We start from the raw sequence: 56,270 nt of genomic DNA, 5'->3' as shown, positions 1-56,270 counted from the left end.
CTGCGGCCACGAACGCGCGCGCGGATGCCGGACGCGATCATTCGGGGCACGATCATTCCAGCCATGCACATGCCGGGCACGACCATGCCAGCCACGACCATGCCGCGCATGGCCACGCGGGACACGATCATGCCGGACACGGCCATGATCACAACCACCCTCATGATCACGACCACGGCCACGATCACAAGGCCGCGCAGGGCCACGATCATTCCGGCGGCGCCTGCTGCGGCGCCGGCTCCCAGTCGATCAACGTTTCGGGCTCCGGCGCGGCCACGCTCAGCGCCGGCCCGGGCCAGTCGCTGGCGCGGCTGCGCATCGGCCAGATGGACTGCCCCACCGAGGAAACGCTGATCCGCAAGAAGCTGGACAACCTGGACGGCGTGCATGCGCTGGACTTCAACCTGATGCAGCGCGTGCTGACGGTGGTGCACGCCGAAGGCGCGCTGGACCGCATCATGGCCGCCATCAAGTCGCTGGACATGACGCCGGAACCGCTGGCCGACAACGCCCCCGGCACGCCCGCCCCCGCCGCCAAGCCCGTGAACTGGTGGCTGATCGGCGGCGCCGGCGTCCTGGCGGCGCTGTCCGAGCTGTCGCACTTCGCCGGCTGGCCGCTGGGCGCCACCGCGGCGCTGGCCGTGGCCGCCATCCTGGCCTGCGGCGTCAGCACCTACCGCAAGGGCTGGATCGCCGTGCGCAACGGCAACCTCAACATCAACGCCCTGATGAGCATCGCCGTCACCGGCGCGGTGCTGATCGGCCAATGGCCCGAGGCGGCCATGGTGATGTTCCTGTTCAACGTGGCCGAACTGATCGAGGCCCGTTCCCTGGACCGGGCGCGCAACGCCATCCGCGGCCTGCTCGACCTGGCGCCGGAAACGGCGACGGTGCGCCAGGCCGATGGCCAGTGGCTGGAAGTGCCCGCCGCCAGCCTGCAATTGGGCGACATCGTGCGCGTGCGGCCCGGCGAGCGCATCGCGGCCGACGGCATCCTCGTCAACGGCAGCTCGGCGGTGGACCAGTCGCCCATCACCGGCGAAAGCCTGCCCGTGGAAAAGACGCTGGACGATCCGGTCTACGCGGCCACGGTCAACGCGGCCGGCTCCTTCGAATACCGCGTCACCGCCGCAGCCGGCAACACCACGCTGGCGCGCATCATCCACGCGGTCGAACAGGCGCAAGGCGCGCGCGCGCCGACGCAGCGCTTCATCGACCGCTTCTCGCGCATCTACACGCCCGCAGTAGTAGGCATAGCCGTGCTGGTGGCGGTGCTGCCGCCTCTGCTGTGGAGCCAGCCCTGGTTCGACGCGATCTACCGCGCCCTGGCGTTGCTGATCATCGCCTGCCCCTGCGCGCTGGTCATTTCCACGCCGGTCAGCATCGTCAGCGGCCTGACCGCCGCCTCGCGCCGCGGCATCCTGGTCAAGGGCGGCGTATATCTCGAAGAAGGCCGCAACCTGAAGTGGCTGGCGCTGGACAAGACCGGCACGCTGACCCACGGCAAGCCGGTGCAGACCGACATCCAGGAATGGGACGTGTCCGACCTGAGCCGCCAGCCCGCCACGCTGGTCGCGGCCAGCCTGGCCGCGCGCTCTGACCACCCGGTGTCGCTGGCCGTGGCCAATGCCGCGCGCGAAGCCGGCACGGCCCTGCTGGACGTGCAGGACTTCACCGCCCTGCCCGGCCGCGGCGTCAGCGCCACGCTGGACGGCGTGACCTTTCAGCTGGGCAACCGCCGCCTGATGCGCGAACTGGGCGTTTCCAGCCCCAAGCTGGAAGCGCGCCTGGACGAACTGGAACGCCAGGGCAAGAGCGCCATCGCGCTGACCGACGGCAGCCGCGTGCTGGCCGTCGCCGCCGTGGCCGACACGGTCAAGCCGACCAGCGCCACCGCCATCGCGGACCTGCACGCCCTGGGCGTGCGCACCCTGATGCTGACGGGCGACAACACGCCCACCGCCCAGGCCATCGCTCGGCAAGTCGGCATCGACGAGGCGCGCGGCGACCAGTTGCCCGAAGACAAGCTCGGCGCCATCGAAAGCAAGCTGGCGTCAGGCGGCCGCGTGGGCATGGTGGGCGACGGCATCAACGACGCCCCCGCCCTGGCCCGCGCCGACATCGGCTTCGCCATGGGCGCGGCCGGCACCGGCACCGCCATCGAAACCGCGGACGTGGCCCTGATGGACGACGACCTGCGCAAAATCGGCACCTTCCTGCGCCTGTCGCACGCCACGCATCGCGTGCTGGTGCAGAACATCGTGCTGGCGCTGGGCATCAAGGCCGTGTTCCTGGCCCTGGCCATGACCGGCAATGCAACACTGTGGATGGCGGTGTTCGCCGACGTGGGCGCCAGCCTGCTGGTGGTGGCCAACGGCCTGCGGCTGTTGCGGGCGGCGCCTGCCGCCCATTGACTCGGGAGCCCGACCCGGCGGCGCATGCCTCGCATGGCCGCCGGCGCAAGGCCTCAGCCCGCCTGCTCTTCCTGCGGCCAGTCGCGCAGCACCGGCGCATCCGGGGCGCCAGGACCCACGTCGCGCAGATGGTCGTGCTGCAGCAAGGCCATGCGGTAGGCGTCGCGATAGGCGCCGTTGGAAAAGAACTCTTCCTTCAGCACGCCCTCGATCTGGAAGCCGCAGCGCTCGTAGATGTGCACGGCGGCGGTGTTGTCCTTGTCCACCACCAGATAGACCTTGTGCAGGTTCAGCACGCGGAAGGCGTAGCCCACCGCGATGCGGGTCGCCGCCTTGGCGTAGCCCCGGCCCTGGTAGCTGGGCGCGATGATGATCTGGAATTCGGCGCGGCGGTGGATGTAGTCGATTTCCACCAGTTCGACCAGGCCAGCGGGCTGCCCGGTGTCGTGCTCGATGATGAAACGCCGCTCGTTCTGGTCATGCAAGTGGCGGTCATACAGGGCGACCAGTTCGTCGTAGGCCTCGTAGGGCTCTTCAAACCAATAACGCATGATGACGTCGTTATTGTTGATCTTGTGCACGAAGTGCAGGTCGCCACGCTCCAGGGGGCGTATTTTGATATCGGTTGTGACCGACATGGTGATACCTCCGAAAGTGCGGCCATTGTAAGCGGGCGCGGCCCGACGCGCTGGCGCTCAGCTTCCCGAGAACGCCGGCAGGCGTTGTTCGATGCGCCGCATGACCTCATTGGCGGCGGACGACAGCGGCCGCCCCAGCCGCAGTAGCGCCTGGCATTCGGGCGCGCTCAGGATGGGGTGCGCGATGGGAATCGCGACCAGTTCGCCGCTGGCCAGCTCATGGTGCACGCCCAGGTTGGGCATCAGCGTCACGCCCGCGCCGCTGATCGCATACTGCTTCAGCACGCGCAGGGAATTGGTGGTGAGGCTGGGCGTCAGGTGAATGCGCTCGGTGAATTCCAGCAGGTCCACCGCCTGGCGCAGCCCATAGGGCGCGGACATCAGCGCGAAGGGATACGGCAGGATGTCGGCGATGGTCAGCGGCCCTCGCCGCGCGGCCAGGGCATGGCCGCGGCCGGCCAGCAGGCAGACCGGATGCTTGCGGCTGGCGCGGCAGCGCAGCCGCGGATCCACGGGCGGGTTGTAGGCCAGGCCGATATGAGCCGCGTCGGCAGCCACCGCCTCGACCACTTCATTCACCGACCCCACGTTGACGCTGATGTTGATCTGCGGATATTCGATGCAGAACGGCCCCACCACGTGCTCCATCAGGCCGTCGATAAAGCCCTCGCTGATCATCAGCTGCACGTTGCCGCGCTGCATGCCGCGCAGTTCCTGCAGGCGCGCATTCAGGTGTTCCTGCTGGGCGCGGCAGCCGCGGTGATACTCCAGCAGCATGTCGGCCGCCTCGGTGGGCGTCAGCCCGCGCGAGCGCCGCTCGAACAGCTGCACGCCCAATTCCTTTTCCAGCAGCTGTATCTGCCGGCTGATGACGGAGGCCGCCGTATCCAGCTTGTCCGCCGCGCCCCGTATCGAGCCGCAGGCCATGACCTCGTTGAAGTATTTCAGGCGGACCTGGCTGATTTCCTGCATGTCCCGCGTTCCCCGGGCGCCCGATGGCGCCGCTTGATGTCGTTTCTAGTGTTGCCCGTAGGGCAACGATAATTTATCACCCTGGTCATTGTTCGGAACGCCGCTGTCTTCCAATAATGGCGGCCCCGGGCGCCTTGCGCGTCCCGCCACACCCAGCCACACCGCGGGCGACAGACCCGCGCGAGGAGACAAGCAATGCCCCATCCGACCACGCCGGGCGCGGACCCGCGCCTGGCCCCGCTGTACCGCAAGATCACGTGGCGCCTGCTGCCCTTCTTGCTGCTCTGTTATGTCTTTGCCTACCTGGACCGCATCAACATCGGCTTCGCCAAGCTGCAGATGCAGCAGGACATCGGCATCTCGGACGCCGTCTACGGCCTGGGCGCCGGCATCTTCTTCCTGGGCTACGTGCTGTTCGAAGTGCCCAGCAACCTGCTGCTGACCCGCATCGGCGCGCGCCGCACGATCAGCCGCATCATGGTGCTGTGGGGCCTGACCTCGGCCTCGATGCTGTTCGTGCAGGGCGAATGGAGCTTCTACGTCCTGCGCTTCATGCTGGGGGTGTTCGAAGCCGGCTTCGCGCCGGGCATGATCTTCTACCTGACCTACTGGTACTCGCAGTCGCGCATGGCCGGCGTCATGGCGGTGGTGATGCTGGCCGGCCCCATCGGCGGCATCGTCGGCGGCCCGGTCTCGGCCTGGATCATGACCGCCTTCTCGGGCGCGCATGGCCTGGACGGCTGGCAATGGATGTTCCTGCTGGAAGGCCTGCCCTGCGTGCTGCTGGGCGTGGTGGCCTACCGCTACCTGGACGACAAGCCCGCCGAGGCGAGCTGGCTCAGCGCCGAGGAAAAGGCCTTGCTGGCGGCCGATCTGGACACGCGCGGCGCGCAGCAGAAGCACGCCTTCAAGCAGGTGCTGCGCGATCCGGCCATCTACGGCATGGCCCTGACGTACTTCTGCCTGATCTGCGGCATCTATGCGGTCAGCTTCTGGCTGCCCACGCTGCTCAAGCTGGCGGGCGTGCAGGACACCATGGAGATCGGCCTGTACTCCGCCATCCCGTACATCGCCGCGGCCATCTTCATGCTGTGGTTCGCGCGCAGTTCCGACCGCATGCAGGAACGGCGCTGGCACACCCTGGTGCCCGCGCTGCTGGCGGGCGTGTCGCTGTGCGTGGCCACCGCCGCGCCGACGCAATTCGCGCTATCCCTGAGCGCCATCACGCTGGCCACCGGCTTCATGTGGGCCTCCTACACGGTATTCTGGGCGATTCCTTCCCAGTACCTCAAAGGAGAGGCAGCGGCCGGCGGCATCGCCCTCATCAACAGCATCGGCCTGCTCGGCGGCTTTCTCAGCCCGTCGATCATCGGCTGGTCCAAGCAGGCCACCGGCACGCTGGCGGGCGGCCTGTACGTGATCTCCGCCCTGCTGGTGGCAGGCGCCCTGCTGCTGCTGGTGAACCGTCCGCCCCGCTCCGCGCCCGTCCGCGCCTGAAGTCCAACCCACAGGAAACGAACATGCACATTCTGGTTGCTGGCTTCCAGCACGAAACCAACACCTTCGCGCCGTCCCAGGCCGCCTACGACAACTTCGTGCGCGGCGAAGGCTTCCCGGCCATGGTGCGCGGCAAGGACATGCTGGCGCTGCGCGAGGTCAACATCCCCGCCGGCGGTTTCATCAATGCGATGATCGCCCAGGGCCACACCGTGGAAACCGTGATCTGGGCGGGCGCCAGCCCCTCGGCCCACGTGACGCGCGACGCCTACGAACGGATCGCCGGCGAGATCCTGGACGCCGCCCGCAACGGCTCCTATGACGCCGTCTACCTGGACCTGCACGGCGCCATGGTGGCCGAACACCTCGACGACGGCGAAGGCGAGCTGCTGGCGCGCATGCGCCAGATCGTCGGCCCCAACATTCCGGTGATCGCCAGCCTGGACCTGCACGCCAACGTCACCGCGCAGATGCTGCAGGAAGCCGACGGCCTGGCCGCGTTCCGCACCTATCCCCACGTGGACATGGCCGATACCGGCGAACACGCCGCCCGCCTGCTGCAAGCCCGCAACGCGGCCGGCGGCAATTGGCACCGCAGCCAGCGCCGCCTGCCCTTCCTGATTCCGATCAACGGCATGTGCACCATGCTGCAGCCATCGCAAGGTGTCTACCAGCTGCTGGAAAGCCTGGAGCAGACGCCGGGCGTGGCCTCGATCTCGTTCGCGCCGGGCTTTCCGGCGGCGGATTTCCCCGAATGCGGCCCGGTGGTCTGGGCCTACGGCACCGATGCCGCGGCGGTCGAACGCGTGACCGAAGCGCTGTACCAACGCGTGCTGGAGCTGGAACCGCAATGGTCGCCCGACTTTCTCGAACCGGCCGAGGCCGTGCGCCGCGCGCAGGCGCTGGCGGCGGGCGCGTCGCGCCCGGTGGTGATCGCGGACACGCAGGACAATCCGGGCGCGGGCGGCGACGCCAACACCACCGGCATGCTGCGCGCGCTGGTGGAAGCCAACGCCCAGAACGCCGCCCTGGGGCTGTTCTATGACCCGGAAGCCGTACGCCAGGCCACCGCGGCCGGCCTCGGCAACAAGGTGCGGCTGAGCCTGGGCGGCCAATCGGGCGTGGCCGGCGATTCGGCCTTCGAAGGCGAGTTCCTGGTCGAAACCCTGTCGCCCGGCAAGCTGCGCTTCGACGGTCCGATGATGAACGGCATGGATGTGGACCTGGAGGCCGTGGCCGGCCTGCGGATCGGCGGCGTGCGGGTGGTGGTCAGCGCCACCAAGTCGCAGATGCTGGACCGCAACCTGTTCCGCGTCGGCGGCGTGCAGCCCGAGGAAATGGCGATACTGGTGGTGAAAAGCTCGGTGCATTTCCGCGCGGACTTCCAGCCCATCGCCCACGAGGTGCTGGTGGCCAAGGCCCCCGGCCCCATGCAGGCCGACCCGGCCGACCTGCCCTGGACCCGGCTGCAGCCCGGCATCCGCGTGCGGCCGCAAGGCAAGGCGTTCTCGTACTGAGCATGACCCGCCCCGCCGCGCACCGGCGGGGTTTGGCTTTATCGCGCGGCGATGGCAGACTGGGGGCATGAAGAAACTCTTCACGCTCGCCTATCCCGCGCTGTCCGTGGCGGACTCCGAGTTCATCGAAGTCTTCCGGCGTCAGCATGACGGCCAGCATCCGCTGGTGAAGGCGCATTTCACGCTGGCGTTCGGCTGCGCCGGCATCGACGAGCTGGCTTATCAGCAACACCTCGAAGAGGTTGCCCGCGCACACGCCCCGATCGGCTTCACGTGCCGCTACGCGATGCTCGGCGCCGACGCGGCGCACGCGTACGCCTACCTGGTTCCCGACGAGGGCCACAGCGGCCTGTCGCGCCTGCATGACGCCCTCTACCGCCAGGTGCTGGCGCCGACCTTGCGCCTGGACTTGCCCTATGTGCCGCACATCACCATCGGTTCATCCACCAACAGGGCCTTGATGAAATCCTTGTGCGATGAACTGAATCAGGGCGGGCTCGACATCCGCGGCACGGTCGACCGCTTGACGATGGCCGCCCTGGAGAATGGCGTGCTCACCGACCTGACCTCGGCCCGGCTGGCCGGCTGACGGGCAGCCGCCCTCCCCGCGCGGCAGGCTACTTGAGCTTGGCCTGAGGGCTGACGAAGTCTTCCAGCGTCAGCCCTTTTTCCTTCAGGATGGCTTCCAGCAGCGGTTGCAGCTTGCCCAGGCTTTCCTGCACAGTCTCGCGCACGGTGTCGACCACCACCTGGGTGCTGCGCTCGATTTCGATATTGACGAAATCGCCGACCTGCTTGTCCTCGAACACCGTCATGCGGCGGGTTTCGGGAATCAGCCAGACCTCGAACCAGCCTTCGGCGCGGTTGACCTCGGACACGGTCAGGCTGGCGCCGTTGATGGCGATGTAGCCCTTGGCGAAGACGTACTTGCGGAAAGCCTCGGGGATGTTGAAGCGCATCAGGCGGTTGGTGTCCGACGACTTCACCATCACCACTTCGGAGGTGAAATCGACATGGCCGGACAAGGGGTGGCCGCCGATCTCCGCGCCATCCTTGGCGGCCCGCTCGACGTTGGCCCGGTCGCCTTCCTGGTAGCTGCCCAGCGTGGTGATGGCCAGGCTTTGCAGCATGACGTCGAAGGTGGCCTGGGTCTCGGACAGGATTTCCGTGACGGTCAGACAGACGCCATCCGTCGACACGCTGGCGCCGATGGCCAGGTCAACGCAGAAACCAGGGGGGAAATCCAGCGTGAAAGTGCGCAGGCCTTCGCGATCCGCGATCTTGGCGATCTTCGCGGTGCCTTGAACAATACCGGTGAACATACGGATCCTGAATGCGGGGCGACGCGCCCCTGAAGCAAAACATCAACGTTAACCGATATTTTGCCAGGGGCCGCGCCGCCTGCGCGCCGGGATCAGTGGCGGATGGCGATGGTCTTCAGGGTGGTGAAGCCGTACAGCGCTTCAAAGCCCTTCTCGCGGCCATAGCCCGACTGGCGCGAACCGCCGAAGGGCAGTTCCACGCCGCCGCCGGCGCCGTAGTTGTTGATGAACACCTGGCCTGCGCGCAGCTTGCGCGCCAGGCGCAACTGGCGGCCGCCGTCACGGGTCCAGACGCCGGCGACCAGGCCGTACAAGGTGCCGTTGGCGATGGCCAGCGCTTCTTCCTCGGTGTCGAACACCATGGCGGCCAGCACCGGGCCGAAGACTTCTTCCTGCGCCAGGCGGCTGTTGGGCGGCACGTCGCGGAACAGCACGGGCGGCTGGTAATAGCCGGCCTCGGGCGTGCCTTCCTTGAGCTTGCCGCGGGCGGCGACCTTCATGCCTTCGGCCTCGGCTTCGGCCAGAAAGCCGCGCACGCGGTCCTGCTGGCGCGCGTTGATCAGCGGACCCACGTCCAGGTCGGCGGAAGCCGGACCGGTGACGGTCGCCGAGAACGCGTCCGACAGGCGCTTGAGCACGGTTTCGTACACGCCGCGCTGGATCAGCACGCGGCTGCCGGCGGAGCAGGTCTGGCCCGCGTTCTGGATGATGGCGGCCAGCAGCACCGGCATGGCGGCGTCCAGGTCGGCGTCGTCGAACACGATCTGGGGCGACTTGCCGCCCAGTTCCAGCGTGACCGGCACGTGGTTCTCGGCGGCGGCATGCGCCACCATCTTGCCCGTCTGCGGCGAACCCGTGAACGAGATATGGTCGATGCCCGGATGCGCGGACAGCGCCGCGCCGGCCTCATGGCCGTAGCCGGTGCAGATGTTCAGGGCGCCGGCGGGCAGGCCGACTTCGGCGGCGATTTCCGCCAGCTTCAGGAGCGACAGGCAGGCGTCCTCGGCCGGCTTGACCACGCAGGCGTTGCCGGCGGCCAGGGCCGCGCCCACACTGCGGCCAAAGATCTGCAGCGGATAGTTCCACGGCACGATGTGGCCGGTAACGCCGTGCGGCTCGCGCACCGTCAGCACGGTAAAGCCCGGGGTGTAGGGAATGGTCTCGCCGTGCAGCTTGTCGACCGCGCCGGCATAGAACTCGAAGTAGCGGGCCACGGCCGCGGCATCGGCGCGCGCCTGCTTGATGGGCTTGCCGGTGTCGGCCGATTCCAGCTGCGCCAGCTCTTCCTGGCGGTCCAGCAGCGCGAAGGCGATGCGCATCAGCAGGCGGCTGCGCGCGGCGGGCGCCATCTGGCCCCACTCGCCTTCATAAGCCTCGCGCGCCGCGGTCACGGCGCGGTCCACGTCCTCGGCGGTCGAGCGCGCGATCGCGTCGAAAGGCGCGCCATCGGACGGGTTCAGGACGGGAATGGTTGCGCCGGTGGAGGCTTCCACCCATTGGTTGGCGATAAAGTTCTTCTGAGTCACGATGTGCGGAGTAAAGTAGCGGCCGGACGGCCGGTTGCGGGATGGTTTGGTCTCCAGGCGTGGCCGGCAAAGACGCCGGAGCCGCGCCGCTCGCAGCCTTGCGAGTCGCGTTCTGGTTTCGGACCAAGGTACGGGAGCGCCCCGCAACTTGTCAATTGAATTGACAGCTTTTGTCCCAAGAGTCAGGATATTTTCTGAACACCTGGGGTAATCCCTAATAATTCAGCGGTTTAACGCCGCCCCGGACTTGTCATGGCAACTGACAAGGCCGGCAACACATTGGACGAGGAGCGCCGATGAGCAATGTGCGTGACCCACAGCTGGAATCGCTGCTGGAGGCCGTGAACCGCCCCCGCCCCGAGCTGGACGTGCTGGCGGAAGTGGCATCGGGCCTGGGCTACGTGCGCGCCGAACGCTTCGCCGAACGTGTCTACGAAAGCCTGTTCTACGCCATCGCCACCGGCAAGATCGCGCCGGGCAGCAAGCTGCCCACGGAACTGGAACTGGCCGCGCTGTTCGAGGTGTCGAGGCCGGTCGTGCGGCAGGCGCTGGACCGCCTGCGCGAGGACCAGCTGGTGGATTCCATCCGCGGTTCCGGCAGCTATGTCCGCGCCAAGCCCGACCTGATGGGCGGCATGCCCGCCGTCGACCCGGCGCGGCGCGTCGGCCACATCCTGGAAGGCCTGGAGCTGCGCATGGTGATCGAGCCCGAGTGCGCCTACCTGGCCGCCCTGCGCCGCACCGATGACGACCTGCGCGAAATGGACCGCATGCTTACCGGCTACGAAGAGGCCGACGCCTCCGGCGCCATTGCCCATCATCACGACTACGGCTTTCACCGCGCCATTGCCGCGGCCACCAGCAACCAGCGCTTCGTGCAGGTGCTGAAATCGCTGGAATACGACGTGAGCCATGCCGTGAACGTCATGCGCCATCTGGTCCACAGCGAACCCTGGAAGCGCACCCGCGCCGCCATCGAGGAGCATCGCCAGATCTATCGGCTGATCCAGGAACAGGACGCCGAAGGCGCGCGCAACGTCATGCGCGCCCATATTGAAAAAGCCCGCAGCCGCATGCTGAACAGCGGTTCGGAACACTAAGCAGGAAGTCTCCAAACAATGTCATCGCAACGCCCGTCCCTGAACCTGGACCAGCAACTCGTCATCGTCACCGGCGCCAGCCGCGGCCTGGGCGCCGCCATCGCGCGCGCCTTCCTGCGCGAAGGCGCCAAGGTGGTCGTCAACTATCTGAACAGCGCCGAACGTGCGCAGGCCCTGGCGGCCAGCGCGCCGGACCGGGCCATCGCGATACAGGCCGACGTGCGCGACCCGGCCGCGGTCGCCGCCATGTTCGCGCAGGCCAGCGCGCACTTCGGCCAGACCGTGGACACGGTAGTCAACAATGCCCTGCCCGCCTTCCAGTTCAATGGCGACGCCCGTCCCCACGCTGACGCCCTGGATTGGGCGCAGATGAACGCGCAGCTGGAAGGCAGCGTACGCGCCGCGCTCAACACCACGCAGGCAGCCCTGCCAGGCATGCGCGCCGCGGGCGGCGGACGCATCGTCAACGTGGGCACCAACCTGGTCCAGAATCCGGTGGTGCCGTACCACGACTACACCACCGCCAAGGCTGCGCTGCTGGCCTTCACCCGCACCCTGTCGCATGAACTGGGCGCGGACGGCATCACCGTCAATATGGTGTCGGGCGGCCTGCTGCGCACCACCGATGCCTCGGCGGCCACGCCCGATGCGGTATTCGACATGATCGCCGCCGGCACGCCGCTGCGCGAAGTCACCACGCCCGAGCAGTTCGCCGATGCGGTGCTGTTCTTCGCCAGCCCCTGGTCGCGCGCGGTGACGGGCCAGAACCTGATCGTGGATGGCGGACTGGTGAAGGGCTGATCGATGGGGCGCCTGCCCGGCGCGCCATTGATCAACGCTATCTATGCCTGCAAGCGCCTTGCGCTGATTTCAACGGCGGCGTACTTGATGCCCTTGAGCGCCGCGTCCTCGCTCGCGAAGGCGGCATCGCCCACGCCTATGCGCGTCCATTCGCGCCCGGGCGCGGTGCGCACCCATGCTTCGTAGCCTTGCTGCGCCGCCAACGGCCTGAGTTCGTATTCGAGCTGGTGGCCGTTCAGCCTGATCACTCCGGTTCTCATGTGCAGCTCCCCCTGTCTGTTATCAGCGCCGGCCCGCGATGGCCCGCGCGCGCAACACGGAGCATCCTGGTCCCATGGTAGGCCTTGCCCCACAGTCCTCGGCGCGCACCACCTCGGATACGGATTGCCCATCCACCATCCATTGCCTGGCCACGCTGACGACATCGGTGAATTCGGGCTGCGGTCCGTCCAGCAGCCAACCGACAATGGGGACTCCCGGCCTACCCGCAACACCAGGAGAAATCGGATCTAGATCCAAAGGCTTCATTGCGCCTCTCCGTTCAGGAAACTGTTAGCGAGCGTAGACGTGCCTTCGATTCTTAGTCATTAGGAAACCGCAAGAAATCGAACATTTTGTATGCGGGCCGCGTTGTTCCAGGCGACAGGCTCGCTCCCGGCAAACCGCCGCGGGCGGACCGGACATACTCGCTCACACATCAACGAATTCCTGCGCCCCCCGCCTCGCGCGTCACCTGCCGCCTGTTTCGGGGGCAGCCTCGGCCCGCATGAACGCGCGCTATTGCGTTTCCGATGCGCCCGCCAAAGCGCGACAGTCATCTATCATCAAGGTCCGATCCACCCACCCTGCCCTCGCCCAATGATCACGGTCAAAAGACTATTGCCTTCCGAATGGCCCACCGCCTATCCCATGATTGCGCAACTGCGAGCACTGGACGAAGCGGAATTCCTGTCCCGCGTCCGGCGCCAATCCCACGGCGGCTATGAATTGGCCGGCGCCTATCTGGACGGCCGGCTGGTGGGAGTGCTGGGCATGCGCCCCGTCCATACGCTGGCGCGCGGCCCCCATCTGCATGTCGATGACCTGGTGGTCGACGAAACCGTCCGCAGCAAGGGCGTCGGCCAAGCCTTGATGAAGTACGCCGAAGCGGACGCCGCGGCGCGCGAAATGAACGCCGTCTTCCTGGACGCGCGGGCGCAGGCCATACCGTTCTATGAACGCGAGGGCTACACCATGCATCCCGCTCCTTCCATGAAGAAGGTCCTGCAGCGCTAGGAATGGGCTGGACTGCGCCGCGGCGGCCCGGCAGGGCGCGGCGGCGCAAGCAGGTATCATCTGGCCTTGTCCCCGGCGCCCGCCAACCACGCCCCGGATGAGTAGCCAGATAAGTAGCTAGAACGGGTTTTTGGAAGGCAGCACCCTCAAGCGCCGCATAAATATACGGTCTACGCGAAACATGAAATTAGCCACCTGGAACGTGAACTCCCTGAACGTGCGCCTGCCGCAGGTGCTGGACTGGCTGGCCGCCAATCCGGTCGACGTGCTGTGCATCCAGGAACTCAAGCTCACGGACGACAAGTTCCCCGAGGCCGCCTTCACCGAGGCCGGCTACCACGCCGTCTGGGCGGGCCAGAAAACCTACAACGGCGTAGCCATCGTGTCGCGTGTGCCGGGCACGTCCAAGGAACGCAACATCCCCGGCTACGAAGACCCGCAGCAGCGCGTCCTGGCGCTGACCTTCCCCAGCCCGGACGGCGACGTGCGCGTCGTTTGCGCCTACTGCCCCAACGGCCAGGCCGTGGGCTCGGACAAGTACGCCTACAAGCTGGACTGGTTCGAAGCCATGCGCGCCTGGCTGGCCGAGGAAATCAAGCAGTACCCCAGGCTGGCGGTGCTGGGGGACTACAACGTCGCCCCGGCCGACGAAGACGTGCACAACCCCGAAAAATGGGAAGGCCAGGTGCTGGTGTCGGAGCCGGAACGCAAGGCCTTCACCGACCTGCTCGACCTGGGCCTGGCCGACTCCTTCCGCCTGTTCGAGCAGCCGGAAAAGTCCTTCAGCTGGTGGGACTACCGCCAGTTCGCGTTCCGCCGCAACGCCGGCCTGCGCATCGACCACGTCCTGCTGTCGCCGCCGCTGGTCAAGCGCTGCGTCGCCTGCGTCATCGACAAGGAACCGCGCCGCAACGAACAGCCGTCCGACCACGCGCCGGTCGTCGCCACGCTGGAATTCGCCTAGAAATTTTTGTTGTAGGGCTTGTTGCGCGGCGCCAGAATATTCCTGTATAGTTGCGGTCTTGCTTTGGGGCGGTAGCTCAGCTGGGAGAGCGTCGCGTTCGCAATGCGAAGGTCGGGAGTTCGATCCTCCTCCGCTCCACCAAACACCAGACGGAAAAGCCTTGGAACCATCATGTGTTCCAGGGCTTTTTTGTTTCTGAGGATTTTTCCGCGATTTTTTTCGTCGATTCGGCGACCGCTGATTGCCTGTCCTTCATCTTGATACTCTTCACATGCCGATCCAAAAAGTTGTCCATGCAAGCGTTGCGCGCGTGAAAACGAAGGCCTGTTTCATCGCCATGCTGGCAATGATGCTGATGCCGCCATCGTCCTTCGCGGACGGCATCAACGGGAAGAACATTTTTCTGCAGCGATGCGCCATGTGCCATGGAGCCGACATCAAGGGCACGGGGCCGTTGGCCAACAAAAGCACCCCTCCCACGCCCGACCTGACGACCCCTGCCTTCAAGAAGCGCCTGGTCGATTATCCGGGCGTGATCGTATCGTCCGTGATACTCCGCCCAAACGGAGATCTGATCCCGAGAACGTTGCGGGAAAACGGCGTGAAACTGCCTGCCTTTGCATGGACCGTCAAGGACTTTCGCGACCTGAACGAGTACATGACCGGCGTGATCAAGAAAACCAAGTAAGCGCACCATCGGCGCGCCAGCCGATGAGCGCTATCCCGGTCCCGTCAAGCCTTGACCGGCGCATCCGTCCTCAGGCATTTGCGTCGGCGCGCACCGTCGTAGCCGCGGTGCGCAAGGCATGCAGGAATAGCGAGACCGCGGCCGCGGCGCGCGCGTCGCGCCGGGTCATGATGCCCACGGGATGCAGCCGCGCCTGCAGCGCCAGCGGCAGGATCGCCAGCTGGCCCTGCGCCGCCAGCGAGCGGGCCACGCGCAGCGGAATGGCCGACAAGAGCGAGGTCCGCTGCAACAGCGACACGATGGTCAGGATGGCGCTGGACTCGATGGCGACCTGCGGAAAGCCCGCGCCGCGCGCCGAAACGGCGGCGGCGACCAGGCTGTAGAGCGCGGCATTGCGCGACGGCAGCACCCAGCGGCAGCCGTCCAGGGCCGCGCCGCTCAAGCGGCTGCGCGCGGCGAGCGGATGCGCCGGACCGCAGACCACGGCAGTGGCCTCGTCGTACAGGATCTCGCACTGCAGGTCCGCATCCGCGCCGTCCACGCCCAGCCGCCCCACCACGCAATCCAGCTCGCCTGCGCGCAAGGCGGGCAACAACTGCTTTTCCAATCCCTCGGACAATTCGATGCGCAAGGCGGGATGGGCCTCCTGCAGGCTCTGCACCGCCAGCGGCACCAGCAAATGCGCCACCACCGGGAAGATGCCCGCCCGCACCTTGCCCGTCGCGCCGTTGGCGGCCGCCGCAAGTTCCGCGTGAGTCGCATCCAGCTCGTTGAGCAGCAGGCGCGCGCGGTCGATCATCAGGAGCCCCAGCAAGGTCGGCGCGACGCCCTGGTGCGAACGCTCGAACAAAGGCTGGCCGACCAGCGCCTCGGCCTCGCCCAGCAGCTTGCTCAGCGCGGGCTGGCTGAGGTGCATGGCTTCGGCCGCGCGATGCAGATTGCCCACCCGGCCCAGTTCGTCCAGCAAGACCAGATGGCGGATGCGCAAGCGCGAGCGCAACTGCTGCAAAGTGGGGGTGTCCGCCATGGAGCAAGTTGGTTATCGATCGATAAGGAATCGCAATTATCCAGTTATCGCCTGTGCGCCCATACTAGGGTCATCCCGCTAGCCGGGCCATATCCAGAAAAAGGGGAATTAGCCATGTATCGTCGTCTTGCCGCGCTGGCGCTGGCCTGCGCCCTGGCGCCCTGCGCCGCCCTCGCGGACATCCGCATCGGCGTGATCGCCAGCAGCACCGGACCTGGAGCCTCGATGGGCTCGCTGTACCGCAGCACCGTGCCGCTGCTGCCCAAGACCCTGGGCGGCCGGGCCGTGGAGTACATCGCGCTGGATGACGCGACCGACCCCTCGTCGGCGGTCAAGACGGCGCGCAAGCTAGTCACCGAGAACAAGGTGGACGCCATCATCGGGCCGAGCAACGTGCCGACCTCGATGGCGGTCACCGAAGTCGCCCGCGAATCGCACACGCCGCAGCTGTCGCTGGCGCCCATCACCGTCAGTCCAGACCGCGCCGAGTGGATCTTCGTGGTGGCCCACGGCATCGACCTGATGGTCGACTCCCTGACCGCCGACATGGCCAGGCGGGGCGTCAAGACGGTGGCCTATATCGGCTTCTCGGACGCCTGGGGGGACGCCGTCTACCGCGCGCTGCAGAACTCCGCCGCCAAACGCGGCATCAAGGTGCTCAGCAACGAACGCTACGCCCGCACCGACAACTCGGTCACGGCGCAAGTGCTGAAGATCGTGTCGCTCAACCCCGGCGCCGTGCTGGTCGGCGGCTCCGGCACGCCCGGCGCGCTGCCGCACCTGTCGCTGCGCGAACGCGGCTACCAGGGCGTGCAGTACAACACCCACGGCGTCATCAACAAGGATTTCCTCAAGCTCGGCGGCAAGGGGGTGGACGGCGTGATCGTGCCCAGCGGCCCGGTGCAGGTGGTGGAGCAACTGCCCTCGGACAGCCCGATCAAGCCGGTGGCCAGCCGCTATGCCCAGCAGTACGAATCGACCTACGGCGCGGACTCGCGCAACGCCTTCGCGCCCTATACCTACGACGCCTATCTGCTGCTGGACGCTGCCGTGGCCAAGATTCCCGCCGACACCCAGCCCGGCACCCCGGCCTTCCGCCAGGCGCTGCGCGACTCGCTGGAAAGCCTGCAAGGCACCGTCGGCACGCAGGGCATCTACATGATGTCGCCCACCAACCACAACGGCCTGGACGAGCGCGGCGTCGTGCTGATGCAGGCCCGTTCCGGCGCCTGGCAGTTCCTGCCCTGAGCCGCCCGCAATCAGCAGGAGTCCGCATGACCGGCGTACACATCCCCTATGGCGTGTATTGGAGCACCCCTTTTTCGCGTTGGCAGGGCAGCCTGTCGCGCCTGCACAGCCTGCGCTTCGCCGCCTGGACCGCGCGCCGCGAACTGGAGCGCCGCGGCGTCGATCCCGCCGCGCTGCAAAGCGCGGTGCTGGGCTGCTCGGTGCCACAGCAAGGCTCGTTCTATGGCCTGCCCTGGGTAACGGGCATGCTGGGCGCGCCCCACCTCGCGGGACCGGTGGTTTCGCAGGCCTGCGCCACCTCGATACGCGGCCTGGCCACGGCCGCGGCGGAGCTCATGCTTGGCAATGCCGAGACCTCGCTGGTCCTCATGGCCGACCGCGTGTCCAACGGCCCGCAGCTCTACCACCCCGATCCCGCGGGTCCCGGCGGCTCCGGCGCGCATGAGAACTGGGTGCTGGACAACTTCTCGCACGATCCCTGGAGCGGCCTGTCCATGCTCCAGACCGGCGAACGCGTGGCCGAGCGCCACGGCATTTCCACGGACGAGCAGAACGCGGTCACGCTGCGCCGCTATGAGCAGTACGCGCAGGCCTGCGCCGACGGCCGCCGCTTCCAGCAACGCTACATGACCCTGCCCTTCGAGGTCCCCGACGCCCGCTACGCCAGGATCGCGTCGGTGCTGGATGGCGACGAGGGCATCCATGCCACCACCGCTGAAGGCCTGACGCGGCTGTCGCCGGTGCTGTCCGGCGGCACCATCACCTATGGCGGCCAGACCCATCCGGCCGACGGCAACGCGGGCATGATCCTGGCGACCGCCGAACGCGCCCGCGAGCTGTCGCGCCGACCGGAAATCGGCATCGAAATCCTGGCCTTCGGCCAATCGCGGACCGAAAAAGGCTACATGCCGCAAGCCCCCATCGAAGCCGCCGGCCACGCGCTGCAGCGCGCCGGCCTGGCGGTGTCGGACCTGCACGCGGTGAAGACGCACAACCCCTTCGTCGTCTCCGACATCGCCCTGGCGCGAGCCACGGGCTTGGACGTCATGGCGATGAACAACTACGGCTGCTCGCTGGTCTGGGGCCATCCCCAGAGTCCGACCGGATTGCGCTCTACCATCGAACTAATCGAGGAACTTGCCGAACGCGGCGGCGGCCTGGGCCTGTTCACCGGCTGCGCGGCCGGCGACAGCGCCATGGCCGTGGTGCTGCGCGTGGACGCGGCGGGAGCCGCGCGATGAACGGCGGCGTCCTCGAAGGCGCGCTGCGGATTCCGGCGCTGCTGGCCCGGGCGGCGCGCCTGTGCCCTGAACGCACCGCCCTGGTCTTTGGCGACCGCCGCCTCGACTACCGGCGCTATGCCGCGCAAACCTGGGCGACGGCGCGCAGCCTGCGCGGCTGCGCCAGCCCCGGCGCCCGGGTCGCAACCCTGCTGGGCAACTCGGACCTGGCATGCGTGATGACGCTGGCGCTGCAATGCGCCGGCAACCAGCACGTGCCCCTCAATCCGCTCTACACCGCGCGCGAACTGGAGTTCATCCTGCGCGATGCCCAGCCCGCCCTGCTGGTTGCCGACGCCCCATCCAGCGCCGTCGCCGCGCCGCTGGCCGCCGCGCTGGGCATACGGCTCGTCATGGAGGACGAGGCCCGCGCCTGGATGGAGTCGCAGCCCGGCCAACAGGAAGCGCCGGCGGACGACAGCGACGTGCAGGCGCCGGCCTTGTTGCAGTACACCGGCGGCACCACCGGACACCCCAAGGGCGTCATCCTGGGGCGCGATGCCATCGCCACCAACGTGCTGCAGCGAGAGCTCGCGCTGCCCACCCGCTACGGCGCCGACAGCGTACTTTGCGCCATGCCGCTGTTCCATTCCTATGGCATGGCCATGGGCCTGTTCCTGGCCGCCAGCGCCGCCGCCACGCTGGTGGTGCTGCCGCGCTACCGGCCCGACGACGTCTGCGACGCGGTGGAGCGCGAGCGCATCACCCTCTTCCCTGGCAGCCCGACCATCTACACCGGCTTGCTATCGCATCCGCGTTTCGCCAGCACGGACTGGTCCAGCGTGCGTGCCTGCTATTCCGGATCGGCCCCGCTGGCCGAGGAAGTGCACCGCCGCTGGGAAGCCGCGGTCGGCGCGCCGATCTACGAGGGCTACGGCCAGACCGAAGCGGGCCCCATCCTTACCTACAACGGCCCGACCGGCACCCGCCACGGCTCCGTGGGCACGCCGGTCGCGCGGACCGAGGTGCAGGTGGTGGATCTGGAAACCGGCGCCATCGTGCTGCCGGCCGGCCAGCGCGGCGAGATCCGCGCGCGCGGCCCTCAGATCATGCAAGGTTATCTGGCCCGGCCGGACGCCACCGCCGAGGCCTTGCGCGACGGCTGGCTGTACACGGGCGACATCGGAGAGTTCGCGGAGGACGGCTTTCTGTACATCCGCGACCGCAAGAAGGACCTGGTGATATCGGGCGGCTACAACATCTACCCGCGCGAAGTCGACGAAGTGCTGTACCTGCACCCCGACGTGGCCGAAGCCGCCGCGGTGGGCTGGCCGGACAGTTACCGGGGCGAGGTCATCCGCGCCTTCGTGGTCCTGCGGCCCGGCGCGGCGGTCGACGAAGCCGGGTTGATCGCGCATTGCCAATCCAACCTGGCCCGTTACAAGGTGCCCGCGGTCATCAGCATCCTCGATGCCCTGCCCTACACGGGCGCCAACAAGGTGGACAAGAAGGCGTTGCGCGCGCCGTAGCGGCTATGGCGCGCGTCGGATGAGGAAACCTCCCCTCAAACCGGATCCTGATCCAGCCTGCGCACCGCCGCGCTCAGCGTCGAAAAATCGAATTCCTTGCGGCCGCGCAGCAGGCAGCGCATCAGCACCGTGGTCAGCACCGGCACAACCGCGGCCAGCAGGAACGACTCCAGCAGGAACGTGGGCTTGTCGCCCGGCGCCGGGAAGAAGAACAGGCCCGCGGCCAGGCCCGACAGGGTCGCCACGGTGGCGGTCAGGCCGTCGTGCTTGCGGCTGAAGAGACCGTAGAAGACCGGGAACGCGGCGGCGGAGCACAGCAGGTCGGCCAGCAGGAACAGGTACAGCACGCTATACCCTTGCGACGCCACGATCATGACCGGAATGGCCATCAGCAACACCAGCCAGCGCGCCAGGCGCTTCATGGTCATGGCGCGGGCATTGGGCATCAGTCGGCGCAGGTCGACCGCGATGATGCTGGAGACGGCGCTGATCGCGGTGTCGGCGGTGCTCATGACCAGCGACAGCCCCAGCGGAATCAGGGCGATCACGAACCATGCGGGCGCGTGCGGCATGATGACGCTGAAGAGCGCGATGGAACTGTCGCCCTGGGGCGCGAGGCCGACGAAGGCCAGGCCGAACAGTCCCATGAGGAAGATGAACGGCGCGACCAGCACGCCGCCCAGCAGAAAGCCGTTGCGCATGGAACGCGCGTCGCGCGCCGCGTAGATGCGCTGCCAGTTGCCCTGGTGGAATACGCCGGTCAGCAGGATCGCCACGAAGAAGGTCAACCCGGCCTTGATGCCCACCGGATCGGTCAGGTCCAGCAGCTGCGGCGCCTTGGCCTGCAGCGCCTCGATAGTGGGCATGGCGCCGCCAGCGGCCTGCCACCCGACCACGCACAGGATCACCAGCAAGGGCACGATGACCATCATCTGCACCTGGTCCGTGAAAATCGACGAGCGCAGGCCGCCATAGGTGGTGTAGAGCAAGGTCGTGCCCATCACGATGGCGGCGGTGGCCCACAGCGGCACCGGCGCCAGCATCGTCACCAGCTTGGCGATCGCCGTGACTTCCGCCGACAGGGCGATGAAGAGATAGAACAGCATGATGAACAACGCCAGACCGTACATGGGCCGGCCGTAGCGCGCCATCAGGAATTCGGTCAGGGTATGGCCGTGCGGAATCAGTTCGCGCATGCGCCGGCCCAGCGGAATCATCACCAGCCGCGGCGACATCGATCCCAGCGCGTAGCCGATCACCGCCGCCAGCCCGCCCCAGGTCGCGGCCTGCGCGGGCGAGAACAGGATCCAGGCGCCCAGCGTGGACGCCATCAGGGTCAGGATGGTGCCGAAGGCGCCCTGGCTGTTGCGGGCGACGATGTAGTCCTCCAGCGTGCCGCGCTTGCGCCGCGTGTACAGGACGCTTGCCAGGGCGAAGCCGCCTGAAAACAGCAACAGCCACATCAGGGCGGCAGATTGGGTCAGCATGGGTATTGGTCCTCCCGCAGCCGGCGGGCAGCCGGACGCGCAACGCGGCGGCCCGCCACGCTGCGTGGCCAGGGCCGCAAGATGATTGAAAGTCTAGGGAGGGCGCGCGGACTGCGCGATGTCCTTCCCTTCGCCGGCATTACCCGGATCAGGTTCAAAGGGTTACCGCGTTGGCGCGGAATCTCAGCCCTTGCAGGGCTCCCCCAGGAATTGCCGCAAGATTAGGAGAGCGGCACGCCAATGTCAACGCGCCTGGCGCGGACGCCGGCCGCGGCTTTTGTGCTAAGTTCGCCCGCTTGCGGCACCCGTTCGCGTGTCCGCCGATGGAATCGAAGAGCCTGACCATGCCTATCGCGCCTCCCGCCACCACCGCCAGGAACGGATCGCCATGCTGCATCTGAACCTGTTCATCTTCGGCTGCGGCCACCATCGCGCCGCCTGGCGCCACCCTGATTCCGCCGCCGAACGGCTGGGCGACATCGCCTATTACGAGGAACTGGCGCGCACCGCCGAACGCGGCAAGCTGGACGCCATCTTCTTCGCCGACGGCCAATCGGTCGACAACATCGGCGACGGCCCGCGCTGGTACCTGGAGCCGCTGACCGCCATGGCCGCAATCGCGCGCGCCACCACCCGCATCGGCCTGATCAGCACCGTCTCCAGCACCTTCTTCACGCCCTTCCACGCGGCCCGCATGGTTGCCTCGCTGGACCATATTTCCGGCGGCCGCATGGGCTGGAACGTGGTCACGTCCATGTTCGACGCGGAAGCGCGCAACCATGGCTACGAATCCATGCCGGGGCATGACTGGCGCTACGCGCGCGCCGAGGAGTTCGTCGACGTGGCGCTGAAGCTGTTCGCCTCCTGGGAGGCGGACGCGCTGGCCATCGACCGCCAGGGCGACTATGGCGTGCCGTCGCGCGTGCGCAAGATCGGGCACCACGGCGAGCATTTCCTGGTGGACGGCCCGCTGACGGTGCCGCGTCCGCCGCAGGGCCGTCCGGTGCTGTTCCAGGCCGGAGCGTCGGACCAGGGCCGCGACCTGGCCGCCAGGCGGGCCGAAGCGATCTACGCGGTCGCCTACGACCTGCCCGCGGCGCAAGCCTATTACCGCGACATCAAGCGGCGCGTGCTGGCGGCCGGCCGCCAGGACTTCGTGCCCATCATGCCGGGCCTGGTCACCTATGTGGGCTCGACCGAGGCCGAGGCCCGCGCCAAGCAGCGCGAACTGGACGTCCTGCTGCCCAGCGACGCCTCCTTGCGCCAGCTGGGCACCTTCGTGTTGCAGGATTGCTCCGGCTGGGAGCTGGACGCGCCCGTGCCCGCCCTGCCGCCCCTGTCCGAATTCACGGGCCCCAAGGGCCGCTACGCGACCATTCTGCGCATCATCGAGACCGAACAGCCCACCGTGCGCCAGCTGCTCGGACGGCTGGCCGCCGGCGGCGGCCATTGCACGATGGTGGGCACGCCCGAACAGATCGCCGACCGCATGGAGCACTGGTACCGGAACGAAGGCGCCGACGGCTTCAACCTGATGCCGCCGTCCCTGCCCGGAGGCATCGACAATTTCGTCGAGCACGTGATTCCGGTACTGCAACGCCGCGGCCTGTTCCGCACCGAATACGAACACCGCACGCTGCGCGGGCACCTGGGCCTGGATATCGGGTAAAACAGGCTTACGTCCCGGCCCTCCAGGCCGACCGGAGCCCGCCCGTGCCCTCTCCCACGCCCCTGACCGACGACCGTCTGCCGCTGCTCATGAGCCTGAACGGCGGCTATGTGGATACCCTGGGCTTCATCGCCCTGCATGGCCTGTTCTCCGCCCACGTGACCGGCAACTTCGTCACCATAGGCTATGCCCTCGCGAACGGCGCGTCCGGCGCCTGGACCAAGCTGGCGGCGCTGCCGGTCTTCTGCCTGGGCGTGTTCGCCGCGCGTCTGTACGGCCAGGCCCGGCGCGAAGCCAACAAGCCGGTCTTCATGCAGCTGCTCAGCGCCAAGACGCTGTTGCTCTGCCTGGCCGCCGCGCTGGCGCTGACGCTGGGCCCCTTCCCAGCCGCCGACAGCTGGGGGCTGTTCGCCACCGGCATGGCGCTGGTGCTGGCGATGTCCATACAGAATGCGGTGCACCGGGTGCACCTGGGATCGGCGCCGCCGTCCACGCTCATGACCGGCACGACGACGCAGATCATGCTGGATCTGGCGGACGCGGCGCGCGGCGAAGCGGATGAGGCCAGCCGCAAGCGCATGGCCCGAATGGGGCGAGCTGTACTGGCCTTTGCCGCCGGCTGCGCGGCGGCGGCCCTGGTCTACATGGCCTGCGGAATGTGGGGCTTCATCGTGCCGCCCCTGGTTTCATTGGCGGGACAGGGCCTGGCTGGACGCTATCCGGCCTGAACGGGCGGGCTGCACCGCTGCTGCGCGGCTGCCCTGCCGGGAAACCGCCGGCGATTTGGCGGCGCGCGTCGCGATCCAGTCGTAGAGCATCACTCCCGGTTTGCGCAACAACACCAGGGCGAACATGCAGGCAATGGCGAAGGCGCCCAGCATGCAGAGCAACAGCGCGTTCATCATCGCGCCCCCTGATCCAGCTGCAGCCGGAGGATGCGCCTGAGCTCCAGGATCGCTTCGGGCGTTTCCTGCACGCTGTGCGAGAAGTTGACGATCTTCTCGGATTCCGCGCCTTCCAGATGCGCGCTGCGGTACGGCACCAGCCCGTCGTCCGAATCCGCCAGCGGGACGCCGGGGGTATTGTTCGCAATGATGCTGTGGTAACGCACCGCCGGCGAAATCGGCATCAATGCGGTCAATTGCACAAAACGGTCCTTTTCACTCAGATTGTCCACGCCATTGGCCACCCGGATCGAGGCTACGGACCGGGACGGTCCGTCGGCCTCGGCCAGCCGGTTGAGCTTGGCGAACTGCCGGACCACTTTGGCGGGCAGCGTTATCAAGTTGGACAGCCAACGTGACAAAGTGTTCTCGGCGAACGGCGTTCCGCGGTGCGGAGCGGCGATAAATACGGCTCTCGTAACGCCCTGAAACGACTGAAAACTCAACACCGGATCAAATTCGGCGTGGGCCTCCTCCAGCCGGGCATCGTCCAGCCCCGCATGGTCGCGCAGCGCGTCCCACAACACGTCGCCGGATGAGGACACCAATAGGCGGCTCAGCACGCCGCCCATGCTGTGTCCGATGACCACGGTGTCACGCGAGGCCTGCGCCACGCCCATGGGATCGAAATGTCCGATGGTCTGGCGCAGCGCTTCGCGGATGTCCCGGTTGTTCAGCGCCAAGGGCGTGTTGGTCGGGTAATAGACTTGCCAGATCTGGTAGCGCTGGCGCAGCGTTTCATCGCCGAGCACCTCGTTGGCGACGTTGATCCAGGCTTCCGGGCTGCTGGCCAGGCCGTGCAGCATGATGACGGTGCGCCGGTCCGGATCATAGGGTTGCAGCAGGTAGACGTGCGGCGCGTCGATGCCCTCTTCCTTGCCCAGCACGTTGCGCAACGCCTGGGTCGCGAAGCCCGAACGCGCCAGCCACAGCCCGTAGCCCGACGTGAAATTGGCGGCCAGCGGCACCCTGGCGCCCGCCAGGTCCACCGTGTCGCGCTTGTACGGGTCGTAGGCGGCCAGGGTCGCGTCGCGCGTGGCCATGACCTGTTCCAGGGTCTTGCCTGGAAAGCTCATGATCACCGTCACCGCGGGAAATGGCGTTTCGCTGTACGGCGTCTTGAAGGTGTCGGCATCGTTCACGCGGCGCGCCGTCACCGCCACCAGCTCGGCGCCGAAGCCGTCGCGCCGGTACATGCTGCGCAAGCCCTGGAAGGTCAAGGTCGACGCCGGCACCAGCTCGTGCGGAAACTGTTTGCCGCCGGGCAGCTTGACGTCCGACATCTCGCCCAGCACCTGCCAGGGGCCCGCCGTCATCTTCGTCCCCGGCTGCGGCGGACGGCCGCGGTACTGCTCGAACAGGCGCGTGACGGCCTGCTGCACGGCGTAGTTGTAGTAGTCGCGGACCTGGGCCTGGCGGTCCTCGAACGCGCGCTCGCTGGGCGAGCGCGGTGTGAAGAACAGATAGGCGTAGGCGGCCCGCGCCGTCTGCAGATAGGCGTCCAGCAGCCGGTCTTCGTCGTCCTGGCTGGCCGGACGCCGCTTTTCCGCCGCCACAGCTTCCATCAGCCAGACTTCGGACAGCGTGGCCAGGCGCCGTTCGCTGTCCAGCCCTTCCATGGTCGCCAACGTGCTGGTACAGGCATCGCGGTCCTTGCGGCAGTCCTGGGCGCTCAGGCCCAGCACGGCCATGGCCTCGCGCGCGGACGCGCTGAGCTGGCCGGTGGTGAGCACATCGCCGCGGCGCTGCGCAATGTAGTCCTGCGTGCTGACGGAAGACACCTTGACGCCCGCGCATCCCGCGCACGCGAGCAGGGCCAGGATCGCAAGGCCCTTCGCGCCTGCCGTCCAGGCGCCTGTCATGGCGCGGTCCGGGCCGCGGCGGGCTGGCGGATGGCGCGCGAGAACTCGACCGGATCCGGACCGGGCAAGGCGGGCGAGCCGATATAGGCCTGCTCCCGCAATTCGGACAGGGGCTTGCTGCTATCCAGCCCGCCTTGCTCGTACAGGTATTCCGGCAGATAGCCGGACAGCAGGATGCGGTAATCCATGGGCAGGCCCGGCACGATCGCCCGCACCATGCTGTAGACCAGCGTGGTGCAGTTGGCCGTCACCGTGTGATAGAAGCGCGGCTTGTCGGCCAGTTCATTGGCGGTGCGCACATAGGACAGGAACAGCTCGCGCATGGCGGGCACGGGCATGCCGACGGGGTACAGGTAGACGCGCTCGGCGCGCGGCCCGGCGCGCACGTAGAGGATGTCGCGCTCCTGCGCCGCGATCACGCTGAGTTCGAACTGCTTGAAGAAGCCGCCGATCTCCGAGAACTGCTCGCCGCGCTCCTTGCGGATCTCGACCGAAAACACCACGTGGCGGCCGTCGGTGAAACCGAAGGAGACCAGCGTGTGGGCGATGGCCGGGCTGCCCCAGTACGACAGCGCCATGTCCACCGAGGCCAGATCGTTCAGGTTGTATTGCTGGCTTTCCCAGCGCGGCGTGTAGCGCGTGTCGGTGTCCGCCTGCCAGTCGAAATTGCGCACGCTGTCCAGCGTGACGATGGAGCCGGAGACGCTGCCGCGCAGCGTGCGCGCCACGTCGTCCGCCCAGATGCGGTCGTTGGAAGGCGCCAGCGTCTGCCACCAGCCGCCCAGCGCGATCACGCCGACCAGCCAGACGCCCAGGGCTCGCCGCGCGCGCCCGCGCCACAACGCCACGGCCGCGTACAGGCACAGCGCGGCCCAGGCCAGCGCCGCCGCGCCCTGCGCCAGTTCGCCGCCGGGCACGCGATAGGCCAGGGCCAGGCAGCCCCACAGCGCGGTCAGGACGAGAACCAGGCTGAAAATGACGCGCCCGGCGATCGCCAGGCAGCCGCGCCGGGCTCGATTACAGGCTGCCATACTGCTGCACGATTTCCAGGACGCCGTTGATCACGAACTGCACCGCCATGCAGACCAGCAGGAAGCCCATGATGCGGGAGATGGCCTCCACCCCGCCCTGGCCGATCACCGCCACGATGCGGCCGGCCGAGCGCAGGCAGATCCAGAACAGCAGGCCCAGCAGCGAGAACACCACGATGGGGGTCGCCGCCAGCACCCAGGGCGCATAGGTCTGGGTCAGCGTCGAGTCCAGGGTGGCCGCGCCGCTGATGATCATGGCGATGGTGCCCGGCCCCGCCGTGCCCGGCATGGCCAGCGGCACGAACGCGATATTGGGCACTTGCCGGTTGGCTTGGGCATCGGCCACGTCGGCTTCGGACGCGGTCGACGGCGTGGACGGAAACACCATGCTGAAGCCGATGCTGGCCACGATCAGGCCGCCGGCGATGCGCAGGCCCGGAATCGAAATGCCGAAGGTATGCATGATCCAGGCGCCGGCGTAGTACGTCACCACCATGATGCCGACCACGTAGAAAGCCGCCTGCTTGACCTGGCGTTCGCGTTCCTTATAGGGAATCTGCTGGCCCAGGGACAGCAGCAGCGTCATGGAAGTCAGGGGATTGGCCAGCGGCAGCATCAGGGCCAGCCCGAGGCTGACCAGTTTTCCCAATTGAACCAGGTCGTCGATCATGGTGGATTGCGCTGGCGCGGCTACGGCGCGTCACAGCTGCTTGGATCGTGTTGCAATGGTGTAATGTACTATACATTACACATTTTCAGCCAGGCATGGCCGCGGGGCGCGGGGAGCTTGCACCGCTGCCCGGCCATGAGGACGAAGTGAGCACGATTTCCACCGACACGGCGCCGCGCGCGCTGACCAGCAAGGGCGAGGCGCGGCGCGAACGCCTGCTCGAAGCCGCCACCCGGTCGCTGCTGGAGCACGGCTACGCGCAAACGTCCATCCAGCATGTCGTGCGCCAGGCGGGCGGCTCGGCAGCCACCGCCTACCAGCTGTTCGGCAACAAGGAAGGCCTGCTGGTGGCGGTACTGGAACACGAATTGGACAACATGCGCGCGGCGGTCTTCCCTGGCGCCATGCAGGACCAGCCCGTCGGCCAGGCCTTGCACGAGCTGGCCCAGCGCCTGCTGAGCTATGCCCTGCAGCCCGACTCGGTTGCCCTGTACCGATTGATGGTGTCCGAAGCCCATCGCCTGCCGCAGCTGGCCGCATCGCTGCGGCTGACGGTGGAAAAGCAGCTGCACTCGCCACTGGAGCAGTGCCTGCGCAAAGCCTGCGAGCGCGGCGAACTGCGTATCGACGATCCCCGCCTGGCCGCGCGCACGCTGGGCAACCTGATCAACGGCATCGCCTCGCACGCTCGCCTGACGGGCGGCTGGGCCGAGGGCCCGGACGCCGAATGCCTGGCCACCTGCCGTTACGGCGTCGACACGCTGTTGCGCGCCTTCCGGCCGTAGCGCTCTTACACCTTTGGGTCCAGCAGGCCTTAGCCGTTACACCATTCGCCCCCCTAGCCCTTACGCCATTCGGCCCAGCCGGCCCGCGCCAGCAGCGCCGCCGGCCACAGCATGCAGGCGGCCGCCAGCCACAGGTTGGCCCGCACCCCCAACGCATCCACGCTGGGCACGCCCAGCAGCGAACCCGCCGCGATGCCCAGGTTGAACACCGCCACGAACAGCGCGGTCGCGGCCTCCACCGCATCCGGCGCCGCTTTCATCATCCAAGTCTGCAACGACACCGAGACCGCGCCGTAGGCCAACCCCCAGCACAGCAGCAAGGCGATGGCCGCCGGCTGGAACCGTCCCAAACCGCCGAGCAGCAGCAGGATCAGCGACAGACTGGCCGCAATCGTCAGCAGGGTTGCCGCGGGGCGTCTGGCGGCCGCGCCCCCGCCCAGGAAATTACCGGCCACGCCGGCCGCGCCGTAGGCGAACAGCAGCGGCCCGATCCAGCCATCGCCAAACGCCGCATGGATCTGCAGCAGCGGGCGCACGAAGGCATAGGCCATGAAATGGCCCGCCACCAGGAACAGCGTGACCGTCAGCCCCAGCCGCAAGCCCGGATTGGCCAGTTGCGACAGCAGCTGGCGCGGCCGCAGCGAACGCGCCGCGGGCAAGGCCGGCAGGCTGCACAGATTCAACAGCAGCACGCCGGCGCATAGGGCCGCCATGGCGCCGAAGGCCGCGCGCCAGCCGGCCAGTTCGCCGATGAATGCGCCCAGCGGCACGCCGGCCACCGACGCCACCGCGACTCCGCCGAAAATGATGGACGTGGCCAGCCCCACCCCGCCCGGCGCGACCAGCCTGCCCGCCAGTCCGCCCGCGATCGCCCAGACGCCGCCGATGCAGAAACCCACCAGGATCCGTGCCGCCAGGAACCAGGGCATGCTAGGCGCCCAGGCGCTGGCCGCGTTGGCGCCCGCCAGCAGCGCCAGCAGCCCGCAGAGAATGAGGCGCCGGTCGGCGCCCCGCGCGCCAAGCACGACCAGCGGCGCGAACAGCGCCGCCAGGATCGCGGGCACGAACAGCATGAAGCCGCCCATGCCCACCGATACGTCCAGCTCGCCGGTGATGGGAACGAAAAGACCCACCGGCAGCATTTCCGTCGTCACGACGCAAAAAGTCGCCATGCCCGCGGCGGTCACGCCCAGCCAGGCGCGCCATCCGGCGCGGCCGGCGGCGGGTTCGGGAACAGGCAGGCCGGCGCTGGCCTGGTCTTGCAGGGAGGTACCGCGAGTCATGAGGGGTGATTCCAGGAAAGGCCCCGACGGAGCCAACCCCTAGGCAGTCTACTGTTTCCATTTCACTGATAAAGTGGCAAAACCAATAAACAAAAGGGACAAATCGTGCGCAATTCCGCCTCCCCTGCGGCGCACCTGGACCACATCGGCGACCTGCTCGCCTTCGTGCGCGTGGCCGACACGCAGAGCTTTACCGCCGCCGCCGAAAAGCTGGGCCTGTCGCGCTCGGCCATGGGCAAATGCATCGCGCGCCTGGAGCAAGGGCTGGGCGCGCGGCTGCTCCACCGCAGCACCCGCAGCGTCAGCCTCAGCGACGAGGGCCGCGTCTTCTACGAATACGCGCAGCGCATCCTGTCCGAGGTCGACAACGCCACCGACGCCATGGCCAGCCGCAAGCAGGCGCCGCGGGGACGGCTGCGCATCGACCTGCCGGTGTCCCTGGGCCGGCTGCACATCATGCCGCTGCTGCGCGACTACCTGCGGGAATGGCCCGAGGTGGACGCCGATGTCAGCTTCTCCGACGACTACACGGACCTGGTGCGTCACGGCGTGGACGTAGCCATCCGCATCGGCGGCGAAACCGACAGCCGGCTGGTGCGGCGGGTGCTGGCGCCGCACCGCCTGATCACCTGCGCCTCGCCCGAATACCTGGACCGCCACGGCATCCCCGCCACCCCGGACGACCTGACCGCCCACCAGACCCTGGCCTACACCCACGCCGGCGCGCTGGTGCCCTGGCGCTACGCCGTCAACGGGCGCGAGCGCAACGTGCAGGTGGCCGGACGCCTGCGGCTGGGCAATACCGAAGCCCTGCGCGACGCGGCGCTGGCAGGCGCGGGCATCGCGCAGTTGGGCGCGTTCCTGGTCGGAGAGGACCTGCGCGCCGGCCGGCTGACGCCCCTACTGGAATCCGCCGCGCCGCCGGGCGCCCCGGTCTGCGCGGTCTATCCGCACCGGCGCCACCTGGCCCCCAAGGTGCGCGTCCTGATCGACGCCATCGCCGGCCGCTGGAGCGCCGGCGCGCCCTGGGCGGCCGACGCCTTGCCGCGCCGGCCGCCAGCCAGCGATCCACTATGATTGCGGGCATTGCCCCGCCAGGCGCAATACCGGATACCCAGGGACGCCGCCCGGCATGCCCATGCCCGCGCCCCGCCATTTCCCCCGGAGTCTTACTTGAGCGATATCTACCAATTCAGCCGCGGCACGGCGCCCCTGCTGATCTCCATTCCCCATCTGGGCAGCATGATCCCCGACGCCCAGCGCGCGCAGATGACGCCGCTGGGCCTGCAGTCCGGCGACACCGACTGGCACCTGGACACGCTGTACAACTTTGCCGAAGCGCTGGGCGCCTCGGTCCTGGGCGCGCGCTATTCGCGCTACGTGGTGGACCTGAACCGCCCGCCCAACGACGAAAGCCTGTATCCCGGCCAGACCAAGACCGGCCTGTGCCCGGCCCAGACCTTCCGTGGCGACGACCTCTACCGCAATGAAGCCGTCCTGACCGATGCCGAACGCGCGCACCGCCTGCAAACCTACTGGCAGCCCTACCACGCCAAGCTGTGCGAAGAGCTGGACCGCATCAAGGCCGAACACGGCACCGTGCTGCTGTGGGAAGCGCACTCCATCGCCAGCGTGCTGCCGCGCCTGTTCGAAGGCAAGCTGCCCGACCTGAACATCGGCACCGCCGACGGCGCGGCCTGCGCGCCCGACATCCTGGCGCAAGTCGAAGGCCAACTGCGCGACAACACCGCCTACACCTGGGCCGTCAACGGCCGCTTCAAGGGCGGCTACATCACGCGCCACTACGGCAAGCCTGCTGACAACATCCACGCCATCCAGCTGGAAATGTGCCAGTCCACCTACATGGACGAAACCCACCCCTACGCCTATCGCCCCGAACTGGCCGACCGCGTCATCCCGCTGGTCGAAGGCATGGTGCAGGCCGCCCTGCGTCAAACCCAGGCGCGCCAGCGCTGATTCCGCGGCTGGCGCAACGCGCCAACGGCCGCCGCCCCCAAAACCGCCTCAGGCGCCGTCCGGCCCTGGGGCGGTTTTCATTTGCGCCGGGTCACGGGTATACCCCAATTATTCACTTCACAGTCTCAGACGTAGTATTTCAATTGAGCTACGTAAAACATTACGAGCCATAATGAAAAATACGTGGAGACAAAAAATGAAGACATGGAGTCCCGCCGCCTGCGGCGCGCTGGCGCTGTGCGCCCTGTTCACGACGGGTGCGCACGCCGCCGATCCCGACACGTTCAAGATCGGCGGCGTGGTATCGCTGTCGGGCACCTACGGCATCTTTGGCGAAGACATGCGCAAGGGCGTCACCATCGCCATCGAGCAGCGCGGCGGGAAGGTCCTGGGCAAGCCCATCCAGGTCACCTGGGAAGACGACGAAACCAAGCCGCAGCCGGCGGTGCAGAAGACCACCCGCCTGATCTCCGACGGTTCGCAGATGATCTTCGGCGCGGTCAGCTCGGCCAGCACGCTGGCCATCATGAACATCGCCAAGCAACGCAAGGTCCCGCACCTGGTCACCATGTCGGCCGACGACAAGATCACCGTGCCGGGGGGCTCGCGCTATACCTTCCGCACCTCCAACACGCTGGGCATGGAGCAGCGCATGGCGCTGGCCTACACCAAGGAACAGAAGCTCAAGCGCATCTACGGCGTCACGGCCGACTACCAGGCCACGCGCGACAGCTGGGACTGGTACCGTCGCGAGGCCGAAAAGGCCGGCGTCGAGATCGTCGGCGCCGACTTCCCGCCGCTGGGCAACCGCGACTATTCGTCCATCGCCGACAAGATCGCGCGCTCCAACGCCGATGGCGTGGCGCTGTTCATGACGGGTTCCGACGCCGTCACCATGGTCAAGCAGGCCGGCCAGATCGAACTGGGCAAGACGCGCAAGATCTTCGGCCCCGTCATCGCCGACGAGACCATGGCGGCCGGCGTGGGCCCCACCGCGGTCGGCGTGCAATCGGGCGTGAGATATCACTTCACCGTCGAGAACGACGCCAACAAGGCTTTCGTCGCGGCTTTCCGCAAGAAATACAACGAGTTCCCTTCCGCCGCCGCGGGCGAAGCCTATGACGGCATGAGCTGGTGGCTGGACGTGGTCGACAAGACCGGCACCTGGGACAAGGAGAAGTGGGTCGAGGCATTCGCGGCCAGCGAGCGCGACAACTCCGTGGAAGGCAAGAAAACCATGCGCGCCTGCGACCACCAGGCCATGCAGAACGGCCTGTGGGGCGTCGTCAGCAACGGCACGCCGCCGCAGCCCGCCTACGTCATGGATATCGTCCGCGTGTTCCCGCCAGACCAGGTCTTCGAGCCCTGCGCGGGCTGAACCCGCCGCGCGACGCAGCAGGCCGGCTCCGCTCACGGTCCGGCCTGCCCCCGGCGCGCCCGCGCGCCGCCTGACGGATTTCTGCCATGTCCACCGTGATCATCGGCCTGAGCCTGGGAATGCTGCTGTTCCTGCTGGCGTCCGGCCTTACGCTTATCTTCGGCATGCTGGGCGTCATCAACTTCGCCCATGGCGCCCTGTACATGCTGGGCGCCTACCTCGCCTACGATATTCAACTGCGCACCGGCTCGTTCATCGCCGCCCTGCTGGCGGCGACTGTGGGCGTCGGCCTGGTCGGCGTGGCGATGGAACGGCTGGCCCTGCGGCCGCTGTACAACCGCCCGCACTTCTATCAGCTGATCCTGACCTTCGGCTTCATCCTCGTCATCAGCGAAGCGGTGAAGTTCGTCTGGGGCCTGGGCTACCAGGAAACGCCCATGCCGGCGCTGCTGGCGGGCACGGTCGAGCTGGCCGGCAGCACCATTCCCGTCTACCGCCTGTTCGTCATCGCCTTCGGCCTGCTGGTGTCGGCGGCGCTGTTCTTCGTGCTGGAAAAAAGCACCTTCGGCATGCTGGTGCGCGCCGCCAGCAGCGACGGCGAGATGGTGCGCATCCTGGGCCTGCCGGCGGCCCATATCCGCAGTGCGGTGTTCGGCGTGGGCGCGGCGCTGGCCGGACTGGCGGGCGCCATCTCGGCCCCGCTGTTCCCCATCGAACTGGGCATGGCCACCAACACCATCATCGACTGCTTCATCGTGGTGATCCTGGGAGGGCTCGGCAACATCCGCGGCGTAGTCGCGGCGTCGCTGCTGATCGGCATGGTGCGCGCGGTGGGCTACACCTTCATGCCCAGCTGGGTCGACATCCTGACGTTCGCCATGCTGATCGGCACCCTGCTCACCCGTCCGCAAGGACTGTTTTCCCGCCAAGCGAGGCTGGCATGACGACTTCCCGCCAAGACGCCGCCATCGCGGCCGGCGTGGCCGCCGCGGTGATCGCGGTGCCCTTCTGCACGCAAAACGATTTCCTGCTGAACCTCAGCATCCTGATCATGGTGTGGTCGATCTTCGCCGTGGGCTTCGACCTGGTGTTCGGCCTGCTGGGCATGGTGTCCTTCGGCCACGCCGCCTTCCTGGGCACGGGCGGCTACGCGCTGGCGCTGGCCACGCAACGCTACGGCCTGCCGTTCGAAGCCGGCCTGGCGCTCGCCATCATGGCCGGCGCGGCCTGCGCCTGGATCTTCAGCGTGTTCGCGCTGAGGGTCTCGGGGATCTTCTTCGCGCTGGTCACGCTGGCGCTGTCTCAGCTCATGTACATCCTGGCCGACAGCAAGCTGCGCGAATGGACGGGCGGCGCCGACGGCCTGCCGGGCATCGGCCGGCCCGAACTCGCCGGCATCGATTTCTTCGATACAGTGAACTTCTATTGGTACGTGGCCGCCGTGTTCGCGCTGGTCATGGCGCTGATGGCGATGCTGCGCGCCTCGCCCTTCGGCCGCGCGGTGGCGGGCCTGCGCCAGAACGAGATCCGCGCCGCCCAGCTGGGCTACAACGTGCAGCGCCTCAAGCAGATCACCTTCCTGGTTTCGGGCGCCGTCGGCGGCCTGGCGGGTGGGCTGCTGGCCGCGGTGCTGATGTACATGAACCCGCAGATGCTGCACTGGACCACCTCGGGCGACGTCATCATCATGACCCTGCTGGGCGGCGCGGGCACGCTGTGGGGACCGGTGGCCGGCGTGCTGCTGTTCGAGGCCCTGAAGGAATGGCTCAGCGGCTGGACGCCCTACTGGTACGGCATCCTGGGCCTGGTCTTCATCCTGGCCACGCTGTATTTCCCGCAAGGCGTGCTGGGCGCCCTGCAGGCGCGCTGGGGCCGTAGCCGCCCCCCCGCCCCCGCGAACCCATCCGCGCCCCACGTGCCGCTGGCGCCGCGCGAAGGGAGCCCGTCATGAGCGACATCGCCCTGCAATGCGAACAGGTCAGCGTCACCTTCGGCGCGCTGCGCGCCATCGAGGACTTCAGCTACGCCTTCGAAACCGGCCGCGTCTACGGCCTGATCGGCCCCAACGGCGCAGGCAAGACCACCCTGCTCAACGTGCTGTCGGGCAACCTGCCCGGACACGGCGGCCGCATCCTGTGCCACGGCGCGGACATTTCCCGCCTGCGGGCCTACGAACGCGCCAGGCACGGCATCGGCCGCAGCTTCCAGATCACCAAGATCTTTCCCGAGATGACGGTGCTGGAGAACCTGCGCATCGCCGCGCAGATCAGCCATTCGCGCCTGCTGCCCTTCTGGCTGGCGCCGCGCTATGACCGCCGGCTGGCCTCCACCATCGACGCCATGCTGGAACTGACCGATCTCGCGCCCTGGCGCGACACCGTCGCGGGCACCTTGTCCTACGGGCTGCAACGCGCGCTGGAATTGGGCCTGACCCTGCTGCCCGACCCGCGCATCCTGTTGCTGGACGAACCGCTGGCGGGCGTCGGCCACCATGAAGTCGGCGCGGCCACCCGCCTGATCCGCCATGCCGCCGCCGGCCGCACGGTGCTGCTGATCGAACACAACATGGACGTGATCATGACCCTGTCGGAACACATCGTGGTGCTGTCCAACGGCCGCAAGGTGGCCGAAGGGCCGCCCGCAGCCATCCGCGACGACGCCACCGTGCGCGCGGTCTACCTGGGCGAAGAGGTGGCGGCATGATCGAACTGCGGCACGCCAGCGTGCATTACGGCCAGGCGCTGGCGCTCAAGAACATTGCCTTGCGCGCGGCGCAGGACGAGATCGTCGCCATCGTGGGACGCAACGGCGCAGGCAAGTCCACCACGCTCAAGACGCTGATCGGACTGCTGCCCTTGTCGTCGGGCAGCCGCCTGATCGCGGGACAGGACGCCACGCGCCGCGCTGTCGAACAGATCAGCCGCGACGGCATCGCGCTGGTGCCCGACACCCGCCGCATCTTCCCCAACCTGACCGTGCGAGAAAACCTGCGCATGGGCGCGCTGGCGCACCAGCCCGGCTACTGGACGCAGGACCGCGTGCTGCAGGTATTCCCGCGGCTGGGGGAACGCATCGGCTTTCACGGCGACCAGCTGTCCGGCGGCGAACAGCAAATGCTGGCGATCGCGCGCGCCCTGCTGGGGAATCCGCGCATCCTGCTGCTGGACGAGCCGACCGAGGGCCTGGCGCCGCGCATCGTCAACGAACTGATCGAGGTCTTCGCCGAAGTCCACCGCCAGGGCACCGGCATCGTGCTGGTCGAACAGAACCTCAAGGTACCCGGCCGCCTGGCGCATCGCCAGTACGTGCTGGACCACGGCGAAATCGCCTGGAGCGGATCGGCCGCGGACGTCGAGGCCAACCGCCACATCATCGAATCCATCCTCACCACGGGCATCCAAGCATGAGCAACGACACTACCTACATCGCGGGCGTGGGCATCACCCGCTTCGACAAGCAACCCGCCAAAAGCGTCAAGGACCTGGTGCGCGACGCGGTCACGCAAGCCCTGGCGGACGCGGGCTGCGACGCGGCCGACCTCCAGGCGGCTTACTTCGCCTCCGCCGGCCAGGGCTCCATCGAAGGCCAGTACATGGTGGCCGGCCAGGTCGCGCTGAAGGCCATGGGCGTCGCCGGCATACCCGTCACCAACGTGGAGAATGCCTGCGCCAGCTCCAGCACCGCGCTGAACGCCGCGCACCTGTACGTGGCCTCGGACGCGGGCGACATCTGCCTGGCCGTGGGCGTGGACAAGCTGTTCTCCGAGGACAAGGCCAAGAGCTTCGCGGTGTTCGACGGCGCCTGGGACGTGCATAACGCGCCGGCGCAAATGGCCCAGCTGATGGCGCTGGCGCCCGACGTGACGCCCCCGCCTGGCTTCGAGGAACCGGGCAAGCGCAGCGTGTTCATGGACATCTACGCCAGCCTGGCGCGGCTGCACATGAAGACCTTCGGCACCACCCAGCGCCAGCTTGCCGCCGTGGCCGCCAAGAACCACATGCATTCCACGCGCAATCCGCTGGCCCAGTTCCAGTACCCGATGACGATCGACGAGGCCCTGGCCGCGCGGCCGGTGTCCTGGCCCCTGACCTTGCCGATGTGCGCGCCCATCAGCGACGGCGCGGCCGCCGCCATCGTCTGCAACGCCCGGGGCCTGAAGCGCCTGCAACGGGCGCGCGCCGTGCGCCTGTACGCCAGCGTGCTGCGCACCGCCACCGACCGCCCCGCCGACCGCTACGACCGCCACCTGTGCCACCTGGCCGCGCTGGAAGCCTACGAACGCGCCGGCGTCGGCCCGCAGGACATGTCGCTGGCCGAAGTCCACGACGCCACCGCCTTCGCCGAGATCCAGCAGACCGAGGCGCTGGGCTTCTGCGCCTTCGGCGAGGGCGGGCCGATGGCCGAATCCGGCGCCACCAGCCTGGGCGGCCGCATCCCCATCAACGTGTCCGGCGGCCTGCTTTCGCGCGGCCACCCCATCGGCGCCACCGGGCTGGCGCAGGTCCATGAAATGGTGATCCAGCTGCGCGGCGAGGCCGGCGCGCGCCAGGTCCAGGGCGCACGCTTCGCCATCGCCGAGAACGGCGGCGGCTTCAACGGCGTGGAAGAGGCGGTGACCTGCATCACCCTGCTTGGCCACTGATCCCGCGCCCCCATCCACCCAGAGACCGCCATGCATCTCAGCTCTCTCTTTCACCGCAGCGCCACCACCCATGCCGACCAGCCCGCGCTTGCCGCCGGCGCCCGCGAACCCCTCAGCTACGCCCAGCTCCAGGCCCGGGTGCAGGCGCTGGCCGGCTGGCTGCGCGGCCCGCTGGGCCTGGCACCCGGCCAGCGCGTCATGCTGGCGCTGCGCAACCACCCCAGCTACATCGAATCGATGCTCGCCATCTGGCATGCCGGCCTGTGCGCCGTGCCCGTCAACGCCAAGCTGCATCCCAACGAACTCGAATACATCCTGCGCGACAGCGACGCCCGCCTGTGCCTGTCGCAAGGCGAATTGCTCGCCGCGCTGGAGCCGGTCGCCCGCGGCCTGGACGCGGTACGCATGGAGGACGTGGAATCCGCCGGCTACGCGGCCGGCGCCCTGGGCCCGCCGCTGGCGCTGGAAACCCGTCCGCCCGAAGAGCTGGCCTGGCTGTTCTACACCAGCGGCACCACCGGCAAGCCCAAGGGCGTCATGCTCAGCCACACCAACCTGGTCGGCATGTGCCTGAACTTCTATGCCGATGTGCAGTCGGTGCAACCCGGCGACGCCATGGTCCACGTGGCGCCGCTATCGCACGGCGGCGGCCTCTACAGCATTCCGTACTGGCTGCACGGCGCCGTGCAGATCGTGCCCGACAGCGGCGGCCTGGACGAAGACGAGTTGTCCGGACTGCTGACGCGCTACCGCAACGTCAGCCTGTTCGCCTCGCCCACCATCGTGCAGCGCATGGTGCGTCACGCCCGCCTGAACGGCGGCCCGCAAGCGGGCCTGCGCGCCCTGATCGTGGGCGGCGCGCCGTTCTACGTGGAAGACATCAAGGACGCGGTCGCCTGCTACGGCCCGCGCGTGGCGCAGATCTACGGCCAGGGCGAAAGCCCCATGTCGATCTCGGCGCTGTCGGCGGCCCAGATCGGCGCCGCCGTCGCCCGCAACGACGATGCGCTGCTGGGATCGGTCGGCTACGTCCAGTCGTCCATGGAAGTGGAATTGCGCAACCCCGCCGGCCAGCCGGTCGCCCCGGGGGAGCTGGGCGAAGTCGCGGTCCGCGGGCCGACGGTGATGCTGGGCTACTGGAACAATCCGCAAGCCACCGCCGACACCCTGGCGGACGGTTGGCTCCATACCGGAGATATCGGCGTCCTGGACGAGCGCGGCCTGCTGCACCTGAAGGACCGATCCAAGGACGTCATCATCAGCGGCGGCACCAACATCTACCCGCGCGAGGTGGAAGAGGCGCTGATGCGCCACGACGCCGTGCAGGAAGTTTCCGTGATCGGCAGTCCGGACCCGGAATGGGGCGAGTCGGTGCTGGCCTTCGTGGTGCTCAAACCGGGCGCCCAGGCCTCGGACCAGGACCTGGACCGCCTTTGCCTGGAATCGATCGCGCGCTTCAAGCGCCCCAAGCGCTACGTCTTCCTGGAGGAACTGCCGAAAAACAGCACCGGCAAAGTGTTAAAACGCGAACTCCAACAACGCAAGCTGCCGACTCCATGACCCAAGCTTTCCCCCTCTTTGGCCGCACGGCTGTCAGCCAGACTGAAAAGGCCTATTGCGCCCTGGAGGAAATGATCGTCACCGGCGAGCTGCCCCCGGGCAGCCAATGGTCGGAAACCACCCTGAGCGAGCGCGTCGGCATCGGCCGCTCGCCGGTGCGCGACGCCCTGCAGAAGCTGGCGTTCCAGCGGCTGGTGGAAATCGCCCCGCGCCAGGGCATCTTCATCTCCGAGATCGACTACCAGGGACAGCTGAAGATCATCCAGGCGCGGCGCGAGATCGAGCGGCTGATCGTGGCGCAGGCGGCGCAATGGGCCGACGACGCCGAGCGCGCCGAACTGGCGCGCCTGGCCCGCGAACTGGAAGAGCTGAAGGCCATCAACGACATGCGCATGTACATGCGCCTGCATTTCGCGCTGACCAGCCAGATTGGCGCCGCCGCGCGCAACAGCTACGCGGCCGAATTCCACGCCATGCTGCAGACGCTGGCGCGGCGTTTCCTGTACTTCCACCAGAAACGCCATCCGGACCTGGTCCAGATCTGCGAGCTCCACATCCAGCAGATCAACGCCATCGTGGAAGGCTCGGTGGAGCGCGCCATCGCCACGGCGGAAGCGCGCAACGACTATGCCGAGAACCTGGCCCGCAACATCCTGATGGAGCTGATCGTGACCTCGGCGGTCACCATCAGCAAGCCGCCGCGCGGCAAGAGCGGCGCGGACTGAGGCGGCGCCGGCCCGACCTCCCTTTTTACCGGGCGCCCGGCAAGGGGCGCCCGGCTAGGGGCGCCTAGATTTCCTCGGTATACAGTTCGACCCGCAGATGGAAGCTGCCGATCAGGTTCCACTGCGCGCGATCCGAGTACAGCGTTTCCTCGGATGCGAAGGCGATCATGTATTCGCGTCCCGTGCGCGGATCGCGCCAGGACTTCATGGGGGCTTCCCAGCCGCAGCAGCGAAAGCGCAGCGGCCCCATGCCGAAACGCTGACGCAGGTATTCCTGGGCCTCGGCGGCATGCGCGCCGTCCAGGCGGTAGCGCGCCACCAGCGGCTTGCCCTGCGCCCGGAATTCCGGACGGCATCCCTGGAACTCGATGTACTCGGGCTTGCCGCCCAGGGCCAGCAGAAAATCCTCGCATCCCGGCGTCGGCGCGGCCTGCGCGCGCGCCGCGCCCGAGGCCGCCGCCAGCAGCAGCGCGACGCACAGCAGGCGGATCGCCAGTGTCATGCCGGCCAGGGGATTCATGATGCTTGCCTCGACATCGATACGCGCGTTGGAAATGGCTTGGCGTCAGCGCGCCCGGTCGGCCAGATTCTGCCACGCGCCCGTACTGCGGCCCTCTTCCGCCAGGAATTCCACCAGGGTCGGCAGGGCCGCGTCCATCGGCCGATTGGCCTGTATCCGCATGACGTAGCCCCAGGAGCCCGGCATGCGCAGATGCGGCACCAGGGGCACCAGCCGGCCGCTGGCCAGTTCCTCGTCGATGAGCGGCGCGCGTCCCAACGCGATGCCGACGCCGGCCGCGGCCGCGGCGGCCACCGTGCTCAGGCCGCTCAGCACCATGGGCTCCTGCCAGTCGGATTCGGCCAGGCCCAGGCGCGGACTCCAGGTGCGCCAGTCGGTCTCCGGACTGTCCACGTGCTTTTCCTCCAGCCAGCGGTGGCGCAGAAACACTTGCGGATCGGCGCGCTCGGCCGGGTCGACCAGCGCCGGGCTGCAAACAGGCACCACGGTTTCGGTCATGAGCGGGATATCGCCCGGTTCCGCGATGTGCGGTCCCATGGCGCGCACGTGCAGGAACGCCAGATCGATGTCCTGGCTCTTCCAGGCGGGATCCTGGCTGGCGTGCAGATAGACCTGGATGTCGATGCCCGGATGCAGTTCGATGAAACGTCCGATGCGCGGCGCCAGCCACATGGCGGCCAGCGAAGGGTTGGCGGAAACGTTCAGGGTATCGCGCCGCTTGCCCCTGGCGGAGGCCCGCACATTGCGGCAGGCGGTCTCCAGCAGGGTCAAGGCCTGTTGCACGGAAACCAGCAGGTCGGCGCCCGCCGCAGTGGTCTCCGCGCGCCTCACCGTGCCGCCGCGGCGCAGCAGGGCCACGCCCAGATCGGCCTCCAGCGCCCGTAGCTGATGGCTGACGGCGCTCTTGGTGACATGGAGTTCCGCGGCGGCGCGGCTCAGGCTGCCCAGGCGGGCGACGGCCTCGAAGGCGCGCAGGGCCGCCAGCGGCGGCGTGTGGTTGGGTAGATCGGCCATGGGTCAAGTCTAGCTCAACCCTAGATTGAAAAACTATCGCTTTCGCCCGTGCACGGGATCGGGGACCATGCAAGCACTCAAAGGAGTTTGCTATGTATTTCGATTCGCGCCTCTGGCAGTTGACGGCGGGACTGCGCGCCGGCATGGCGGGCGGCATTTTCCTGGGCTTGCTGGCCCTGGCGGCCGGCATCGCCCGCTATGTGTTCCTGGGCCAGTTGCTGGCCCGCGTGTTCGATGGCGCCCCCTGGCAGGACTGGCTCACGCCCGCGCTGTGCGCCGCTGCCATGGTGCTGCTGCGCGCCTTCCTGGATCACTGGCGCACCGTGCAGGCCAACCGCTGCGCCGCGACTGTCCAGCATGCGCTGCGCGCCCGCCTCTATGACCGCATCGTGACGCTGGGCCCAGCCTGGTTCGCCAACCAGCGCACCGGCGGAGTCATGCTGACGGTGGTGGACGGCGTCGAGCAGTTGCAGGCGTTCTTCGGCCAGTACCTGCCCCAGGTCGCGATCGCCGCCGCGGCGCCCTTCGCCATCTTCGCCGTGATCGCGTTCTGGGACGTGCCCACCGCGCTGGTGTTCCTGGCGGCGGCGCTGTTTGCGCTGTTCGGGCCGATGGCGGTGCATATGCTGGACCGCCGCGCCAGCCTGGCGCGCAGCAAGTCCCTGAACGATTTCGGCGAGGACTTCCTGGACGCGATGCAGGGCCTGCCCACCCTGAAGTCCTATGGCCAGGGCAAGGCCTGGGGCCAGCGCCTGGCCGCCCGCGCCCGCAGCCTGTCGAACAATACCTTCTGGGTGCTGTCGGTCAGCCTGCTGACGCGCGGCATCAGCGACCTGGGCGTGGCGCTGGGCGCGGCGCTGGCGCTGACGCTGGGCGCCTGGCGCGTGGCCCACGGCGACATGAGCGTGGAAGCGCTGCTGATCGTGCTGATGGCCGGCACCGAGATCTTCCGCCCGCTGCGCGACCTGCGTTCGGTGCTGCACCGGGGCATGCTGGGCCAGTCGGCCGCCGCCAGCATCCATGCGCTGACCGACGCCCGGCCGCTGACGCCCGCGCCCGAGGCCGGCGGCAAGACGCCCGGCCGCCTGGCGCCCACCATCGAATTCGACCAGGTGGCGTTCTCCTACACGCCCGAACGCCGCGCCCACCAGGGCCTGAGCTTCCACATCGCCGCCGGCGAACGCGTCGGCGTGGTCGGCCCCAGCGGCGCGGGCAAGTCCACCATCGTGCGCCTGCTGCTGCGCGAATGCGTGCCGCAGTCGGGCAGCATCCGCATCGGCGGCCACGACATGAACGAGCTCGACACGCAGGCGCTGCTGTCGCACATCGCGCTGGTGAGCCAGGACATCACGCTGTTCCACGGCACCATCGACGACAACCTGCGGCTGGGCCGCCCCGAAGCCACCCACGAGCAGGTGCGCGCCGCGGCCCGCGCCGCCAACATCGACGACTTCATCATGGCGCTGCCCGACGGCTACGCCACCCGCATCGGAGAACGCGGCCTGCAACTGTCCGGCGGCCAGCGCCAGCGCGTGGCGATCGCCCGCGCCCTGCTGCGCGACGCGCCCATCCTGATCCTGGATGAGGCGCTGTCGTCGGTCGACACCGAGAACGAGGCGCTGATCCAGCAGGCGCTGGATCGCCTGATGGCCGGCCGCACCACGCTGATCCTGGCGCACCGCCTGGCCAGCGTCATCGGCGCCGACCGCTGCCTGGTGCTGGACCAGGGCCGGGTGGCGGAAGAAGGACCGCACGCGGAACTGATGCGGCAAGGCGGCCTGTACTACCGCCTGATGCACGAACAGGCGGCCGCGCACCGCAATCCGTCGGCGGGATCCGCCTCCCTTGCCGCGTCCGCCCCCGCCCAGGCGCAGCGCGAGGACTCGGCCCAGGAGTCCGGCGGACCAGGCCCTGCCCTGCGCTCGATCGACGAGGACGCCGCGCAAATCGGCTGGCGCGCCACCCTGAGCACGCTGCTGTCGGTGGTGCGGCCATGGCGCGGCACGCTCACGGCCACCATCCTGCTGGGCGTGGCGCGGGTCGCCGCCTACATCGGCGTGGGCGTGTTCAGCGCCCTGATCGTGGCCGCCATCCGCGACGGCCGCGACTATTCGGCCTTGATCGCCGGCCTGCTGATCGCCGCGCCGCTGGCCGCGCTGTTCCACTGGCTGGAGTCCTGGCTGGCCCACGCCATGGCGTACCAGCTATTGGCCGACATGCGCGTCAAGCTCTACGACAAGCTGGAGCGCCTGGCGCCGGCCTATCTGCTGCAACGCCGCTCCGGCGACCTGGTCGCGCTGGCCACGCAGGACGTGGAAATGGTCGAGTACTTCTACGCGCACACCATCGCGCCGGCCATTGTCTCGGTGCTGGTGCCGCTGTCGGTGCTGGGTTTCCTGGGCGTCTACAGCTGGCCCGTGGCGCTGGCGCTGCTGCCCTTCCTGGCCTACGCGCTGGTGTCCCCGGTGCGCGGACGGCGCAAGGTCGACGCCCTGGGCGACAAGGCGCGCGAGGCGCTGGGCGAGATGAGCGCCCACACCACCGACACCATCCAAGGCCTGGCCGACCTGACCGCCTTCCAGGCCACCGGCCGCCGCCGCGACGAATTCCTGCGCGTGGCCGACCACTACCGCACACGCCGCCTCGACATCCTGGACGATCTGTCGCGCCAGACCGCGGGCTTTGAAATCGCGATGGGGCTGGGCGGACTGGCCGTCGCGGTGGTGGGCGCGCTGCAGGTCGCCGCCGGCGCGCTGTCGGCCGGCATACTGCCCCTCCTGGTGCTGATCGCACTGGCGACCTTCCTGCCCGTGTCGGAGATCTCGCAGGTCAGCCGGCAACTGGCGGACACCATCGCCGCCACGCGCCGCCTGCACGTGGTCGCCAACGAGCCCGAACCCGTGGTCGACGGCCCGCTGCCGGCGCCCGTTTCCGCGCACGGCCTGTCGCTGGCCTTCGAACACGTCAGCTTCGCCTATCCCGGCAAGAACGCCGACACCTTGCGCGACCTGAGCTTCAAGGTGCCGGCCGGCGCCACCGTGGCGGTGGTGGGCGCGTCCGGCGCGGGCAAGAGCACGGTGGCCAGCCTGCTGCTGCGCTTCTGGGATCCGCGCCAGGGCCAGGTCAAGCTGGACGGCGTGGACCTGCGCCAGCTGCAGCTGGACGGCCTGCGCGAGCGCGTGGCGCTGGTGACGCAGGACACCTATCTGTTCAACGACACGCTGGAAGGCAATATCCGGCTGGCGCGGCCCGAGGCCAGCCCCGCGGACCTGGCGCGCGCGCTGGAGCAGGCGGCGCTGGCGGACTTCGTGCGCAGCCTGCCCGACGGCCTGGCAACGCGCGTGGGCGAACGCGGCATGCAGCTGTCGGGCGGCCAGCGCCAGCGCATCTCCATCGCCCGCGCCTTCCTGAAGAACGCGCCCGTGCTGATCCTGGACGAAGCCACCTCGCACCTGGACACCTTGTCGGAAATGCAGGTGCGCGGCGCCCTGGACGTGCTGATGCGGCACCGGACCACGCTGGTCATCGCGCACCGCCTGTCGACGATCCGCGATGCCGACCTGATCCTGGTGCTGGAGCGCGGCGCGCTGGCGGAGGCCGGCACGCACGACCAGTTGCTCAAGCGGCAAGGGGTCTATGCGCGCCTGGCCAGCCACCAGGGCGGCTACGCCGTCAATAGCGCAAGGTCTCTACCGACTTAGCGTTGGCGCGCACTTCCGCATCCGTGAACCAGACCCGCTTGTTGCCGAAGCTGGTGTACAGGTCGAACTGGTCGCGGATGTGGGGCGACGGCGTGCCGTCAGGCGCGACGAAGCCGCTCTGCCCCGGCGCCACCACGTCCACCGCGTGCACGCCCTGGGCGTCGAACACCGTCATGTTGTTCTCGGTGCCGCGGTTCTGCGTGGCCGGGAAGCTCAGCACTGCCTTGCCGTCCGCCTGCGGCACGCCCAGGAAGTTCTTGGGCGCGAACACCATGGGCGGCGCGGGTATGCGCCAGCTGGCGGGATCCTCGCCATAGGCCTGGCGCAAGGCCGCCAGCGCGTCGTCCAGCGCGGCCAGGGTCACATCCCGCGGCCGCTGGCCGTTGAAGAAGTCATACTTCTGCGGCACGCCGGAATCACGGCCGGCCAGCGCGTTGTACAGGACCTTCACGCCCACCGTCAGGTTGACCGAACCCGTGGCGGGCGCGGCCTGCGTCGGATAGCCGGTGGCGCTGTACCACTTGAAGAAGTCGGCAGGCATTTCGTCGGCCAGCGTGCGCTTGAGCATGGCGCGCAGCCAGGCGTCCATCACCGCCGGGCCGGCGTTGTCGTAGTAGCCGGCCTGCTTGTCGCTGGTGCCCATGCCGTCCCAGGACGCCAGCCCCGCCACCAGCCTGGCCCGCGCGTCGTCGGCCGGCAACCCTTGCACCGCCTGCTGCAGGAACGGCAGGAAATGGCGCCGGTTGACGTCGGCATAGCTGGTGGTGCGGATCAGGTCCCACATCTGCTGCGCGCTGACCTTGCCGCCATTGGCCGTCATGGCTTTCAGGCGGGTCTCGATCTCGGCGTAGCGGTCGGCCTGGCCCCACACGATGGCGAACAGGTCGGTCGAGGGATAGCCGCGCATGGGCTGGTTGTTCCAGTTGGCGATGAAGCCCTGGCGCGGGTTGTAGACCTGCGGGTTGGTCGAGAACGGCAGGATGCCCTGCCAGTCCATCTCGCCGGTGCCGGGCGCGGGCAGGCGCGGATCGTGGCCGGGGTGGCGCTTGGGATAGAAGCCCGTATGCGCGTAGCCGATGTTGCCCTTGTCGTCCGCGTAGTACCAGTTGATGGTCAGCGCATGGCGCGCGGCCTGCTGCTTCCACTCGTTCCAGTCGCGCGACTGCGCCTTGTGGGTCCAGGCCATCAGCGATTGCAGCTCGTAGCCTTCCCAGGCGCGCGCCTTGGCATAGGCCACGTGCTGCTTGTCGTCGAACTTGGTGACGATGCCGTGCACGGTCCGGTACACGTCCATCGCGACCGGCTGTCCGTCCTTGACCTCGATGAGCTCGGTGCGCTTTTCCATCTTCTTCCACACGCCGTCGTGGAAGTAGCGGGTGCGGTCGTTCGGGTCGAGCTTTTCCGCGAAGATGTCCACGTCGTCGCCAAAGCCCGCGGTCGAGCCCCAGGTCACGTGCGCGTTGTGGCCGAACAGGATGCTGGGATAGGCGAACGGCGTATTGCCGACCACGTCGAAGCCCGCTCCGTGCAGGCCAATGCCATAGGTATAGGCCGGATTCCACCAGCCGAACTGCGGCCCGTTCAGCAGGATGGAGCGGGCGTCCTTGGCGTGCTCCCGCCCCACGATCCACATATTGCTGGTGGTCGGAAAGCCGGCGATGCCGGGCTGCCCCGATTCGGCGAACTGCGCCAGCAGGCGCGCCGACGTGGCCGCGGGCGTCTCGTCCAGCACGCCGCGCGTCTGCGGATCGCGCGCCACGCGCTCCAGCATGGGCGGCGTGCCGTCGTAACGCGGCAGCGCATAGGACAACTTGGCGGGCGGCTTGGCGCCTTCCGGCCGGTACACGCCCTCTTCCTCGGGCACGGTGGTGGGCGCGCGGCTGTCGGTCATCCAGCGCAACTGGTTGAAGATCTGCATGGCGCGCTCGTCGCCATGCTTGTCCTGCAGCGCGGTCAACAACGCCAGGTTGTCGATCTCGCTATTGGCGTCGGAGAAGCGGTTGGCCATGGTGCCCACGAACACCATCGCCACGTCATATGCCGTCCAGTCCGTTGGCTGGAAATGCAGGTCGTTGAATTCCTTGGGCATCAAGCTGCCGGGCTCGGCGCGCACCCGCGCAATCCAGGCGTTCATGCCCGCGGCGTAGCCGTCCAGGATCTGGCGCTCGGACGCCGGCAGCGCGGCCAGCTGGAGCTGGATGCGCTCGGGCGAGAAATTGCCGCGGATGGACTTGTCGAACGCCACCATGGACTGGCCCAGCACCTCGGCCACGCGGCCCTGGGTACTGCGCCGCGCCATCTCCATCTGGAACAGGCGGTCCTGCGCCACGGCATAGCCGTAGCCGTAGAAAATGCCGTACACGCTGTTGGCGTACACATGCGGCATGCCATAGCCGTCGCGCCGTATCGTGACCTGGCCGCTGGCGGCCTGCGCCGGACGCGCCGGGGTGGCGGATTGCTGCTTGGCGTTTTGCTGGACATCCTGGGCCTGGGCATGGGCGCCCACGGCCGCGCAGGCCGCCAGGATGGCGGCCGGCAACAAGTGCTGCTTCATTGAATCTGTCTCCGTATTTGACGAGCCGCGCCGCGGTGCGAGTCCCGGGCAAGGTTTGCGGCGCCTCTTGCGGGCGCCGTCTGCGGACCATCATACGAACAGCCAATTTATAATTCCAATGCATTTATTTCATAGTATTTATGCGGTTGGAACATGGATTTCCAGAAACTCAAACACCTGCTGGCGGTGGTGGAACACGGCACCTATTCGCGCGCGGCCGACGCGGTCAATCTGTCGCAGCCCGCGCTCAGCCGCAGCATCCAGGCGCTGGAGGCCGAACTCGGCCTGCCGCTGCTGGACCGCGGCACGCGCCGCGTGCGCTTGACGCCCTACGGCGCCTGCGTGGCCGAACGCGCGCGCCGCATGCGCTTCGAGGAAGCGGAGCTGCAGCGCGAACTCAAGACCCTGCACAGCGGCGAGTCCGGCGCGCTGAGCATCGGGCTGAGCCCCGCCCCGGCGTCCCTGCTGCTCTCGCCCTTCCTGGCCCACATGGCCGAACGCCATCCGCAAGTCCGCATCGGCGTCGAACTCGGCTCCACCGCGGCGCTGCTGGAAATGCTGCGAGCCGAACGCGTGGACGCCATGGTCTGCGACGCCCGCATGCTGTACGACGCCGCCGACCTGGAAACCCGGCCCCTGCCCCCGTTGCGCGCCGGCCTGGTCTGCCGCAAGGGCCATCCCATCCTGGCCCACAAGCGCCCAGGCATCGACCAGATCCGGCAGTATCCCGTTGCCTCCACCACGCTCAGCCCCGAAGTCTCGCTACGGCTGGCCGAAACGCTGGGGCCGGGCGGCGCGCCCGAACTGTTGGTCACCCACCGCTGCGAAAACCTGGACGCGCTGGTCGAGTTGGCGCTGCGCACGGACGCCCTGCTGCTGGGCGTGATCTGCGTCACCCGCCGGCAGCAGGAAGCCGGACTGCTGGTCGAGGTGCCTATCCCGCCCGATCCGCAGCGCCAGGGACACTACGCGCTGGCGCGGTTGGCGGGGCGCACGCCGCTGACGGCGCAAGACGCCCTGTATGAGTTCACGCGGGGATGCTGGCAGGACTTCGCGGCGTTCAGGGAGAAGGGGTAGGCCTGGAGCCTTCGGATCCCGCCTGCGTGCTCAGCCAGTGCGCCACGGCCTGGACCGCGGCCGACGGCGGCCGGCCGGCATACATGGCCAGATGATAGGTATGCCCGTCGATCACTGGACCGAAAGGCTGCGCCAGATGGCCGGCCTCCAGTTCCTCGGAGATCAAGGCCAGGCTGACCAGCGCAACGCCATGGCCGGCAACCGCCGCCTGGATGGCGTGCCCCTCGTCGGAAAAACGCAGCTGGCTCGCCTGGCTCGGCTGAGTCCGCCGCGCGACCGCGAACCAACGTTCCCAGGTAGGGTTCTCGGGCTGGGGCCGCTTCCAGTCGAAACGAATCAGGGGCACACGGGCCAGATCGTCCGGCGATTCGACGTCCAGGCGCGGATTCGCCACTGGCGCGAAGCGGTCGGTGAACAGGGGCTGCGTCACCAGCCCGGGATAAGGCCCGCGGCCATAGCGGATCGCGATATCGACCGCCGTCGACCGCAGATCGACCACGTCATCGCTGGCCTGCAACTGCAGGTCGATGCCGGGATGCCGGCCGCGGAAATCCGCCATGCGCGGCACCAGCCATTTCACGGTGAATGCGTTGGTCGCGGATATGGTCACCTGGGCCCGCGCGCGCTGCTGCGTCAGCCGCGCCAGCGCCGCCTCGAAGGCATCGAACCCGTCGCGCAGCACGGGATACAGCTGAGCGCCCGTTTCGGTCAGCGACACCCTGCGCACGTGGCGGTCGAACAGCGCCAGTCCGGTCTGCGCTTCCAGCGCGCGGATCTGGTGGCTGACGGCGGTGGGCGTGACGGCCAGTTCCTGGGCGGCCGCCTTGAAACTGCCCAGGCGCGCGGCGGCTTCGAACACACGCAGTCCGGAAAGCGGAAGAGATCGGCGTTGCATGATTTCAGATGAGTTTTTCTCATCTTATAGCTGACAAATGAACCTTTGTCACCACCGCTGTACATCCCTACATTTACGGCATGGATCAGCGATTTTCGGGCTGATCCACCACTCAACCATAAATGAAGGAAATCGCATCATGCTACAGCGCGTCATCACCCAGCCCGACAACTACGAACCCTTCCTGCTGTCGCAGGGCATCCAGTTCGGCAACCTGCTGTTCATCTCCGGCCAGGCGGGCGCCGGCGACGACGGCAAGATCGTCGACGGCGGCTTTCTTGCGCAGGGCGAGCAAGCCTTCCTGAACTTGCGCCGCGCGCTGGAAGCAGGCGGCTCCAGCCTGAAGGACGTCATCAAGGTCACCATCTTCGTCACCGACATGGGCCATTTCCAGGACGTCGTGACGCTGCGCCGCCGCCACTTCTCGGCCCCCTATCCGGCCGACACCATCGCCGAGATCAAGGCGCTCTACGACCCCGCCGCCATGATCGAGATCGAGGCCATCGCCGCCGTGCGTCCGCAGGAGGGCCGCTGACATGGGCGCGCCCGACCATCGTCTCGACGACGCCGCGCACGCCGGGCTGTTCACCCCCCTGCGGCTGGACAGGGGCTTGAACCTGGCCAATCGCCTCGCCGTCGCGCCCATGACCCGGGTCAGCGCGACGGCGGACGGCCGCGCCACGCCGCAAATGGCCGACTACTACGCCGCCTACGCCGCCGGCGGCTTCGGCCTGGTGATCACCGAAGGCATCTACACCGACAAGGCGCATGCGCAGGGCTATCTGTTCCAGCCCGGCCTGGCCGACGACGCCCAGCGCGACGCCTGGCGCGCCGTGGTCGACCGCGTGCATGCGCAAGGCGGCCGCATCATCGCGCAACTCATGCATGCGGGCGCGCTGTCACAGGGCAATCCCCATTGCGGTACGACCAAGGGCCCGTCGGCCGTACAGCCCAAGGGACAGCAGATGGCGTTCTATCGCGGCGACGGGCCGTACCGGATGCCTGAAGCCATGTCGGACGAGGACATCGCAGGGGCCATAGACGGCTTCGCGCAGGCGGCGCGCAGGGCTCGGGAAGCCGGCTTCGACGGCGTCGAGATACATGGGGCCAACGGCTACCTGCTCGACCAGTTCCTCACTTCGCACACCAACCTGCGCGAGGACCGCTACGGCGGCAGCCTGGACAATCGCCTGCGCCTGACCGTGGAGGTCATCCAGGCTGTTCGCCAGTCCACGGGACAGCGCTTTGTCGTGGGCGTGCGCAGTTCGCAAGGCAAGGTCAATGACTTCACGCACAAGTGGGAAGGCGGCGCGGCGGATGCGGCGCAGATCTTCGGCACGCTGGGCGCGCAACCCATCGATTATCTGCACACCACGGAATTCGAGGCCTGGCGCCCGGCTTTTGGAGAACAAGGCCCCAGCCTGGCCGCCCTGGCGCGGCAACACGTTCCGGTCCCGGTGCTGGCCAACGGCTCGCTGCATGATCCGGCGCAGGCCGATGGGATGATGGCCAGAAGCGAGGCGGACTTCGTTTCCCTGGGCCGCGGCGCGCTTACCCACTCCGACTGGCCGGCACGGCTGCGCGCCGGCGAAACACTTGAAGCCTTCGACCGCGGGCTGCTTGCGCCGATAGCCGACCTGGCCAACGCGGCGCGGCATCGCGAGGAACGCAGTCGGGCTGTCGAGGGCGTTTCGGCGGCGGGCGGTTGATGCGGCTTTGTCTTGCGGCGGGCGCGTCAGGCTGCACGGTCGTGCGTCCTTGGCTGCGCACGCCGCGACCTGACTTCTGCCGCCGAATCGGAAACGCCTGCCGCTGAATTGCGCTCAGTTGTTGTTGATCCATTCCTGCGTATCTCGGACGAACCAGGGAAGGTTCAATCGTTCCCCTTCGCCGGACTGTATGGTCAGGCGCTCATCCGAGGAACCGCCGACGGGCCGCGCTTCCTGCCCGGTGGAAGGCGGGCGGCTGCGGTATTCGAGGTCGGTCCGCTGGGGCGGATTGTTTGCGCAGGCGGCAAGCGACGCGCATGCGACGGCGAGGAGTATGGGTCGCAGTGTCCGGTTGAAGGGATTCATCATGTTGTGGTTCCCGCTGGCGGCACGGGCCGATGTGCCGGAAAACCTGGGCCTCTACCCTATACGTTACACGCAATGCGATGCCCCGGATGGCGGGTTCGGGCTAAAGTGGCTGGTTCGTTCGGATCGAGGAGAGACCGGGCATGCCCAGCGAAAACAAGCTTTTTGATGACAACGCGGTGTACCGAACCCTACTGGAATCGACCAAGGCGATTCCCTGGAAGATCGATTGGGCCACCATGAAGTTCGCCTACATCGGGCCCCAGATCGAGACGTTGCTGGGCTGGAACGTTGAAAGCTGGGTGAGCGTGGAGGACTGGGCCATGCGCATGCATCCGGAAGACCGCGAATACGTGGTGAATTTCTGCGTCACCCAATCCCAGGCCGGCGTCGATCACGAGGCGGACTACCGCGCGCTGACCAAGGACAACGGCTATGTCTGGATTCGCGACGTCGTGCACGTCATGCGCAACGACAAGGGCGAAGTCGAAGCGCTGATCGGCTTCATGTTCGACATCACCGAACGCAAGAAGACCGAGGAAAAGCTGCTGAGCCTGCAGAAAGAGCTGGAGGTGCTCTCTTTCAAGGATGGCCTGACGAATATTGCCAACCGCCGCCGCTTCGACAGCAGTTTTGAATTGGAGTGGGAGCGCGCGCGCGACGCGCGCCTGCCGCTGTCCGTGTTGCTGTTCGACGTCGATTTTTTCAAGCAATACAACGATTTGTATGGCCACACTCAAGGCGACAATTGCCTGGTGGAAATCGCCCAGACGCTGAGCCTGGCGCTGGACGGCCCTCGCGATCTGGTAGCCCGCTACGGCGGGGAGGAATTTGTCGTGCTGCTGCCCGACGCCGACGCCGCGGTGGCGCGAAAAGTCGCGGAACGCTGCCAGCGCTTGCTGCAGAAGAAGTCCATCGTGCACGCACTGTCGCCCCACGGCCGGCGCATTACCGTCAGCATAGGAGCGGGCACGGTGATGCCTGACGGACAGGCAGACCGCGCCGGCTTCATCAAGGCCGTGGATCGGCAGCTGTATGCGGCCAAGAACAACGGACGAGACCGCGTCGAGCATGTCCAGTGGCACCCGTGAGCGCCGGCGCATCCTGCAAAACGGTGAAGTAAGATTCCCAACTCTCGCCAAACCATGAATTCTGATCATTGATCATGCTTGATCGCATCCATTTGTCCATCGTGCAGGAAGTCGAAAAACAAGGCTCGCTGACCGCGGCCGCAGGCGTCCTGCACGTGACGCAGTCGGCGCTCAGCCACAGCATGAAGAAGCTGGAACAGCAGCTGGGCACCGACATCTGGCTACGAGAAGGCCGCAGCCTGAGACTCACGCAAGCCGGCCAATACCTGTTGGCGGTAGCCAACCGGGTATTGCCGCAACTGAACCTGGCTGAAGAACGTCTGCGCCAGTTCGCCCAGGGAGAGCGCGGGTCGCTGCGCATCGGCATGGAATGTCATCCCTGCTACCAGTGGCTGCTGAAGATCGTCTCCCCGTATCTGGCGGCCTGGCCGGACGTGGATGTGGACGTGAAGCAGAAATTCCAGTTCGGGGGCATCGGGGCGCTGTTCGGCTACGAAATCGACCTGCTGGTCACGCCCGATCCGCTGAACAAGCCCGGCCTCGTGTTCGAGCCTGTTTTCGACTACGAGCAAGTGCTGGTGGTCGCCGGCAACCACCCGCTTGCCAAGGCGGAGTACGTCACCCCCAAGCAGCTCGGCAACGAAGTGCTGGTGGCCTATCCGGTGCCTGTCGACAGGCTCGACATCTACAACATGTTCCTGACGCCGGCCGGCATCACGCCCAAGCGCCACAAGGCCATCGAAACCACGGACATCATGATGCAGATGGTCGCCAGCGGCCGCGGGGTGGCGGCGTTGCCGCGCTGGCTGGTGCTGGAGTACGCGGACACGATGGATGTCGTGCCGGTCCGGCTGGGCAAGAAAGGCATAGCCAAGCACATCTACCTGGGCGCTCGCGAGGCGGACGTCGGCATCGACTACATGCGCGCATTTTTCGAGCAAGCGAAAAGGCCTGCCGCGGCTTGATGCCACGCGGAGACAGCCGCTCCGCACTCCAATCCTGATCCCTTCAGCAGAACCCCGGCCGGCCAGACTGGCGGCGCGGTTTGCTCCCCCGTGCCCGGCCGAAACGCAGCTCGGACTGCGCGCCACGGCAGGCATATCCCCTCTCCCTCGCCTTATGAGTGAATCTAATGATTTTATGAAATCAATTCACTTTTATTCATGGATAACCCAACATAAACTACGCCCCCTGTACCGCCAATGCCAAGGCTGCTGAATAGAACAAGAAAAAGAGCAGCACTGAAAAAAGCAAGAAACAGACGCGGGTTTTATTTTGGGAATTAGGGCAGCAGATCACCATGAGTAAAGAGTTCACATTTGCCATCAAGAGCATTTGCTTCGATGAGGACTACCGTCCTTCGGACAATACGCGGATCACCACCAACTTTGCCAATCTCGCGAGGGGAACGAGTCGCCAGGAGAACCTGCGCAACACCCTCAAGATGATAGACAACCGTTTCAATGCCCTGGCGCATTGGGACAACCCCAAAGGCGACCGCTACACGGTCAACCTCGAAATCATTTCGGTCGAAATGAGCATCGACGGCGCAAGCGGCGGCAATGCCCTGCCTTTGATTGAAGTCTTGAAGACGAGCATCCTCGATCGCAAAACCAATGAGCGCATCGAAGGCATCGTGGGGAATAATTTTTCCTCTTACGTGCGGGACTATGACTTCAGCGTGCTGCTGCTGGAACACACCAAGAATCAGCAGGGATTCAGCACGCCGGAGAATTTTGGCGACCTGCACGGGAAGCTGTTCAAGTGCTTTGTGAATTCAAGCACCTACAAGGAAAACTTCAGCAAGCCGCCCGTCATCTGCCTGAGCGTATCGAGCAGCAAGACCTATCTGCGGACGGAAAACCAACACCCCGTATTGGGCATTGAATACCTGCAGGATGAGTATTCCCTGACCGACGAATACTTCAAGAAAATGGGGATGAAGGTTCGCTACTTCATGCCCCCGAACAGCGCCGCGCCTTTGGCCTTCTATTTTTCGGGCGACTTGCTGAGCGATTACACCAATCTGGAGCTCATCAGCACCATCAGCACGATGGACACCTTCCAGAAGATCTACCGGCCGGAGATCTACAACGCGAATTCCGCGGCAGGAAAGTCCTACCAGCCCAGCTTGAAGCATCAGGACTATTCATTGACCCGGATTGTCTACGACCGCGAGGAGCGTAGCCAGCTGGCCATTGAGCAGGGACGGTTTGTCGAAGAACACTTCATCAAGCCATACCAGGCGATTCTTGAACAGTGGTCCGCCACCTACCCTCTTTGACCAATCAAAACACCAAGGCATTAATTGTGAAGAAATTGCTCCCCACCTCGACCGCCGGCAGCCTGCCCAAACCCTCCTGGCTTGCTGAACCCGAGAAACTCTGGTCGCCCTGGAAATTGCAGGATGAGGGCCTGGCCGAGGGCAAGCACGATGCCCTGCGCCTGTCGCTGCAGGAACAGCAGCACGCCGGTATCGATATCGTCAGCGATGGCGAACAGACGCGCCAGCATTTCGTGACGACGTTCATCGAACACCTGGACGGCGTGGATTTCGAGAACCGCAAGACCGTCAGGATTCGCGATCGCTATGACGCGAGCGTGCCGACCGTCGTGGGCGCCGTGGCTCGCCGCAAGCCCGTGTTTGTCGAAGACGCCAAGTTCCTGCGCCAGCAGACCAAGCAGCCGATCAAATGGGCCTTGCCCGGCCCCATGACGATGATCGACACGCTTTATGACAGCCACTACCAAAGCCGCGAAAAACTGGCCTGGGAATTCGCCAAGATCCTCAATCAGGAAGCCAGGGAGCTGGAAGCCGCTGGCGTCGACATCATCCAGTTCGACGAGCCCGCATTCAACGTGTTCTTTGACGAAGTGAATGATTGGGGCGTTGCCACGCTGGAACGGGCCATTGAAGGGCTCAAGTGCGAAACCGCCGTCCACATCTGCTACGGCTACGGAATCAAAGCCAATACGGATTGGAAAAAGACGCTGGGATCGGAGTGGCGCCAATACGAAGAGGCATTCCCCAAGCTGCAGAAATCCAGCATCGATATCGTTTCGCTGGAATGCCAGAACTCGCGCGTTCCGATGGACCTGATCGAACTCATCCGCGGCAAGAAAGTGATGGTGGGCGCCATCGATGTGGCAACCAACACCATCGAGACGCCCGAGGAAGTTGCCGACACCCTGCGCAAGGCGCTTCAGTTTGTCGATGCCGACAAGCTCTATCCTTGCACCAACTGCGGCATGGCTCCCTTGTCCCGCGCTGTCGCCAGAGGCAAGCTGAGCGCCTTGAGCGCCGGCGCTGAAATCGTCCGCAAGGAACTCTCGAACTGATTCCGAGGCCGGAAATGGCCGTCGCGGGATGCTCGCGGCGGCCATATCAAGTTGCACCCAGTATTCAAGCCCCACTATGTCACTTTCCAGTACCGCGATCGAACCCAGGCGCTTTCGCGAAGCTCTCGGGCACTACGCGTCCGGCATCACGGTGATTACGTCGCACATCGAAGGCGAGCCCATAGGCTTCACCTGCCAGTCATTCCATAGCGTGTCCATGAGTCCGCCGCTGGTATCGTTCAGCGTGATGACC

Annotated in this window: 51 protein-coding genes, 1 tRNA gene and 1 riboswitch (2 of these 53 running past the window's edge); of the genes, 35 read left to right on the top strand and 17 right to left on the bottom strand. The window is 67.3% G+C overall.

Annotated features, from left to right (window positions below):
* On the top strand, positions 1 to 2,414 hold the 3' portion of the coding sequence (locus tag HWY37_RS31890; protein WP_484456029.1) for a heavy metal translocating P-type ATPase. It extends 79 nt beyond the left edge of the window; the window shows 2,414 of its 2,493 coding nt (coding positions 80–2,493); its start codon lies off the left edge, out of view; its stop codon occupies positions 2,412 to 2,414.
* A gap of 53 nt (positions 2,415 to 2,467) precedes the next feature.
* Here HWY37_RS31890 and speG read toward each other — a convergent pair whose 3' ends face one another.
* Positions 2,468 to 3,052, bottom strand: a complete 585-nt coding sequence (gene speG / locus HWY37_RS31885; RefSeq protein ID WP_175208865.1) for a spermidine N1-acetyltransferase — start codon at positions 3,050 to 3,052, stop codon at positions 2,468 to 2,470.
* 57 nt (positions 3,053 to 3,109) lie between these two features.
* Complete coding sequence (locus HWY37_RS31880; protein ID WP_175208866.1) at positions 3,110 to 4,024, bottom strand: LysR family transcriptional regulator; 915 nt, start codon at positions 4,022 to 4,024, stop codon at positions 3,110 to 3,112.
* A 195-nt stretch (positions 4,025 to 4,219) separates the two neighbouring features.
* Here HWY37_RS31880 and HWY37_RS31875 point away from each other — a divergent pair, with 195 nt between their 5' ends.
* The 3 genes from HWY37_RS31875 (at position 4,220) to HWY37_RS31865 (ending at position 7,627) form a co-directional block, all read left to right on the top strand.
* A complete protein-coding gene (locus tag HWY37_RS31875) occupies positions 4,220 to 5,521 on the top strand; it encodes an MFS transporter (RefSeq protein ID WP_175208867.1) in 1,302 nt (433 codons plus the stop codon).
* Between the two features lie 23 nt (positions 5,522 to 5,544).
* Complete coding sequence (locus HWY37_RS31870) at positions 5,545 to 7,038, top strand: M81 family metallopeptidase (RefSeq protein WP_176090654.1); 1,494 nt, start codon at positions 5,545 to 5,547, stop codon at positions 7,036 to 7,038.
* A gap of 67 nt (positions 7,039 to 7,105) precedes the next feature.
* Entirely contained in the window at positions 7,106 to 7,627 is a 522-nt protein-coding gene (locus HWY37_RS31865; protein WP_175208869.1) for a 2'-5' RNA ligase family protein, read from the top strand.
* A gap of 28 nt (positions 7,628 to 7,655) precedes the next feature.
* Here HWY37_RS31865 and HWY37_RS31860 read toward each other — a convergent pair whose 3' ends face one another.
* Both HWY37_RS31860 and HWY37_RS31855 read right to left on the bottom strand, forming a co-directional pair.
* Positions 7,656 to 8,360, bottom strand: coding sequence for a riboflavin synthase subunit alpha (locus HWY37_RS31860; protein ID WP_176090653.1), 705 nt, complete (start codon positions 8,358 to 8,360; stop codon positions 7,656 to 7,658).
* Positions 8,361 to 8,452: 92 nt separating this feature from the next.
* A complete protein-coding gene (locus HWY37_RS31855) occupies positions 8,453 to 9,889 on the bottom strand; it encodes an aldehyde dehydrogenase family protein (protein WP_175208919.1) in 1,437 nt (478 codons plus the stop codon).
* 293 nt (positions 9,890 to 10,182) lie between these two features.
* Here HWY37_RS31855 and HWY37_RS31850 point away from each other — a divergent pair, with 293 nt between their 5' ends.
* Positions 10,183 to 10,986, top strand: coding sequence for a FadR/GntR family transcriptional regulator (locus HWY37_RS31850; protein ID WP_175208871.1), 804 nt, complete (start codon positions 10,183 to 10,185; stop codon positions 10,984 to 10,986).
* A gap of 18 nt (positions 10,987 to 11,004) precedes the next feature.
* Positions 11,005 to 11,787: a 3-oxoacyl-ACP reductase gene (locus tag HWY37_RS31845; RefSeq protein ID WP_175208872.1), complete on the top strand. Its 783-nt coding sequence runs from the start codon at positions 11,005 to 11,007 to the stop codon at positions 11,785 to 11,787.
* 41 nt (positions 11,788 to 11,828) lie between these two features.
* On the opposite strand, the gene HWY37_RS31840 is transcribed toward HWY37_RS31845, so the two are convergent.
* Complete coding sequence (locus HWY37_RS31840) at positions 11,829 to 12,047, bottom strand: hypothetical protein (RefSeq protein ID WP_175208873.1); 219 nt, start codon at positions 12,045 to 12,047, stop codon at positions 11,829 to 11,831.
* 649 nt (positions 12,048 to 12,696) lie between these two features.
* Between HWY37_RS31840 and HWY37_RS31835 the strand changes: the two genes are divergently transcribed.
* From HWY37_RS31835 to HWY37_RS31820, 4 genes are all read left to right on the top strand, one after another.
* On the top strand, positions 12,697 to 13,062 hold the full coding sequence (locus HWY37_RS31835) for a GNAT family N-acetyltransferase (protein ID WP_246302461.1): 366 nt from the start codon (positions 12,697 to 12,699) through the stop codon (positions 13,060 to 13,062).
* Positions 13,063 to 13,243: 181 nt separating this feature from the next.
* On the top strand, positions 13,244 to 14,026 hold the full coding sequence (gene xth / locus HWY37_RS31830) for an exodeoxyribonuclease III (RefSeq protein WP_175208875.1): 783 nt from the start codon (positions 13,244 to 13,246) through the stop codon (positions 14,024 to 14,026).
* Between the two features lie 65 nt (positions 14,027 to 14,091).
* A tRNA-Ala gene (locus tag HWY37_RS31825) sits at positions 14,092 to 14,167 on the top strand.
* A 130-nt stretch (positions 14,168 to 14,297) separates the two neighbouring features.
* The gene (locus HWY37_RS31820; RefSeq protein WP_425485062.1) at positions 14,298 to 14,714 is read left to right on the top strand and encodes a c-type cytochrome; all 417 of its coding nucleotides are present in this window, start codon (positions 14,298 to 14,300) and stop codon (positions 14,712 to 14,714) included.
* 70 nt (positions 14,715 to 14,784) lie between these two features.
* On the opposite strand, the gene HWY37_RS31815 is transcribed toward HWY37_RS31820, so the two are convergent.
* A complete protein-coding gene (locus tag HWY37_RS31815; protein WP_176090652.1) occupies positions 14,785 to 15,741 on the bottom strand; it encodes a LysR substrate-binding domain-containing protein in 957 nt (318 codons plus the stop codon).
* Positions 15,742 to 15,855: 114 nt separating this feature from the next.
* Here HWY37_RS31815 and HWY37_RS31810 point away from each other — a divergent pair, with 114 nt between their 5' ends.
* The 3 genes from HWY37_RS31810 to HWY37_RS31800 are packed head-to-tail and all read left to right on the top strand — an operon-like array spanning position 15,856 to position 19,738.
* Complete coding sequence (locus HWY37_RS31810) at positions 15,856 to 16,989, top strand: ABC transporter substrate-binding protein (protein WP_176090651.1); 1,134 nt, start codon at positions 15,856 to 15,858, stop codon at positions 16,987 to 16,989.
* A 26-nt stretch (positions 16,990 to 17,015) separates the two neighbouring features.
* Positions 17,016 to 18,230, top strand: coding sequence for a thiolase family protein (locus HWY37_RS31805; protein WP_175208878.1), 1,215 nt, complete (start codon positions 17,016 to 17,018; stop codon positions 18,228 to 18,230).
* A complete protein-coding gene (locus HWY37_RS31800; protein WP_176090650.1) occupies positions 18,227 to 19,738 on the top strand; it encodes an AMP-binding protein in 1,512 nt (503 codons plus the stop codon). Before HWY37_RS31805 ends, HWY37_RS31800 begins: the two co-directional genes overlap by 4 nt.
* A 35-nt stretch (positions 19,739 to 19,773) precedes the next feature.
* Here the strand turns inward: HWY37_RS31800 and HWY37_RS31795 are convergent, their stop codons facing one another.
* Positions 19,774 to 21,225, bottom strand: coding sequence for a sodium:solute symporter family protein (locus HWY37_RS31795; protein ID WP_175208880.1), 1,452 nt, complete (start codon positions 21,223 to 21,225; stop codon positions 19,774 to 19,776).
* 108 nt (positions 21,226 to 21,333) lie between these two features.
* Positions 21,334 to 21,440, bottom strand: a riboswitch (TPP riboswitch).
* Between the two features lie 173 nt (positions 21,441 to 21,613).
* Between HWY37_RS31795 and HWY37_RS31790 the strand changes: the two genes are divergently transcribed.
* The gene (locus HWY37_RS31790; protein ID WP_176090664.1) at positions 21,614 to 22,894 is read left to right on the top strand and encodes an LLM class flavin-dependent oxidoreductase; all 1,281 of its coding nucleotides are present in this window, start codon (positions 21,614 to 21,616) and stop codon (positions 22,892 to 22,894) included.
* Between the two features lie 89 nt (positions 22,895 to 22,983).
* The gene (locus HWY37_RS31785) at positions 22,984 to 23,622 is read left to right on the top strand and encodes a YoaK family protein (protein ID WP_175208922.1); all 639 of its coding nucleotides are present in this window, start codon (positions 22,984 to 22,986) and stop codon (positions 23,620 to 23,622) included.
* Here HWY37_RS31785 and HWY37_RS31780 read toward each other — a convergent pair.
* Genes HWY37_RS31780 through HWY37_RS31765 form a run of 4 tightly spaced genes read right to left on the bottom strand, consistent with a single transcriptional unit; the run spans position 23,581 to position 27,401 of the window.
* Positions 23,581 to 23,799, bottom strand: a complete 219-nt coding sequence (locus HWY37_RS31780; protein ID WP_175208881.1) for a hypothetical protein — start codon at positions 23,797 to 23,799, stop codon at positions 23,581 to 23,583. The two genes, HWY37_RS31785 and HWY37_RS31780, sit on opposite strands and share 42 nt — an antisense overlap.
* Complete coding sequence (locus HWY37_RS31775; RefSeq protein WP_175208882.1) at positions 23,796 to 25,700, bottom strand: esterase/lipase family protein; 1,905 nt, start codon at positions 25,698 to 25,700, stop codon at positions 23,796 to 23,798. The genes HWY37_RS31780 and HWY37_RS31775 overlap by 4 nt, the downstream gene beginning before the upstream one ends.
* Entirely contained in the window at positions 25,697 to 26,731 is a 1,035-nt protein-coding gene (locus tag HWY37_RS31770; RefSeq protein WP_176090649.1) for an Lnb N-terminal periplasmic domain-containing protein, read from the bottom strand. The genes HWY37_RS31775 and HWY37_RS31770 overlap by 4 nt, the downstream gene beginning before the upstream one ends.
* The gene (locus tag HWY37_RS31765; protein ID WP_277353281.1) at positions 26,718 to 27,401 is read right to left on the bottom strand and encodes a MarC family NAAT transporter; all 684 of its coding nucleotides are present in this window, start codon (positions 27,399 to 27,401) and stop codon (positions 26,718 to 26,720) included. The genes HWY37_RS31770 and HWY37_RS31765 overlap by 14 nt, the downstream gene beginning before the upstream one ends.
* Before the next feature lie 146 nt (positions 27,402 to 27,547).
* Here HWY37_RS31765 and HWY37_RS31760 point away from each other — a divergent pair, with 146 nt between their 5' ends.
* Positions 27,548 to 28,186, top strand: a complete 639-nt coding sequence (locus HWY37_RS31760; RefSeq protein ID WP_175208884.1) for a TetR/AcrR family transcriptional regulator — start codon at positions 27,548 to 27,550, stop codon at positions 28,184 to 28,186.
* A 53-nt stretch (positions 28,187 to 28,239) separates the two neighbouring features.
* On the opposite strand, the gene HWY37_RS31755 is transcribed toward HWY37_RS31760, so the two are convergent.
* Positions 28,240 to 29,469 carry an MFS transporter gene (locus HWY37_RS31755; protein WP_176090648.1) on the bottom strand — a complete coding sequence of 410 codons (1,230 nt, stop codon included), beginning with the start codon at positions 29,467 to 29,469 and terminating at the stop codon, positions 28,240 to 28,242.
* Positions 29,470 to 29,574: 105 nt separating this feature from the next.
* Between HWY37_RS31755 and HWY37_RS31750 the strand changes: the two genes are divergently transcribed.
* The 10 genes from HWY37_RS31750 to HWY37_RS31705 all read left to right on the top strand — a co-directional run bounded on the left by HWY37_RS31750 (position 29,575) and on the right by HWY37_RS31705 (position 39,751).
* Positions 29,575 to 30,546, top strand: coding sequence for a LysR family transcriptional regulator (locus HWY37_RS31750; protein WP_176090647.1), 972 nt, complete (start codon positions 29,575 to 29,577; stop codon positions 30,544 to 30,546).
* 96 nt (positions 30,547 to 30,642) lie between these two features.
* On the top strand, positions 30,643 to 31,446 hold the full coding sequence (gene hutG / locus HWY37_RS31745) for an N-formylglutamate deformylase (RefSeq protein ID WP_176090646.1): 804 nt from the start codon (positions 30,643 to 30,645) through the stop codon (positions 31,444 to 31,446).
* A gap of 196 nt (positions 31,447 to 31,642) precedes the next feature.
* Positions 31,643 to 32,824 (top strand): ABC transporter substrate-binding protein, encoded by a 1,182-nt coding sequence (locus HWY37_RS31740; RefSeq protein ID WP_176090645.1) that lies wholly within the window; start codon positions 31,643 to 31,645, stop codon positions 32,822 to 32,824.
* Between the two features lie 86 nt (positions 32,825 to 32,910).
* Positions 32,911 to 33,768 carry a branched-chain amino acid ABC transporter permease gene (locus tag HWY37_RS31735; RefSeq protein WP_176090644.1) on the top strand — a complete coding sequence of 286 codons (858 nt, stop codon included), beginning with the start codon at positions 32,911 to 32,913 and terminating at the stop codon, positions 33,766 to 33,768.
* On the top strand, positions 33,765 to 34,775 hold the full coding sequence (locus HWY37_RS31730; RefSeq protein WP_176090643.1) for a branched-chain amino acid ABC transporter permease: 1,011 nt from the start codon (positions 33,765 to 33,767) through the stop codon (positions 34,773 to 34,775). The genes HWY37_RS31735 and HWY37_RS31730 overlap by 4 nt, the downstream gene beginning before the upstream one ends.
* On the top strand, positions 34,772 to 35,527 hold the full coding sequence (locus HWY37_RS31725; RefSeq protein WP_176090642.1) for an ABC transporter ATP-binding protein: 756 nt from the start codon (positions 34,772 to 34,774) through the stop codon (positions 35,525 to 35,527). The genes HWY37_RS31730 and HWY37_RS31725 overlap by 4 nt, the downstream gene beginning before the upstream one ends.
* Positions 35,524 to 36,231, top strand: coding sequence for an ABC transporter ATP-binding protein (locus HWY37_RS31720; protein WP_176090641.1), 708 nt, complete (start codon positions 35,524 to 35,526; stop codon positions 36,229 to 36,231). Before HWY37_RS31725 ends, HWY37_RS31720 begins: the two co-directional genes overlap by 4 nt.
* On the top strand, positions 36,228 to 37,466 hold the full coding sequence (locus HWY37_RS31715; protein WP_176090640.1) for a thiolase family protein: 1,239 nt from the start codon (positions 36,228 to 36,230) through the stop codon (positions 37,464 to 37,466). The genes HWY37_RS31720 and HWY37_RS31715 overlap by 4 nt, the downstream gene beginning before the upstream one ends.
* Positions 37,467 to 37,496: 30 nt before the next feature.
* The gene (locus HWY37_RS31710; protein ID WP_176090639.1) at positions 37,497 to 39,026 is read left to right on the top strand and encodes an AMP-binding protein; all 1,530 of its coding nucleotides are present in this window, start codon (positions 37,497 to 37,499) and stop codon (positions 39,024 to 39,026) included.
* The gene (locus tag HWY37_RS31705) at positions 39,023 to 39,751 is read left to right on the top strand and encodes a GntR family transcriptional regulator (RefSeq protein WP_176090638.1); all 729 of its coding nucleotides are present in this window, start codon (positions 39,023 to 39,025) and stop codon (positions 39,749 to 39,751) included. The genes HWY37_RS31710 and HWY37_RS31705 overlap by 4 nt, the downstream gene beginning before the upstream one ends.
* Before the next feature lie 64 nt (positions 39,752 to 39,815).
* Here the strand turns inward: HWY37_RS31705 and HWY37_RS31700 are convergent, their stop codons facing one another.
* Complete coding sequence (locus HWY37_RS31700) at positions 39,816 to 40,271, bottom strand: DUF4952 domain-containing protein (RefSeq protein WP_176090637.1); 456 nt, start codon at positions 40,269 to 40,271, stop codon at positions 39,816 to 39,818.
* 45 nt (positions 40,272 to 40,316) lie between these two features.
* Positions 40,317 to 41,285 carry a LysR substrate-binding domain-containing protein gene (locus HWY37_RS31695; protein ID WP_176090636.1) on the bottom strand — a complete coding sequence of 323 codons (969 nt, stop codon included), beginning with the start codon at positions 41,283 to 41,285 and terminating at the stop codon, positions 40,317 to 40,319.
* 92 nt (positions 41,286 to 41,377) lie between these two features.
* On the opposite strand from HWY37_RS31695, the gene cydC reads away from it, so the two are divergent.
* Positions 41,378 to 44,986, top strand: coding sequence for a thiol reductant ABC exporter subunit CydC (gene cydC / locus HWY37_RS31690; protein ID WP_176090635.1), 3,609 nt, complete (start codon positions 41,378 to 41,380; stop codon positions 44,984 to 44,986).
* On the opposite strand, the gene HWY37_RS31685 is transcribed toward cydC, so the two are convergent.
* Positions 44,958 to 47,540, bottom strand: coding sequence for a penicillin G acylase (locus HWY37_RS31685; protein ID WP_176090634.1), 2,583 nt, complete (start codon positions 47,538 to 47,540; stop codon positions 44,958 to 44,960). The genes cydC and HWY37_RS31685 overlap by 29 nt on opposite strands.
* A gap of 153 nt (positions 47,541 to 47,693) precedes the next feature.
* On the opposite strand from HWY37_RS31685, the gene HWY37_RS31680 reads away from it, so the two are divergent.
* On the top strand, positions 47,694 to 48,617 hold the full coding sequence (locus HWY37_RS31680; protein WP_175208892.1) for a LysR family transcriptional regulator: 924 nt from the start codon (positions 47,694 to 47,696) through the stop codon (positions 48,615 to 48,617).
* Here the strand turns inward: HWY37_RS31680 and HWY37_RS31675 are convergent.
* Positions 48,601 to 49,512 (bottom strand): LysR substrate-binding domain-containing protein, encoded by a 912-nt coding sequence (locus tag HWY37_RS31675; protein ID WP_175208893.1) that lies wholly within the window; start codon positions 49,510 to 49,512, stop codon positions 48,601 to 48,603. The two genes, HWY37_RS31680 and HWY37_RS31675, sit on opposite strands and share 17 nt — an antisense overlap.
* A 139-nt stretch (positions 49,513 to 49,651) precedes the next feature.
* On the opposite strand from HWY37_RS31675, the gene HWY37_RS31670 reads away from it, so the two are divergent.
* Positions 49,652 to 50,047 carry a RidA family protein gene (locus tag HWY37_RS31670; RefSeq protein ID WP_125472638.1) on the top strand — a complete coding sequence of 132 codons (396 nt, stop codon included), beginning with the start codon at positions 49,652 to 49,654 and terminating at the stop codon, positions 50,045 to 50,047.
* Between the two features lies 1 nt (position 50,048).
* Positions 50,049 to 51,221: an NADH:flavin oxidoreductase gene (locus HWY37_RS31665; protein ID WP_175208894.1), complete on the top strand. Its 1,173-nt coding sequence runs from the start codon at positions 50,049 to 50,051 to the stop codon at positions 51,219 to 51,221.
* Between the two features lie 114 nt (positions 51,222 to 51,335).
* Here the strand turns inward: HWY37_RS31665 and HWY37_RS31660 are convergent, their stop codons facing one another.
* Positions 51,336 to 51,587, bottom strand: coding sequence for a hypothetical protein (locus HWY37_RS31660; RefSeq protein WP_176090662.1), 252 nt, complete (start codon positions 51,585 to 51,587; stop codon positions 51,336 to 51,338).
* Between the two features lie 143 nt (positions 51,588 to 51,730).
* On the opposite strand from HWY37_RS31660, the gene HWY37_RS31655 reads away from it, so the two are divergent.
* The 5 genes from HWY37_RS31655 to HWY37_RS31635 form a co-directional block, all read left to right on the top strand.
* A complete protein-coding gene (locus HWY37_RS31655; protein ID WP_176090633.1) occupies positions 51,731 to 52,678 on the top strand; it encodes a sensor domain-containing diguanylate cyclase in 948 nt (315 codons plus the stop codon).
* Between the two features lie 74 nt (positions 52,679 to 52,752).
* Complete coding sequence (locus HWY37_RS31650) at positions 52,753 to 53,643, top strand: LysR family transcriptional regulator (protein ID WP_175208896.1); 891 nt, start codon at positions 52,753 to 52,755, stop codon at positions 53,641 to 53,643.
* Between the two features lie 335 nt (positions 53,644 to 53,978).
* Positions 53,979 to 54,962: a DUF1852 domain-containing protein gene (locus HWY37_RS31645; RefSeq protein WP_176090632.1), complete on the top strand. Its 984-nt coding sequence runs from the start codon at positions 53,979 to 53,981 to the stop codon at positions 54,960 to 54,962.
* Positions 54,963 to 54,988: 26 nt separating this feature from the next.
* Positions 54,989 to 56,017 (top strand): methionine synthase, encoded by a 1,029-nt coding sequence (locus tag HWY37_RS31640; RefSeq protein WP_176090631.1) that lies wholly within the window; start codon positions 54,989 to 54,991, stop codon positions 56,015 to 56,017.
* Between the two features lie 76 nt (positions 56,018 to 56,093).
* On the top strand, positions 56,094 to 56,270 hold the 5' end (the start) of the coding sequence (locus HWY37_RS31635) for a flavin reductase family protein (RefSeq protein WP_176090630.1). Its footprint extends 333 nt past the window's final position; only the first 177 of its 510 coding nucleotides appear in the window; the start codon lies at positions 56,094 to 56,096; the stop codon falls past the right edge of the window.

Origin of the sequence: Achromobacter anxifer, assembly GCF_903652925.1 — a bacterium.
Taxonomy (GTDB): domain Bacteria; phylum Pseudomonadota; class Gammaproteobacteria; order Burkholderiales; family Burkholderiaceae_B; genus Achromobacter; species Achromobacter anxifer.
This window is presented reverse-complemented; position numbering and strand designations above follow the sequence as displayed.

Excerpts from the sequence above, each read along its gene's own strand:
- speG (WP_175208865.1), bottom strand. The coding sequence starts at position 3,052 with ATGTCGGTCACAACCGATATCAAAATACGCCCCCTGGAGCGTGGCGAC.
- HWY37_RS31880 (WP_175208866.1), bottom strand. The coding sequence starts at position 4,024 with ATGCAGGAAATCAGCCAGGTCCGCCTGAAATACTTCAACGAGGTCATG.
- HWY37_RS31875 (WP_175208867.1), top strand. The coding sequence starts at position 4,220 with ATGCCCCATCCGACCACGCCGGGCGCGGACCCGCGCCTGGCCCCGCTG.
- HWY37_RS31870 (WP_176090654.1), top strand. The coding sequence starts at position 5,545 with ATGCACATTCTGGTTGCTGGCTTCCAGCACGAAACCAACACCTTCGCG.
- HWY37_RS31865 (WP_175208869.1), top strand. The coding sequence starts at position 7,106 with ATGAAGAAACTCTTCACGCTCGCCTATCCCGCGCTGTCCGTGGCGGAC.
- HWY37_RS31860 (WP_176090653.1), bottom strand. The coding sequence starts at position 8,360 with ATGTTCACCGGTATTGTTCAAGGCACCGCGAAGATCGCCAAGATCGCG.
- HWY37_RS31850 (WP_175208871.1), top strand. The coding sequence starts at position 10,183 with ATGAGCAATGTGCGTGACCCACAGCTGGAATCGCTGCTGGAGGCCGTG.
- HWY37_RS31845 (WP_175208872.1), top strand. The coding sequence starts at position 11,005 with ATGTCATCGCAACGCCCGTCCCTGAACCTGGACCAGCAACTCGTCATC.
- HWY37_RS31840 (WP_175208873.1), bottom strand. The coding sequence starts at position 12,047 with ATGAGAACCGGAGTGATCAGGCTGAACGGCCACCAGCTCGAATACGAA.
- HWY37_RS31835 (WP_246302461.1), top strand. The coding sequence starts at position 12,697 with ATGATTGCGCAACTGCGAGCACTGGACGAAGCGGAATTCCTGTCCCGC.
- xth (WP_175208875.1), top strand. The coding sequence starts at position 13,244 with ATGAAATTAGCCACCTGGAACGTGAACTCCCTGAACGTGCGCCTGCCG.
- HWY37_RS31820 (WP_425485062.1), top strand. The coding sequence starts at position 14,298 with ATGCCGATCCAAAAAGTTGTCCATGCAAGCGTTGCGCGCGTGAAAACG.
- HWY37_RS31815 (WP_176090652.1), bottom strand. The coding sequence starts at position 15,741 with ATGGCGGACACCCCCACTTTGCAGCAGTTGCGCTCGCGCTTGCGCATC.
- HWY37_RS31810 (WP_176090651.1), top strand. The coding sequence starts at position 15,856 with ATGTATCGTCGTCTTGCCGCGCTGGCGCTGGCCTGCGCCCTGGCGCCC.
- HWY37_RS31805 (WP_175208878.1), top strand. The coding sequence starts at position 17,016 with ATGACCGGCGTACACATCCCCTATGGCGTGTATTGGAGCACCCCTTTT.
- HWY37_RS31800 (WP_176090650.1), top strand. The coding sequence starts at position 18,227 with ATGAACGGCGGCGTCCTCGAAGGCGCGCTGCGGATTCCGGCGCTGCTG.
- HWY37_RS31795 (WP_175208880.1), bottom strand. The coding sequence starts at position 21,225 with ATGCTGACCCAATCTGCCGCCCTGATGTGGCTGTTGCTGTTTTCAGGC.
- HWY37_RS31790 (WP_176090664.1), top strand. The coding sequence starts at position 21,614 with ATGCTGCATCTGAACCTGTTCATCTTCGGCTGCGGCCACCATCGCGCC.
- HWY37_RS31785 (WP_175208922.1), top strand. The coding sequence starts at position 22,984 with ATGAGCCTGAACGGCGGCTATGTGGATACCCTGGGCTTCATCGCCCTG.
- HWY37_RS31780 (WP_175208881.1), bottom strand. The coding sequence starts at position 23,799 with ATGATGAACGCGCTGTTGCTCTGCATGCTGGGCGCCTTCGCCATTGCC.
- HWY37_RS31775 (WP_175208882.1), bottom strand. The coding sequence starts at position 25,700 with ATGACAGGCGCCTGGACGGCAGGCGCGAAGGGCCTTGCGATCCTGGCC.
- HWY37_RS31770 (WP_176090649.1), bottom strand. The coding sequence starts at position 26,731 with ATGGCAGCCTGTAATCGAGCCCGGCGCGGCTGCCTGGCGATCGCCGGG.
- HWY37_RS31765 (WP_277353281.1), bottom strand. The coding sequence starts at position 27,401 with ATGATCGACGACCTGGTTCAATTGGGAAAACTGGTCAGCCTCGGGCTG.
- HWY37_RS31755 (WP_176090648.1), bottom strand. The coding sequence starts at position 29,469 with ATGACTCGCGGTACCTCCCTGCAAGACCAGGCCAGCGCCGGCCTGCCT.
- HWY37_RS31740 (WP_176090645.1), top strand. The coding sequence starts at position 31,643 with ATGAAGACATGGAGTCCCGCCGCCTGCGGCGCGCTGGCGCTGTGCGCC.
- HWY37_RS31735 (WP_176090644.1), top strand. The coding sequence starts at position 32,911 with ATGTCCACCGTGATCATCGGCCTGAGCCTGGGAATGCTGCTGTTCCTG.
- HWY37_RS31730 (WP_176090643.1), top strand. The coding sequence starts at position 33,765 with ATGACGACTTCCCGCCAAGACGCCGCCATCGCGGCCGGCGTGGCCGCC.
- HWY37_RS31725 (WP_176090642.1), top strand. The coding sequence starts at position 34,772 with ATGAGCGACATCGCCCTGCAATGCGAACAGGTCAGCGTCACCTTCGGC.
- HWY37_RS31720 (WP_176090641.1), top strand. The coding sequence starts at position 35,524 with ATGATCGAACTGCGGCACGCCAGCGTGCATTACGGCCAGGCGCTGGCG.
- HWY37_RS31715 (WP_176090640.1), top strand. The coding sequence starts at position 36,228 with ATGAGCAACGACACTACCTACATCGCGGGCGTGGGCATCACCCGCTTC.
- HWY37_RS31710 (WP_176090639.1), top strand. The coding sequence starts at position 37,497 with ATGCATCTCAGCTCTCTCTTTCACCGCAGCGCCACCACCCATGCCGAC.
- HWY37_RS31705 (WP_176090638.1), top strand. The coding sequence starts at position 39,023 with ATGACCCAAGCTTTCCCCCTCTTTGGCCGCACGGCTGTCAGCCAGACT.
- HWY37_RS31700 (WP_176090637.1), bottom strand. The coding sequence starts at position 40,271 with ATGAATCCCCTGGCCGGCATGACACTGGCGATCCGCCTGCTGTGCGTC.
- HWY37_RS31695 (WP_176090636.1), bottom strand. The coding sequence starts at position 41,285 with ATGGCCGATCTACCCAACCACACGCCGCCGCTGGCGGCCCTGCGCGCC.
- cydC (WP_176090635.1), top strand. The coding sequence starts at position 41,378 with ATGTATTTCGATTCGCGCCTCTGGCAGTTGACGGCGGGACTGCGCGCC.
- HWY37_RS31685 (WP_176090634.1), bottom strand. The coding sequence starts at position 47,540 with ATGAAGCAGCACTTGTTGCCGGCCGCCATCCTGGCGGCCTGCGCGGCC.
- HWY37_RS31680 (WP_175208892.1), top strand. The coding sequence starts at position 47,694 with ATGGATTTCCAGAAACTCAAACACCTGCTGGCGGTGGTGGAACACGGC.
- HWY37_RS31675 (WP_175208893.1), bottom strand. The coding sequence starts at position 49,512 with ATGCAACGCCGATCTCTTCCGCTTTCCGGACTGCGTGTGTTCGAAGCC.
- HWY37_RS31670 (WP_125472638.1), top strand. The coding sequence starts at position 49,652 with ATGCTACAGCGCGTCATCACCCAGCCCGACAACTACGAACCCTTCCTG.
- HWY37_RS31665 (WP_175208894.1), top strand. The coding sequence starts at position 50,049 with ATGGGCGCGCCCGACCATCGTCTCGACGACGCCGCGCACGCCGGGCTG.
- HWY37_RS31660 (WP_176090662.1), bottom strand. The coding sequence starts at position 51,587 with ATGAATCCCTTCAACCGGACACTGCGACCCATACTCCTCGCCGTCGCA.
- HWY37_RS31655 (WP_176090633.1), top strand. The coding sequence starts at position 51,731 with ATGCCCAGCGAAAACAAGCTTTTTGATGACAACGCGGTGTACCGAACC.
- HWY37_RS31650 (WP_175208896.1), top strand. The coding sequence starts at position 52,753 with ATGCTTGATCGCATCCATTTGTCCATCGTGCAGGAAGTCGAAAAACAA.
- HWY37_RS31645 (WP_176090632.1), top strand. The coding sequence starts at position 53,979 with ATGAGTAAAGAGTTCACATTTGCCATCAAGAGCATTTGCTTCGATGAG.